Annotated in this window: 49 protein-coding genes (1 of these 49 running past the window's edge); 37 read left to right on the forward strand and 12 right to left on the reverse strand. The window is 51.0% G+C overall.

The features are described from left to right. The 3 genes from spxB to EKM99_RS06965 all read left to right on the forward strand — a co-directional run. Nucleotides 1–348 carry the 3' portion of a pyruvate oxidase gene (gene spxB, locus EKM99_RS06955; RefSeq protein WP_164511549.1) on the forward strand. It extends 1413 nt beyond the left edge of the window, so the window shows 348 of its 1761 coding nt (coding positions 1414–1761); the start codon falls outside the window, past its left edge; its stop codon occupies nt 346–348. Between the two features lie 156 nt (nt 349–504). Then, nucleotides 505–774 (forward strand): hypothetical protein, encoded by a 270-nt coding sequence (locus tag EKM99_RS06960; RefSeq protein WP_125582232.1) that lies wholly within the window; start codon nt 505–507, stop codon nt 772–774. Further along, the gene (locus EKM99_RS06965) at nt 774–1127 is read left to right on the forward strand and encodes a type II toxin-antitoxin system PemK/MazF family toxin (RefSeq protein WP_125582235.1); all 354 of its coding nucleotides are present in this window, start codon (nt 774–776) and stop codon (nt 1125–1127) included. Before EKM99_RS06960 ends, EKM99_RS06965 begins: the two co-directional genes overlap by 1 nt. A gap of 317 nt (nt 1128–1444) precedes the next feature. On the opposite strand, the gene EKM99_RS06970 is transcribed toward EKM99_RS06965, so the two are convergent. Next, a complete protein-coding gene (locus tag EKM99_RS06970) occupies nt 1445–2446 on the reverse strand; it encodes an NAD-dependent epimerase/dehydratase family protein (protein ID WP_125582237.1) in 1002 nt (333 codons plus the stop codon). 96 nt (nt 2447–2542) lie between these two features. Between EKM99_RS06970 and EKM99_RS06975 the strand changes: the two genes are divergently transcribed. Beyond that, on the forward strand, nt 2543–3187 hold the full coding sequence (locus EKM99_RS06975) for a TetR/AcrR family transcriptional regulator (protein ID WP_125582239.1): 645 nt from the start codon (nt 2543–2545) through the stop codon (nt 3185–3187). A 97-nt stretch (nt 3188–3284) separates the two neighbouring features. On the opposite strand, the gene EKM99_RS06980 is transcribed toward EKM99_RS06975, so the two are convergent. Then, complete coding sequence (locus EKM99_RS06980) at nt 3285–4490, reverse strand: MFS transporter (RefSeq protein ID WP_125582241.1); 1206 nt, start codon at nt 4488–4490, stop codon at nt 3285–3287. A 240-nt stretch (nt 4491–4730) separates the two neighbouring features. Here EKM99_RS06980 and EKM99_RS06985 point away from each other — a divergent pair, with 240 nt between their 5' ends. The 6 genes from EKM99_RS06985 to EKM99_RS07010 all read left to right on the forward strand — a co-directional run bounded on the left by EKM99_RS06985 (nt 4731) and on the right by EKM99_RS07010 (nt 10347). Beyond that, nucleotides 4731–5321 (forward strand): flavodoxin family protein, encoded by a 591-nt coding sequence (locus EKM99_RS06985; RefSeq protein WP_125582243.1) that lies wholly within the window; start codon nt 4731–4733, stop codon nt 5319–5321. Then, nucleotides 5318–5971: an NAD(P)H-binding protein gene (locus EKM99_RS06990; RefSeq protein ID WP_125582245.1), complete on the forward strand. Its 654-nt coding sequence runs from the start codon at nt 5318–5320 to the stop codon at nt 5969–5971. Before EKM99_RS06985 ends, EKM99_RS06990 begins: the two co-directional genes overlap by 4 nt. Nucleotides 5972–5991: 20 nt before the next feature. Continuing rightward, the gene (locus EKM99_RS06995; RefSeq protein WP_125582247.1) at nt 5992–6444 is read left to right on the forward strand and encodes a MerR family transcriptional regulator; all 453 of its coding nucleotides are present in this window, start codon (nt 5992–5994) and stop codon (nt 6442–6444) included. Nucleotides 6445–6526: 82 nt separating this feature from the next. Beyond that, nucleotides 6527–8110, forward strand: a complete 1584-nt coding sequence (locus EKM99_RS07000) for a cation:proton antiporter (RefSeq protein ID WP_125582249.1) — start codon at nt 6527–6529, stop codon at nt 8108–8110. Nucleotides 8111–8239: 129 nt separating this feature from the next. Beyond that, nucleotides 8240–8875, forward strand: a complete 636-nt coding sequence (locus EKM99_RS07005; protein WP_125582251.1) for an NAD(P)H-binding protein — start codon at nt 8240–8242, stop codon at nt 8873–8875. Between the two features lie 482 nt (nt 8876–9357). Further along, nucleotides 9358–10347, forward strand: coding sequence for a GW dipeptide domain-containing protein (locus EKM99_RS07010; protein WP_125582253.1), 990 nt, complete (start codon nt 9358–9360; stop codon nt 10345–10347). 134 nt (nt 10348–10481) lie between these two features. Here the strand turns inward: EKM99_RS07010 and EKM99_RS07015 are convergent, their stop codons facing one another. Continuing rightward, nucleotides 10482–10664, reverse strand: coding sequence for a hypothetical protein (locus tag EKM99_RS07015; RefSeq protein ID WP_125582255.1), 183 nt, complete (start codon nt 10662–10664; stop codon nt 10482–10484). A gap of 278 nt (nt 10665–10942) precedes the next feature. Here EKM99_RS07015 and EKM99_RS07020 point away from each other — a divergent pair, with 278 nt between their 5' ends. Beyond that, nucleotides 10943–11419, forward strand: coding sequence for a flavodoxin (locus EKM99_RS07020; RefSeq protein ID WP_164511550.1), 477 nt, complete (start codon nt 10943–10945; stop codon nt 11417–11419). 69 nt (nt 11420–11488) lie between these two features. Further along, the gene (locus tag EKM99_RS07025) at nt 11489–12532 is read left to right on the forward strand and encodes a zinc-dependent alcohol dehydrogenase family protein (protein WP_125582259.1); all 1044 of its coding nucleotides are present in this window, start codon (nt 11489–11491) and stop codon (nt 12530–12532) included. Between the two features lie 206 nt (nt 12533–12738). Here EKM99_RS07025 and EKM99_RS07030 read toward each other — a convergent pair whose 3' ends face one another. Next, nucleotides 12739–14544: a UvrD-helicase domain-containing protein gene (locus tag EKM99_RS07030; protein ID WP_125582261.1), complete on the reverse strand. Its 1806-nt coding sequence runs from the start codon at nt 14542–14544 to the stop codon at nt 12739–12741. A gap of 271 nt (nt 14545–14815) precedes the next feature. After that, nucleotides 14816–15406: an NAD(P)H-dependent oxidoreductase gene (locus EKM99_RS07035; RefSeq protein WP_125582263.1), complete on the reverse strand. Its 591-nt coding sequence runs from the start codon at nt 15404–15406 to the stop codon at nt 14816–14818. A gap of 113 nt (nt 15407–15519) precedes the next feature. Between EKM99_RS07035 and EKM99_RS07040 the strand changes: the two genes are divergently transcribed. The 10 genes from EKM99_RS07040 to EKM99_RS07085 all read left to right on the forward strand — a co-directional run bounded on the left by EKM99_RS07040 (nt 15520) and on the right by EKM99_RS07085 (nt 24128). Further along, nucleotides 15520–16089: a Crp/Fnr family transcriptional regulator gene (locus EKM99_RS07040; protein ID WP_225419811.1), complete on the forward strand. Its 570-nt coding sequence runs from the start codon at nt 15520–15522 to the stop codon at nt 16087–16089. Nucleotides 16090–16400: 311 nt separating this feature from the next. Then, complete coding sequence (locus EKM99_RS07045) at nt 16401–16715, forward strand: hypothetical protein (protein WP_125582265.1); 315 nt, start codon at nt 16401–16403, stop codon at nt 16713–16715. Beyond that, nucleotides 16715–18304 (forward strand): ATP-binding cassette domain-containing protein, encoded by a 1590-nt coding sequence (locus EKM99_RS07050; RefSeq protein ID WP_125582268.1) that lies wholly within the window; start codon nt 16715–16717, stop codon nt 18302–18304. Before EKM99_RS07045 ends, EKM99_RS07050 begins: the two co-directional genes overlap by 1 nt. A gap of 272 nt (nt 18305–18576) precedes the next feature. Continuing rightward, complete coding sequence (locus tag EKM99_RS07055; RefSeq protein WP_125582270.1) at nt 18577–19920, forward strand: MFS transporter; 1344 nt, start codon at nt 18577–18579, stop codon at nt 19918–19920. Nucleotides 19921–20025: 105 nt separating this feature from the next. Then, nucleotides 20026–20631, forward strand: coding sequence for an NAD(P)H-binding protein (locus tag EKM99_RS07060; protein WP_125582333.1), 606 nt, complete (start codon nt 20026–20028; stop codon nt 20629–20631). Nucleotides 20632–20703: 72 nt separating this feature from the next. Then, on the forward strand, nt 20704–21066 hold the full coding sequence (locus EKM99_RS07065; protein WP_125582272.1) for a nuclear transport factor 2 family protein: 363 nt from the start codon (nt 20704–20706) through the stop codon (nt 21064–21066). A 453-nt stretch (nt 21067–21519) separates the two neighbouring features. After that, nucleotides 21520–22032, forward strand: a complete 513-nt coding sequence (locus EKM99_RS07070; RefSeq protein WP_125582274.1) for an ECF transporter S component — start codon at nt 21520–21522, stop codon at nt 22030–22032. After that, complete coding sequence (locus EKM99_RS07075) at nt 22032–22781, forward strand: hypothetical protein (RefSeq protein WP_125582276.1); 750 nt, start codon at nt 22032–22034, stop codon at nt 22779–22781. Before EKM99_RS07070 ends, EKM99_RS07075 begins: the two co-directional genes overlap by 1 nt. After that, nucleotides 22774–23535 (forward strand): adenosylcobinamide-GDP ribazoletransferase, encoded by a 762-nt coding sequence (locus EKM99_RS07080; RefSeq protein WP_125582278.1) that lies wholly within the window; start codon nt 22774–22776, stop codon nt 23533–23535. The genes EKM99_RS07075 and EKM99_RS07080 overlap by 8 nt, the downstream gene beginning before the upstream one ends. After that, on the forward strand, nt 23532–24128 hold the full coding sequence (locus EKM99_RS07085) for a histidine phosphatase family protein (RefSeq protein ID WP_125582280.1): 597 nt from the start codon (nt 23532–23534) through the stop codon (nt 24126–24128). Before EKM99_RS07080 ends, EKM99_RS07085 begins: the two co-directional genes overlap by 4 nt. Before the next feature lie 437 nt (nt 24129–24565). Here the strand turns inward: EKM99_RS07085 and EKM99_RS07090 are convergent, their stop codons facing one another. Further along, the gene (locus tag EKM99_RS07090) at nt 24566–25165 is read right to left on the reverse strand and encodes a TetR/AcrR family transcriptional regulator (RefSeq protein ID WP_125582282.1); all 600 of its coding nucleotides are present in this window, start codon (nt 25163–25165) and stop codon (nt 24566–24568) included. Nucleotides 25166–25253: 88 nt separating this feature from the next. Here EKM99_RS07090 and EKM99_RS07095 point away from each other — a divergent pair, with 88 nt between their 5' ends. Together EKM99_RS07095 and EKM99_RS07100 are read left to right on the forward strand one after the other, a co-directional pair. After that, nucleotides 25254–26681: a DHA2 family efflux MFS transporter permease subunit gene (locus tag EKM99_RS07095; protein ID WP_225419812.1), complete on the forward strand. Its 1428-nt coding sequence runs from the start codon at nt 25254–25256 to the stop codon at nt 26679–26681. Between the two features lies 1 nt (nt 26682). After that, nucleotides 26683–27351: a DUF4811 domain-containing protein gene (locus EKM99_RS07100; protein WP_125582284.1), complete on the forward strand. Its 669-nt coding sequence runs from the start codon at nt 26683–26685 to the stop codon at nt 27349–27351. A gap of 118 nt (nt 27352–27469) precedes the next feature. Here the strand turns inward: EKM99_RS07100 and EKM99_RS07105 are convergent, their stop codons facing one another. Continuing rightward, nucleotides 27470–28627: an MFS transporter gene (locus EKM99_RS07105; RefSeq protein WP_164511551.1), complete on the reverse strand. Its 1158-nt coding sequence runs from the start codon at nt 28625–28627 to the stop codon at nt 27470–27472. 1086 nt (nt 28628–29713) lie between these two features. Between EKM99_RS07105 and EKM99_RS07110 the strand changes: the two genes are divergently transcribed. Then, nucleotides 29714–30487 (forward strand): hypothetical protein, encoded by a 774-nt coding sequence (locus EKM99_RS07110; RefSeq protein ID WP_125582288.1) that lies wholly within the window; start codon nt 29714–29716, stop codon nt 30485–30487. Nucleotides 30488–30620: 133 nt separating this feature from the next. Here EKM99_RS07110 and EKM99_RS07115 read toward each other — a convergent pair whose 3' ends face one another. Beyond that, complete coding sequence (locus EKM99_RS07115; protein WP_125582290.1) at nt 30621–30842, reverse strand: hypothetical protein; 222 nt, start codon at nt 30840–30842, stop codon at nt 30621–30623. A 410-nt stretch (nt 30843–31252) separates the two neighbouring features. Between EKM99_RS07115 and EKM99_RS07120 the strand changes: the two genes are divergently transcribed. Then, complete coding sequence (locus tag EKM99_RS07120; RefSeq protein ID WP_125582292.1) at nt 31253–31576, forward strand: type II toxin-antitoxin system RelE/ParE family toxin; 324 nt, start codon at nt 31253–31255, stop codon at nt 31574–31576. A 13-nt stretch (nt 31577–31589) separates the two neighbouring features. Further along, entirely contained in the window at nt 31590–31925 is a 336-nt protein-coding gene (locus EKM99_RS07125; RefSeq protein ID WP_125582294.1) for a HigA family addiction module antitoxin, read from the forward strand. A 190-nt stretch (nt 31926–32115) separates the two neighbouring features. On the opposite strand, the gene EKM99_RS07130 is transcribed toward EKM99_RS07125, so the two are convergent. Further along, nucleotides 32116–33753 (reverse strand): malolactic enzyme, encoded by a 1638-nt coding sequence (locus tag EKM99_RS07130; protein ID WP_125582296.1) that lies wholly within the window; start codon nt 33751–33753, stop codon nt 32116–32118. Between the two features lie 159 nt (nt 33754–33912). Between EKM99_RS07130 and EKM99_RS07135 the strand changes: the two genes are divergently transcribed. The 5 genes from EKM99_RS07135 (at nt 33913) to EKM99_RS16160 (ending at nt 37865) form a co-directional block, all read left to right on the forward strand. Continuing rightward, the gene (locus EKM99_RS07135; RefSeq protein ID WP_125582298.1) at nt 33913–34809 is read left to right on the forward strand and encodes a LysR family transcriptional regulator; all 897 of its coding nucleotides are present in this window, start codon (nt 33913–33915) and stop codon (nt 34807–34809) included. A 117-nt stretch (nt 34810–34926) separates the two neighbouring features. Beyond that, a complete protein-coding gene (locus EKM99_RS07140) occupies nt 34927–36147 on the forward strand; it encodes an ATP-binding protein (RefSeq protein ID WP_225419813.1) in 1221 nt (406 codons plus the stop codon). A 260-nt stretch (nt 36148–36407) separates the two neighbouring features. Beyond that, nucleotides 36408–36797: a GCR1 C-terminal domain-containing protein gene (locus EKM99_RS07145; RefSeq protein WP_125582300.1), complete on the forward strand. Its 390-nt coding sequence runs from the start codon at nt 36408–36410 to the stop codon at nt 36795–36797. 472 nt (nt 36798–37269) lie between these two features. Further along, nucleotides 37270–37620, forward strand: coding sequence for a hypothetical protein (locus EKM99_RS07150; RefSeq protein ID WP_125582302.1), 351 nt, complete (start codon nt 37270–37272; stop codon nt 37618–37620). An 8-nt stretch (nt 37621–37628) separates the two neighbouring features. Then, nucleotides 37629–37865: an SdpI family protein gene (locus EKM99_RS16160; protein WP_125582305.1), complete on the forward strand. Its 237-nt coding sequence runs from the start codon at nt 37629–37631 to the stop codon at nt 37863–37865. Nucleotides 37866–38124: 259 nt separating this feature from the next. On the opposite strand, the gene abc-f is transcribed toward EKM99_RS16160, so the two are convergent. Then, complete coding sequence (gene abc-f / locus EKM99_RS07160) at nt 38125–39621, reverse strand: ribosomal protection-like ABC-F family protein (RefSeq protein WP_125582307.1); 1497 nt, start codon at nt 39619–39621, stop codon at nt 38125–38127. 467 nt (nt 39622–40088) lie between these two features. Between abc-f and EKM99_RS07165 the strand changes: the two genes are divergently transcribed. Further along, nucleotides 40089–40706 carry a LysE/ArgO family amino acid transporter gene (locus tag EKM99_RS07165; RefSeq protein ID WP_125582309.1) on the forward strand — a complete coding sequence of 206 codons (618 nt, stop codon included), beginning with the start codon at nt 40089–40091 and terminating at the stop codon, nt 40704–40706. Between the two features lie 179 nt (nt 40707–40885). On the opposite strand, the gene EKM99_RS07170 is transcribed toward EKM99_RS07165, so the two are convergent. After that, nucleotides 40886–41593, reverse strand: coding sequence for a hypothetical protein (locus tag EKM99_RS07170; RefSeq protein ID WP_125582311.1), 708 nt, complete (start codon nt 41591–41593; stop codon nt 40886–40888). 138 nt (nt 41594–41731) lie between these two features. On the opposite strand from EKM99_RS07170, the gene EKM99_RS07175 reads away from it, so the two are divergent. Beyond that, nucleotides 41732–42328 (forward strand): sugar O-acetyltransferase, encoded by a 597-nt coding sequence (locus EKM99_RS07175; RefSeq protein WP_125582313.1) that lies wholly within the window; start codon nt 41732–41734, stop codon nt 42326–42328. Here the strand turns inward: EKM99_RS07175 and EKM99_RS07180 are convergent. Then, the gene (locus EKM99_RS07180) at nt 42325–43002 is read right to left on the reverse strand and encodes a cadmium resistance transporter (protein ID WP_225419814.1); all 678 of its coding nucleotides are present in this window, start codon (nt 43000–43002) and stop codon (nt 42325–42327) included. The genes EKM99_RS07175 and EKM99_RS07180 overlap by 4 nt on opposite strands. Nucleotides 43003–43192: 190 nt before the next feature. On the opposite strand from EKM99_RS07180, the gene EKM99_RS07185 reads away from it, so the two are divergent. From EKM99_RS07185 to EKM99_RS07195, 3 genes are all read left to right on the forward strand, one after another. After that, on the forward strand, nt 43193–43651 hold the full coding sequence (locus EKM99_RS07185; protein ID WP_125582315.1) for a hypothetical protein: 459 nt from the start codon (nt 43193–43195) through the stop codon (nt 43649–43651). Nucleotides 43652–43904: 253 nt separating this feature from the next. Beyond that, a complete protein-coding gene (locus tag EKM99_RS07190) occupies nt 43905–44093 on the forward strand; it encodes a hypothetical protein (protein WP_125582317.1) in 189 nt (62 codons plus the stop codon). 166 nt (nt 44094–44259) lie between these two features. After that, nucleotides 44260–45876: a MucBP domain-containing protein gene (locus tag EKM99_RS07195; RefSeq protein WP_125582319.1), complete on the forward strand. Its 1617-nt coding sequence runs from the start codon at nt 44260–44262 to the stop codon at nt 45874–45876. Nucleotides 45877–46243 lie beyond the last annotated feature (367 nt).

Genomic DNA, 46243 nt, shown 5'->3' on the forward strand with positions numbered 1-46243 from the left:
GAACAGGTCGACACCAAGCAACACCTGTACGGGGTCGATTTGACCGACGCGGACTGGGCTAAAGTTGGTGAAGGCCTTGGTGCGATTGGTTTTACGGTCACCAACAATGAAGAAGTCGAAACGGTCTTTGATCAAATCAAGGACCTGCAGGCCAAGGGCAATCGCAAGCCAATCGTGGTCAACGCCGTCATCAAAGACGACGACCCAATCGGCACGGCCTTCATGCCACTGGACGCCAAGCTCTACGGCCAAGACGCCGTGGACGCCTACGCCAAGAAAAATCACATTGATTTGACCCAACAACCTGCTTTAGGTGAGTTGTTACGGGCTAAGGGTGATAATCTTTAATTAATGGATTAGAAAAAATGCGAGCCGTTTAGGTGCTCGCATTTTTTATTGACGTGAGGATTTTGAAAATTGTTCATTGTCATTAATCTGTCGAGTGTTATTACTTGTGAGTACAGAGTAGTACGTATATACTGGTACTTACAGGAGGCGAGACCAATGGCAGCAAATAATCCACGAGTTCTCGGGGAATTTACAACTCGAAAAACGGGGAATTCATTATCATTAACTGTACCAGTGGGCTCTGGTATTTCAGAAGGCCAAAGGTACCTACTAATGATGGAGGAGGATGGTACCCTGATTTACAAAGTGCAAGATGATAATCCATGGTTGAATGGGGATTATAGTGATATTGACTTTCGGGCAGAGATGGATGACGTTGGAAATTATGGCGTTGAGCGTCCAGTAGGTAAGGAGCGGCAAGACTAATGAGTCCCAAACAGGGTGATTTAATTTTCATCGATGCTGAACCACATGTTGGTCACGAAGAGGGTGGCCACAGTCCACAAACGGGAAATATTCGGCGGCCGATGGTTGTTATTTCAAATAATGGCTATAATTTGTCGATGGGGATGGTTGTGTGCATGCCAATTACTTCAAAGATTAAGACGGATGAAAGAATTTATTCACCGATTGTGGATCATGATAGCGGTATTAGCGGTTCAATTATTACTTATCAAGTACCCAATTATGATTTCAATGCCCGACACGGTGAAATTGTTGGACACATTCATGCAAAACTATTAAATGAGCTGCTACAAAAAGTTAAAAGAATTTTTTAGTATGCGTGATGTAATTAATGAGGTAGTAAAGTCTATGTGGAAATTTCCAACCCGAGCATCTAAAAGGACTATTCCGAAATTAGCCGGTAAGATCAGTAAAATGGCGGTGAATATCCAAAGATTCCAAAGCTAACAACTACTGTGTCGCAAGATATGTGAGCGACAAGCCTCTGAATCCATTCAGGGGGAATTGACGCATACGCAGAGAAGTAATATTAACAATTCTAAGGTGTTTGGAGCTCAAAAGAAAAGAGATGTTAATTGTCGATTTTGTGACAATTAACATCTCTTACTATTTTAAATCCTATTTCCCCAGATTATTTCACCAGCCCCAGGTTAACCAACCGCTCGCCAGCGGCCAAGACGGTTTCTGCCGGGGTGTGTTGTGTCCAGCCCAGGTCGGTTTCGGCGGCCGCCGTACTGTGGTGGTAGCGCCGGTCCAGCATGGGAACCAAGGTGCGTAAACTTGGCATTGGTTTTGCCAGTAACCGGGTTGCCCAGTTAGGCATTGCCCGCGCGTGTAAATGCAGCTGAGAGAAGTGCTGTTGATACAGTCGCGCCACGGCCAGCATCGTCAGCGTCTGTGAGGCGGCTAAGTAGCGGTGGCCAATCGCGGCGGGCTGTGCAAAGGCTAGCCGGTGCAGGACGGCCAGATCCCGGACGTCGCTAATTTCTAACGGCACCTTGGGGATGGCCGGTTGGCCCTTGAGCAGTTGCAACAGGATGCGATTCGAGCTGAGGTTGTCAGTCATCACGGGACCGAAGATGGCGCCGGGCAGGATGGTCGTCAGCTCCAGTTGGTGTTCCTTGGCAAACGCCCACGCCGCCTGTTCCGCTTTCACCTTGGAAATCCGGTAGGGGTCTAGTTCGGGATTGGCCGGGTCCGTCCAGAAACTCTCGTCCAGCGTGCCAGTCGCGTGACTATCCGGCGTGGAAACGGCTTGGGAGCTAGTCATCACGATGCGTTTCACACCAGCATTGGCCGCTGCCTGAAAGACGTTGCGGACCCCATCGCGGGCGATTTCCACCAACTCTGCGGTGGATTCCGTGCCGTGACCCAGTGGGGAGGCGACGTGAATCACGCCGTCAGCGCCCGCCATGGCATCTTCCCAGCCAGCGGCACTGGTCAAGTCGGCCGTGAAGAAGGTCAGGTTGGCAAGTTGGTCGGCGGTGACGTAGCGACTCATCCCCGCCTTGATGGCGTCGGCCTTGCTCAGGGAGCGGAGGCTGGCCGCAACCGCGTAACCGTGTGTTAACAAGTCAGTCATCACCCAGGTGGCAACGAAACCGGAGCCGCCGGAAACAATCAATTTTTTCATCAGGAAAACCTCTATTCGTTTTATTTAGACAAATAATACTCTAGGTTGTCTAAAACGTCAAGAAATGTTATCCTAGATTCAGAGGAGTTGACCAGTATGATCAATCAAAAAGACCTAACCATCAAGCTTAATCACATTATTTTAATCGAAGGATTTCAAAAACTATCCATGAGTAAATTAGCCACGGCGGTGGGCATCAGCCGGGCCAGTCTCTACCTGTATTTTAAAAATAAGGACGAAATCGTCCAAGCCGTCGTCGACCGCCACCTGAAATTTATCGCGGAGCACCCGGTGCCTAAGCAGTTCTCGCCGACGACCTTCCTGCCAATTTGGTTGGATTCCCTCCTATTAATGGGGTCCACAACGGACTTGTTTATGGCCGACCTGCGCAAGGGCTACCCGGAGCTGTTCCAAACGCTGAGCGCGGCCTACCAAGGCTACTTTGCGCAGTTGGCGGTTTACGTGGGCCAGGGGCAGGCCAGTCATTTCTTCCTCGACCTCTACTCAGTTGACTTCGTCTTATTTCAAGCCCAAACGTTGGTGCAGGGGGTCTTGCGCCAGGTGCAGGGTCGCCAATTATCCCTGGACCACGCTGGCAAATATTTGGAAGACACCTTGCATTTCCAGTTGGCGGGCCTGTTGCCACGACGGAGCCAGGAACAACTCGACGAACAGCAGATCGCCGGCTTTGAAGCGACCGTGTTACGCGAGTTCCGGGAGACTTACGCGTTGATTGGGTAAGTGAGAGTAAAAGGGCGGCTGTGAATTTTAATCACTGATTTAAGCTAAGAGGAGTCTTCTGTGTAGGCGATTCAACTGTCAACGCTTGCAGCTTTTGTTAGTAATCTAATTGTGGTGAAATTTTCCCAGAGACTATAATGATTAATGAAAGTAGTAGGTATCCAACACCACCAATAAAGAAAAAGAAGCGAATTCCCAAGCTGTTAATTAGAATTGGAATTCCTAACAAGCCCACTGGTTGGCTCAAGTTGATCAGAGAAAAGTAGCTGTTTGAAACAGCCGCCAGATTCTTACTCTGGATTTTTTGCTGAAGTATCGTTTTGGAAGAAATGTTGAAGAAAGGGAGTGCGCCTCCCAATAACAGCAGACCTAGCAAGGAGCCAAATAGGTTTCTTGATTGACCAAATATCAAGAATGCAATTGGAACTTGGACGATTGCGATACGAATGAATGTGTGAATCTTAACTCTCGTGGAGAGGAATCGATAAACGACAGAACCTAACAGGAATCCGATGGAGAAGAGAGATTCCATGATACCAGTTAATTTAGTGTTGCTAAATATTTTTGCGGCCATTTGCGTAAAGTAGACATCATTAGGCGCAAGCAAAATATTGAAGAGGAGTGCTGTAGTTAATACCGGTATAAGTGCTGGAACTTGTTTGAGTAGCTGATGGACCAGCCCTAAGCCATTCCAGATGGTCTCTTTGATTTCAACCTGTGTTCGAGCAGCTGTTGTTGGTTTCTTGGTTACCGTAACAAGCTTCGTGAGTAATCCAGCAACAATTAAATAGGAAAGAAAGTCAAATAGAAATAACGTGAATAGGGGGATTAATGTCATTAATACTGTGACTAATACGCCGGAAAAGAGATTGGCACCCATCCTTGCTGTACTAATAGCCGCGTTAATTTGATTGAAGGTGGCGGAATCGAACCACTCTACGGTGAGCTTAGTGACAACGGGATCAAAGAACGCTGAACAAATATCATATAGAACGGCACCGGCAACGAGAAGTGAAAACACTCTTATTTTAAAAAATGCACAGGCCAACAGCAAGAAAACAGCAGCACTCGATGCGAGGCAACTCGCAATGAGTAGTTTTTTGAGCTGAGGGTTCTTATCAACGAAGTACCCAATTGGCGCTGCTAAGAGGATTTCAGGTACAAACAATGTGAACGAAAAGATGCCAATGTACAAAGCGTTATGGAACCACGTGCTGATTAAAATAAGTAGCGCTATTCTGGAGAATCCGGTTCCAAAGTTATTCACGAATTGGCTGATTAGAATAATGTTCTTGTTATTCACGCTGCAGTCCCCCTCTCTGTGTAGAAGACAATAGCACTAAAAATGCTTTAACTTGAGTTTGCTTCACAAATTTAATTGATAAGTTTTCTGTATTATCAGAGTGAAAATAGGGCTGTATAAAAGAGTACGGGGATACAGAAAATTTTTTTGTCTAAAAAAATTTCACCTTTCCCCTTGCCTTGAAGTACACATGAAGGTTTATTCTAGGGTCATCAAAGCGTTAGGAAGGGAGCAAAATGCATGACAAATCGTTTACCGAAAGGCCGCGGGGCCCAATCCGACGGGGCGGACACCAATGCTAGCCATCAGCCGGTTCGCCAGGTAACGCCGGGTGCGACTACCCTGATCGTTTACTTTTCACGCAGTGGCAACACGGAAGCGCAAGCGCGGACGGCGGCCCAGTATCTAGGCGCCGACAGCTATGAATTAGTCGTCGCTCACCCGTATCCGGTTGACTATCGCGCCAGCGTGGACCGGGCGACCCGGGAGCGGGAAAATCGCGAGTGGCCCGCGCTACTGACCGCCGACCTGCCCGACCTCAGTCAGTACCAACTGATTCTGTTGGGCCACCCCATCTGGGCCATGACCCCGGCGAATCCCATGCGGCAGTTTTTAGAACAGTTCGGCAACCAATTGGCGGGTAAACGGCTTGCCTCGTTTGCGACCAACGCTGGTTACGGGGCGGGCGACACCCAGCAGGTGCTAGCCCGGCTGACGCCAGCGTCGACCGTCGTTTTGCCCAATTATAGTATTCAAGATGTGCATTTAGAACGGACCGTCAGCGCGTTCAAACGCTGGCTCGACCAGACAAAAGGAGAGTCTTCATTATGACAAAAAATGTTTTAATTTTAGCAGCGAACGGCCAGATTGCCCGGTTGGTGGAACACCGACTCTTAACGGAAGCGGCTTTTCAGGACGTCAACTTAACCTTGTTCTTGCGGGATGCCAGTCGCTTAGCCGACCTGCAAGCCAACCCGCGGGTGACGCTGATTGACGGCGACATTACCGATGCCAGCGCCGTCAGTGCCGCCATGGCCGACCAAGACCTGGTTTTCGTGGCCGTGGTGGATCACGATGGCCAGAACCGCTTGACCAAGAGCGTGATTGCCGGCATGCGGGCCAACCACGTCGACCGGGTGCTGTTTACCAACGTGCTCGGGCTCTACAATGAAGTCGGCGGTGAATTTGGTCGCTGGAATTTGGCATCGATTGGTGCCGGGATGGCGCCAGCGCGGCAATCCGATGCACTCTTGGCGGCGTCTGGCTTGGACTACACCACGTTGCGCCTGCCTTGGTTGAACGACCGCGGCGTCAGCTACACCGTGACCACCAAGGATCAGCCGTACGAAGGCGTTTCCGGCTCCCGGGCGAGCGTGGCGGACGTGGTGGTGAACATTATTTCCGACCCATCGCGCTACAGTCGTGATAGTATTGGGATGGCGGACCCGGCAACTGCGGGCCAAGACCGGCCAGTGTACTAAATTAGAGGAGCTGAAATGCAATGAACATTAAAGAAGCGAGTGAAAAAACGGGGGTCTCCTCCGCAGCTATCCGCTACTACGAGAAGGAATCCCTGATTCCCGCGATTGATCGGACCGAGGTGGGCAACCGCGATATTGACGACCGCATCATTCGGCGTATCCGCTTCGTGACCCAGATGCGGGCCGCGGGGATGAGTATTGAAAATCTGCGTCGTTACATTCAACTATTTGATGCCCAAGAAGATAACACGAAGGAACAAAAGGCGTTACTGCAGGAACAATTGGCCGTGATGGAAGAAAAGCGCGACGATCTGCAGTCGGCGATTGACCATCTGAATTACAAGCTCAACCACTTCTACGATCACATGGAAACGACCGAAGAAGAATTGCGGGCCCTGGAACGGGAACACGCCGACCAGGTGGCCCAGCAGGATGATGGCAAGGCCAGCGACGGCTTTGATATGAATGATTAATGATTGTGGGCAGCTATCTTTCAGGGTAGCTGCCCTTTTGCGGTATGATAGAAGCAAATAGACTTTAGTGGAGGCCAGACGGATGGGATTAATGACATCGAGCTTTGTGTTACTGTTGACGGTCGCGGTGGCGAACCTGGTGGCGCAGTGGGTGCCCCGCATTTCCAAGACATACCTCGCGCTCTTGGCAGGGATTATTGTGGGTCTGATTCCCGGCTTGAATCGACAGATTTTGGGATTTGAAAATGAAATCTTCATGCTGCTGATCCTGGCGCCGCTGCTCTTCTTTGAGGGACAGCTGACGCCGATGGTTAAGGTGGGCAAGGGGATTCCCAGCATTCTGGGGACGGCGTTTGCCCTAGCGATTGGGTCGGCGGTGGTTGCCACGGTCGGCCTGCACCTGGGCTTTGCGGTCAGCCTGCCCGTCGCCTTGATCATGGTTGCCATCAGCACGCCCACGGACGCCACGGCGTTTGAATCCGTCGTGACTGGCCGTAAATTTAGCGCACGACTGGGGAATCATTTGAAAATGGAATCGCTGTTTAACGACGCGACCGGACTGATTCTCTTGCAAGCCGGCCTGATGTGGCTCCAGACTCGCCACCTCTCATTCGGGCAAAACGTGGGCCAACTCGTGGTGTCCGCCGTGGGTGGGGCAGTCGTCGGCGGCGTCCTGGCCTTCGTTGTCATGCTCTTTCGCCAACAGATCGTCCGCACGGAATCCAACGTGGTGTCGTCGCAAACGCTCATTTACTTGCTCACGCCAATTATCATTTATTTAATTGCCGAAAAATTAGCGGTGTCCGGGATCATTGCCGTGGTCGTCGCTGGCCTGGTTCACAACGGCGAGGCCAACAGTAGTCGCTTTACGGCCCCGCGGCAGATGTACTTAGGCGTTGAGCTGATGAACTTTATTGCAGAAATTTTAAACGGCGCCGTCTTCGTGATTCTGGGCATCAGTCTGGAACGCATCGTCCGCCAACAGTATCAGCAAATGTTCCAGTCGCTGCAGTGGCTCTGGCTGGGGTTGGCGGCATACGGCCTGCTGGTGGTGTGCCGCGTGGGATACGCCTACCTGTTTATTGCCAAGCGGCAGTGGCGTCCTAGCTGGTTGTTTGCGTTGGGCGGTGTGCACGGTACCGTGACGCTGGCGATGACTTTTTCCATTGTTAATGCGGTCAGCGCGGCGCAGTTCCAACAGATTATTTTGGTTGAAACGGTGGTCATCATCGTCAGCATGCTCCTGCCGACCGTGCTGTTCAAATGGCTGTTGCCACAGGATGGGGATGCACTGAGCAAGCCAGAAATTTTAGCACGGATTCGCCAACAAATGACAGCCGTGGGCGTTGCCCGGGTACGCGAATTGGACCTGGATGCAGCGGTCAAGTACACGGTTATTTACGACTTGCAGGACCAAACGAAAGCCAACCCGTTGCGCGCGTTTCTCCGGCGGTGGCGCGGGATGACCAGTCACCATCAGGCCATCAGTATCCTGCAGAGTCGTGATCAACGGTGGGCAATGATGCAGGCGTTTGCCAGCGAACGGGCCTTTTTGGCCGACCAAGCACGCCAACACGTGGTGGAAGTCAGCCTACTCCATGACATTTACACGGAAGTCCTAATGGCGGAGGCGCTGGTGGTGGATCCGGCCAGCCAGATGGTTTGAGTGGCCGTGTTAAATATAAAAGTTGGTCGGGGCCTTTCCGGTATCATCGGGAAACTTGTTTGCGAGCTATGGCTTGTCTTCGAGTCCACTCGAAGGTTTAAAGTAAGACTATCGAAGGAGTGATGAAGGATGAAAATTTTAATTTTAGGTGCGTATGGACAAATCGCCCGGCTGGTACGAGAACGCCTGCTAAAGGAAACCGATGCGGAGTTGACGCTGTACTTGCGGCGGGCCGACCGGTTGCAGGACGTGGAGCCGGCGCGCGAGACGGTGGTTGCCGGGGATGTTAACGACTACGCGTCACTCAAAGACGCCATGGCCGGGCAAGACCTGGTGTTAGCGGACTTGGGCGGTAAATTTGAACCGCTAGCTCAAAACATTGTGCGGGCAATGACGGCAACTGGCGTGAACCGGTTGATCTACATCACCGGGCTGGGCCTGTACCACGAGTTACCGGCGAAGTTTGACACCTGGCTGGAGCGGTCCATCGGCCACGAAGTTATGGAAGACACCCGGCGCGCGGCCCAGTTGATTGAGACCTCTCCCATTGATTACACCCTCATCCGGGCTGGCTACATGACCAACAACGATGAGGTCGATTACGAGCTGACGGAGAAGGGCGAGCAGTTCAAGGGCACCACGATTTCCCGGTTGAGCATCGCCGACTTGATTGTGAAAATCATGAAGGACCCGACCCTACACAGCCGCAGTAGCCTGGGGATTGCGAAGGCTGGAACGGATGGTGATAGTCCGGTTTACTTGTAGCGTTTGGTATCGCTGAATATGTGTGAAAAGCACCGCTGGTTTATCCTTTGGGATAGGCTGGCGGTGTCTTTTTTGAGGAGAAAATGGGCGACGCGTATCGGGAATTCAAAATTATTTTTGGTGAGGAATAGTTAGTGAAAAAAATTCTCGCTAGGATTGTAAGATGAGGGGCGCAAGGGATTGGGGGAGGAACAATTCGAATCATTTATTGAGCAAACAGATTTTGTAGCTGAATACTCACCAACCGTAACGTTGACTTCGAGAATATTTAAGACTAATTTGTAAAGTGTAGAGGTACTCACACTTTTGGCGATATGAGCATACTTGACGTTGCGTGGCTGATAAGGGCAATGGGGCTACTGGGCAAAGCATACATACGAGTAGTACAAGAAATAAATGAATGGAATGGAAAATATGTGCGGGCTTCCAATGCACACCAGTATTCGATTAAACAATTAATTAGTAGATAGGTGGGATGGTAAATGAATAATCATTATTTTTTTAGAACGGTTGAACTTCTAATTGCTACATTGTTTTTTCTGGGATTACCACAGGGAAACGCATCGGCGCAAGCCAAGTCTCAGACCTACGGCTATGTTCTTAACTCGGGCAAGGTGTCGATGTACACAGTCAAGTCATCTATGTGGTCTGCGACTAAGCATAAGAAGCACAGTACCCAGACAATTTACTTCAAGCACGGTGAACTGACTCACCGGGGTGTACGGTATATTGGTCTGCAACGTCAGGCGGTGACCTGGACCTTTACTAACGGACAGGCTAAACCCAAGCAACGGAAGACAGTTTACGTTCGCCAGCGTTCGGTAAAGCGGGTTAAAGCGGTTTTGACGCAAGCGAAAGTCAAGCGTACGCCAGTGACTTTGAAGTCCAACCGGTATAACTTTTGGAATCAACCGCGGGGGACCCAGCAAAAAGTCCGGGAACAACATCGCGGGTCCAATTATCGGTTCCGCACATTGTACGTTACAGAAAAAATGCAAACACGCTTACATGGCACCTTTATGAAGGTAGTTACACCGACTGGGAAAAAGCTGGGATGGATTTACGCGGGGGCGTTAACTGCTGGCAAGTATGAAGACCCAATCGCCTTTCTGACCCACGGGAGTAAACTGACTAAGAACGTTTGGGTCAACCCCAAAAAGTCCCGCATTAAGGTTGCCGCGTTAAGCCAAGACAATGAACTGAAAACACTGATCGTGCAGGGTGAAAATAATGAGGCCACGGTGATCAATGTGAATACAATTCACGATACTTACTTTGTGTTAAGAAGTAATCGGACGCAGTCAACGCTTAGATATACGAGTGACAAGATGTATAATGAAAACTTCTATAAGTATGGTTATATCGGTATCAAAGATAATCGGGTTATTTTTTTAAAGTTTTTCTTTGAAGATTGCACCCATGGGTCAGAAATTACGGTAAATTTGCAGGGACAGCTACATCAAGATTTTTAGAGTGAAATCGCATTTTGCAGTTCCTCAAAATCACAAAACCTCAATTCGGTTATGCTGGATTGAGGTTTTGTGATTTGCTGGTTCTTTAGAGTGGCTTACTGTGTTGGCAACAATGATGAACTTTGGCTGAACCATTAGCGGACAAACCCCTTTTGATTGATGGTTTTCTTCTGTCGCTCACCTAAAACGTAGTTGTAAAGTGCCAACAAGACGGCCTTTTTAGCCGGATCTTTTTCGTATAGGGCGCCGTTTAATAAATCGTTCATATTTGTTTTATCGGCGGTCTTGAAAACACTGTCGATATTATTGGTAGCCATCTTTAAATCACCAAGCTTTCTACAAATTTAAACCCATTATAGCTTATTTCTGAGTAGGTTGGGAAATGATCAGGTTTTGAGATAGAAGGACGATGATTAATGCTAGTGGAAAGTGAGTGGCCAGGATTAATAGTCTAAATACTTGAAAAAGAGGCGCCTTTCAAAATAATAGGCTGGATTGGCGCGTAATTTCCATTCCCCCAAAAATAACCCTTGCCTTCAACCTACTGCAAGGTTGTATGCTTAGAGCAACAACAAATGCAAAGGAGATCTTTCGGATGGCAACAAACGTTTTGATTGTTGATTACTCTTGGTCCGGCACGACGGCAAAAATGGCGGCGCTGCTCCAACGGGTGACGGGTGGGACTGCGGTGGACCTGACCGTGACTGCGGGCACCTTTCCCAGCGACATGTTTGCGACGGCCGACACCGCTAGTCAACAGCTCGCCAGTGGGCAGTTGCCAGCGTTGACCAACGCGTTACCCGACTTGCGGTCGTTTGACACCGTGCTGGTTGGTGGGCCCGTTTGGGGTGGCACCGTCGCCACTCCCGTACGGCGTTTCTTAGCACAGCTACCAGGCTTCAGCGGTACCGTGGCGCCGTTTTACACGGATGCCGGAACGCCGGGCAACTATGAGGCGGACTTTGCCAGCCTGGTACCCACGGCGAAAGTGGCTGCTGGGATTGGTCTCACGGCTGGTGAATTGCCCACGGCCGAAGCAGCCCTGACCACTTGGTGGACCCATTTGGCATAAAAGCTTGCCCTGAAGTGGGCTTAAAGGTATAGACTAAGCGTAACAAATAGAAAATGGAGGAAATATCTTATGAAAACAGCAGTCTTCGTTGAACCAGGTAAAGTCGAGGCACAAGAACTCCCCAAACCAGCCGTCAAGAACCCAACCGACGCTGTACTTAAAATTGTGCGCGCCTGTGTCTGTGGCTCCGACCTGTGGTGGTACCGCGGGATTAACGATCGCCAGAAGAACACACCGGTCGGCCACGAAGCCATTGGTATCGTGGAGAGTGTCGGCAGCGCTGTGACCAACGTCCAACCGGGAGACTTTGTCATTGCTCCCTTTACTCACGGTTGTGGCCACTGTGCCGCTTGTTTGGCCGGCTTTGATGGCAACTGTGAAAACGCGCAGACTGACGACGAAATCGTTGGCTATCAAGGGGAATATCTGCGTTTCAGAAACGCTGATTGGGCCTTGGTCAAGGTGCCTGGCCAACCTAGCGACTACACGGATGCCCAACTGAACGACCTGTTAACGCTGGCCGACGTGATGGCGACCGGCTACCACGCCGCCGCAACCGCCGAAGTCAAAGCGGGCGACACGGTCGTTGTCATGGGTGACGGCGCCGTGGGCCTCTGTGGTGTGATTGCTGCCAAATTGCGTGGCGCAACGCGGATCATCGCCATGAGTCGGCACGCTGACCGGCAAGCGTTGGCCACTGAATTTGGCGCGACCGACATCGTGGCTGAACGGGGCGACGAAGCCGTTGCACACGTGATGGCACTGACGGATGGCGCTGGGGCCGATGCCGTGCTCGAATGTGTCGGCACGGAACAGTCTGTGGATACGGCCGTGAAAGTTGGTCGCGCCGGCGCTGTGGTGGGCCGCGTGGGGGTTCCCCAGAAGGCTGAAATGAACACCAACAACCTGTTCTGGAAGAACATTGGTCTGCGTGGGGGGATTGCCTCCGTTACCACGTACGACCGGGCCGTGTTGCTGGACGCTGTTTTAACTGGTAAGATTCACCCCGGCAAGGTCTTCACGCAGCGCTTTGACCTGGACCACGTGGCAGAAGCCTACGCGGCGATGGACAAGCGGGAAGCGATTAAGTCTTTGTTAGTGATTAGTGAATAGGTGAAATGTAGGCGCGGACTGAATGGTTCGCGCCTTTTATAATGCAAATTATAGCGACTTTAAAGAATACTGGGAAAATGCGGTTTATGTCAAGAGGTAAAAATCAAAGCGGTGGCATTGTTATATCTTTGTTATTAATAACGAAAAACAATTCCTCCTAAAAATGAGTCTCGACAGTAATCGCCGGGACCCATTTTTTAAGCAATTCAGCTAATAATCAAATCCTTAGTTCCCCGCGAAGCCGCCACGTAGCGGCGGTGGTCGCCGAGATCAGGCGCGTTGTAGAAGGCACTATCCCAGTCCGTCACGACGGCGGTGTCAAATTCTAGTCCCTTGGCGACCGCCAGAGCCATGACGTTGATGCCGGGCCGCACCGTCCGGGTTGCCGTCGCGGTTAAGAATTGCGCGTTGGGCAGTTGCCGGGCCAAGGCGCTCGCGGCCGCCGTGGTTGGCGTTAGTACGCCCAGACTCTGGCTCGCTGGCAGGGTGTTAGTCGTTAGAAAATCCAACAACTCTCCCGGGGCCACGCGCTTTGGCCGGGTCCCTTCCGCCTGAACGGCCTTAATTTTCGGTTGCCAACTGCCGGCGTACTGGGCAAAGAAACGGGTGATGGCGCCGGTCGCGCGGTAGCTAGTGGTCAGGTGCAAGGTCACCGTTTTTGCCGGCTCAAAGTAGCTCGCAATGTCGGTGGCCGTGCCGGTCAGGCGTTGCCGATGGTCGCCCACAATCGTGATTTCAGCGTTGTGGTAGAGGGTCGTAAGAAACAGCCAACTGGCCGCGTCGTAGTCCTGGGCCTCGTCAATGAACAGGGCGGCGGTCATGGTTTGCTGGTAGGCGGTAAATTGCAGTAGTAGGTACAGTCGATCGTACGCCGTCAACTGCGGGAGGCCGAGGTCATGGGCAAAGGTAGTCCAGTCCAGCCACGCGCTAACGTCGGCCGGAACCTGGTCAGTGGCGGTCAACCAGCGCCAGGCCCGCTGCATGCGCTTCAACAGGCTGGCGTGGCTACTGGATTGGTCGTAAGCCACCGGTAACAGGCCCGCTGGCGTTTGGTCGTACGGTTGTTGCAGCAGGGTGGCCAGTTGTGGCAGGTGGTTGTCTGCCGTGGTGGTAATGGTCAAACCAAATCGCCGGCCCCAGGATTGCACCAATTTCAGGTAGGGCGTACTCAGGGGCTCGGCCTCGCCCAACGCTGGCAGAACGCCGCGAATGTAGCGGCTAAAGGCCGTACTGGGAGTCAAAATTAAGATGTCGGCGGGCGTCCAACTTTCACGGTGGCGGTACAGTTGGTAGGCCACCCGTTGCAGGAGCACGGACGTCTTGCCACTGCCGGCGACCCCGTCCACAATCACGACGGGGTGCGTGCTCTCACGGATGATGGCGTTTTGTTCCTGCTGGATGGTGGTGGTGATTTCCTGGAGGCCGCCGCTGCGGTTACCAGCTAGGACTTCCAGCAACAGGGGATCGCCAATCGCCGCGTGGGTGTCGACGGTCTTCACCAGGTGGTCGTGGTCGATGACAAATTGTTGGCGCCCGACCACGGTGACCGGAATAGCGCGGTCATTGGCTTGATAGCTGGTCGCCCCCGTCCGATTAGCGTAGTATGCGTCAGCCACCGGAGCCCGCCAATCGTAGACCAGGTCGTGGCTGTGCTCGTCGGTGTACCCGACCTTGCCGAGGTAAAGGTCCTCGGCATCCCCGTCGCCAAAGTCCAGCTGGAGCTTGGCAAAGTAGGCCTGAGGTAACAGCAAGTTTGCGTGCGCCAGCCGGGTGACGGCCGTATCGTGGCGGGCATTCAGGGTATCAATTTGCCGGTTGTTGGCCTCGATGCTGGCAAAGGTATCCAGCTGGTCGCTGAAGGTTCCTAGGTCGAGGTGGCCCTCACTGCCCAGCGCCCGTTTCATGGTGCGCGCCGTTTCGGCCAGGTCCGCCAGTTGCGTCGTGAGTTGCTTACGATCACGGGTTAACCGCCGATAGATTTTCTGCAGATGGTGTGCCTCTGATTGTGCCATCCAATCACCTCCGAGTCCCTTAGTTTACGCGCTTTTGCGGCAATGACCAGTCTGTTTTTGCGCTGGGGAACATGGTATAATAACTATGGGGGAAAGCGTGAGGGACTGGTGTGGTGACCGACTTCACGGCTACTGACTTGTTATTGATTGCTAATCTCCCGTAAACAATAGTTATCAGGCTTAACATCTAAAAAATAGTCATTAAATGAACATTGATAAACAAAAAGGCACACATTAGCTTTCATTAGTTAATGTGCGCCTTTAATCATTATTAAACACTAAACTTTTGTAAAAGCTGTTCCCGTTGCTGCAGCGACTTCTTCTCCACCTGAGCAAAGTTGTGCCATTTAAAATGCCATAGCCGGGTCTTCAGGAAGGTGCCACGGAAGAGCAACTTGGCCAGTGGGGCTCCGAACAACAGGCGGTAAGCCAGGTTGGGCGTGCCCATGGTGGTGATGATGTCAATTCGCGGCTGCTTGGTCAGCTTGGTTTTCATGGTCTGCGCGTCGTACAGTTGGCCCTTGGCGTAGACTTTGTCGAGAAAGCCCTTGGTCATGGCGGGCATGACTTCCCACCAAACGGGAAACATGAAGATGATCCGGTCAGCGTTGAAGAGGCGTTGCTGGTAGTCGGCGACCTGGGGATCCGTCGCCCGGCCGCGCCGCCAGTTACTCAGGTCTTCGGCGGACATGACCGGGTTGAAGCCGTCCGCGTGGAGGTCGATCAGGTCGACGTCGTTGTGTGCTTGCCGTTGTTGCGTCATGACCCGTTGCAGCAAAGCCGCGAGAAATGACCGGTGATGGGGAACGTTGTTGCCAGCGGTAGCGGTGTAGGGATGATCAAAGATAATAACAGTTTTCATAGGAAAGACCTCGTTTTAATTTCATAGGATTAATTGTTAAAACGAGTATAGGTGCCGTCAGCCATTGCGGCATTAACAAATGTTAATTCGAGTGGCCAAAGGAGCATTGACGCATGGAAATGCCGGCATACCTTGCACAGAAATTACCAGAAATAGCGGAACACTGGCCGGAGCTGCACGACCTATTTGTGCCGAAACAAGTGCCTGCGGGAACCACATTACTGGCCGAAGGTGACGTGGCCACCACGGGCTTTATCGTCGTCCACGGGGCCCTGCGGCTGTGGCACAACAGCGATGGCCGCGACATCACCCTGCAATTTTTCTTTGAAAACCAAGTGGTGTCCTCGTTTGAAAGCTTCTACCTGGGCCAACCCAGCGGATTCTCCATCGAGAGCTTTGAGGATTCGGCGGTCCTGATGCTCAGTAAGGCCGATTTCGACCGGATTCGCCAGAAATACCCGACGATTGAACCGGCCATCACCCGCTTTGTTTGCGAGCGGTTCATCGCCTACCGCAACATCTTTTTCGATCAGCTACAGCACTCACCCGTCGAGCGTTACCAACAATTAGCGGCGGACGAACCGGAAATTATCGCGCGGGTCCCGCTGCATTTAGTGGCGTCTTACCTGGGGATGACGCCCGTGTCGCTGAGCCGGATTCGAACGCGGTTGAACGACAATTAAGGTGGAATAGCTAAACTAGATGTCTGTCTTGGAGAGGAAGTGAAAAAGGCTTTCTCTCGAAGCTCGGCAAGAGAAGCGAAATACTGAGCCGACGCAACAGCTATCTGGATGACGCCAACTGAAGCGACAAAAGCAAATCATGGCGATCTGCGTGACAACATCACGTATCCTTTAGAAAACTTCACACAGCTACCAGACCATGGAAAGGGAACGGCATCCTCAAAAGTTGAGGATTGCCGTTCCCTTAGTTTTAATAAAATTATCTCCCTTCAAATTTTCAACGACAATTGAACTAACCAGAGGGACGCTTGGTGTGCCATCTGATTGACCCAGATAGTAGTCCCATTGTATTCTCGAATCAATCTACAGAAAAACGAACCAATATTTCTAACGGGGATGTTTGGATTTCACTGGTGTTGAATTATGTGGAAGGTTTTCAATCACATAATCAAGAAACGCTAGTAAAAACCATCATTAGCGAATCAACCAATATGGGTGATGGAAGTGTAGGCTGGTCTGTGCCAGGAAGTTTTAGAAGAGTAGGGGATTCTTTTTGGGAAGGAAATACGGGAATATTTTACGCATTGATTATGTACTGTATGTCTGGGAAACAAGGTGAAGTGTAATGATAGTCTGGAAATATGGCAGAAAGGACTTATTTGTGACGCTTCTGGTACTAGATGTAGTCGTGGCGTTGCAAAATGTATTTTTGGCTTTCGTAACTAGTTACTTTATTCAGTCAGCTACTAGCAAGGATATGAAACTCTTTATCGAGGTTGCTTCAATAGCAGTTGTTGGATTCGCAATAATATCTATTGTGAATTGGCTCCATGTCTCGCTGGTTAATAAAATCATACGGCAAGTAAATGTTAATATTAAGCGGAGAACGGCAAGATATTTATTGAATGTGAGTAGGCAAAGCACCACGGCAGAGTCAATTTCGAAGATGACCGGTGATTTAAAACTACTTGAGACAAATGGTATTTCAAACGAACTCAAGATCGTTGAGCAACTTTTGACAATTTTGGGTGCGATTGCAGGAGGAATCTATTTTGACAGCCTGACGACTTTAGTCTTTGTCTTAGGGAGCCTGGTCCCGTTGGAACTTTCTCATGCACTTCAGAAGCGAATACAAGTCGAATCAAAAGATTGGTCTGAAAGCAACTCTCAATATATCTCAGCGTTGAAAGATATATTGGCCGGATCAACAACTATTCGTCTTTATCTGATTGAGAAGCTTTCAATGAGAAAAGTCGACGAAAGAGTGGAAAAACTGGAGCAAAATTTATGTAAGATGAATGGAAGTATTGGACATGTTGGCGTATATACGACCTTTGCGGCACTAACTTTAGGGGTAGTCATGCCGTTTGGATTCGGTATTTATCGAACTATTTCTGGAGCAATCACGTTAGCTGCATTTATGGGCGTCGTACAAATTTCTAATAGTATTAGTAATCCTCTAATGAGAGTCATTTCTGAAGTTAATTCTATCCAGACAACCGTGCCAGTTCGGAACTTTGTCGGCAGTGTATTCGATAATGTGGTGCCAGATGAGGAAGATGCGAAATTGCTTTCGCATGAATCGTTTACAAGCTTAGCGCTGAATAAAATTCGGGTTGTTAAACAGGATAAGGTGATTATAGATACAATGTCGCTTGACGTGAGTGCTGGAGAAAAAATTTTGATAAAGGCGCCATCAGGGTATGGAAAAACAACCCTGTTGAAAGTTTTGATTGGTGAACTAGGAATTGATTCTGGTGAGTACATTTTGGATGGAAAAGTAGTCAATAACCCAGATGATCGAAAGATTAGAGAGAAGTTTAGCCTGATAAATCAGGAACCGTTCATGTTCAATGATACAATTGCATTCAACATAACTCTTGGAGAAAAGTTCAAGGAGAGTGAGTTATTAAGTGTAATTGAAAGGGTTGGGTTGCGAGATTTAGTTGATAAGGATGGATTAAACTACCTTGTTGGTGAGAACGGCGGAAACTTGTCAGGCGGACAAGCACAACGTATCGAAATTGCCCGAGCGCTAATTAGAAATCGACCAATCGTCTTGGCCGATGAAGTAACTAGTTCACTGGATGAGAGATCCAGCCAACAGGTCCATAAGTTACTGTTGAGTGGAGAGTTTACCCTCATTGAGGTGGCGCATCATATAGATTCAAAAACAGAAGGATGTTTTGATCGTGTAATAGTCTATGGAAATTAAGCATAAACTAAACGCCAATTTTCATTCAGCCGAGTAAGAAGGAAAGACTGAAACAATCAGTGACTTTTAAGTTGCAGAAATGAGTTTTCGAAAAAATACAGTCTAAATAACCAGCAACCAGGGAATGCTTTTCCAGGTTGCTGGTTATTTGCTTGCGTGATCTTTTAGCGGTTTGGCCCCCAAAAAAATAAAATCAAATTCCCTCTTGCCTTAAAGTCCAGGTGAAGGTCTAAACTCCTAATCATTCACTAAAAGACGAGAGGTAAACACACATGGCAAAGCAAAAACGTTTCGATTGGATTCTATTGGTTATCTTAATGAGTTACTTCATGATTCTCCTGGACAACTCGATCATCTTTACGGGGACGGTCAAGATTGCTCAGGACCTCGGCTTAAATCAAGCCACACTTTCTTGGGTCAGCAGCGCCTACTCCCTGACGTTTGGGGGCTTTCTGTTGCTGGGGGGCCGGGCCGGTGACTTATTTGGTCGGCGGCGGGTCTTTCAGGTTGGGCTGATCATCTTCGGCCTGGGTTCCCTGCTGGTGGGCCTCGCCGTTAACGCGCCGATGATCATTGCGGCGCGGGCCTTTCAGGGCATCGGTTCCGCCATTCTGGCACCAACGACCTTGGCCATCCTGATGGACACCTACGAAGGGGCCGAACGGGTCAAGGCGATTGCCTACTACGGCGCTATGGCCGGGATTGGCGCCAGCGTTAGCCTGGTCATTGGCGGCGTCTTCGCCAGTCTGTTAACCTGGCGGGTGGGCTTCTTCATGAACGTCCCCATCAGTATCTGGATGTTTTATTTGACCGTTAAGCATTTGCGTAAAGACAATGGTCAAACTGGTAAATTGGATTGGGTCGGCACCTTCAGCTCCCTGTTGGGGATGAGCGCGCTGGTCTACAGCATCATTGGCGATTGGGCGCAGTTGCCGGCATTTCTACTGGCCGTCCTGTTCCTGGCCATCTTCATTTTCCAGGAACACCGCACGGGCCAACCGATCATGCCGCTGCGCCTGTTCACCGACCGCGAGCGGATTGGCGCCTACGTCGGCCGCTTCCTGTACCTGGGCGCCATGATGGGCTTCTGGTTCATCACGCCCCAGCTGATGCAAAATGCCCTCGGCTTTAGCGCGCTGATGGCCGGCGTGGCCTTCTTCCCGCTGACCATCGTCAACTTCGTGATTGCCTTACAAGTGGCCCGGTTAACGGCTAAATGGGGCAACGGCGGCCTGCTGGTGATTGGGATTGCCTTGACGGCCGCGGGGATGCTCTGGCTGAGCTTCTTCACGCCAGCAATTGGCTACTGGTGGGGGATTGCCGCACCCATGGTGGTCATCGGGATTGGCCAAGGCTTTTCCTTGAGTCCCTTCACGGCGGCTGGGGTGGCCCACACGCAGGGGGCCGACGCTGGCGCCGCTTCCGGGGTCGTCAACGTCATGCATCAGATTGGTGGCTCGGTTGGGCTGTCGATTCTGGTGACCACGGAAGGCCTGTTTGGTAACCAAGTTACTGGCTTCCAACACGCCATTTTAATGGGCGCGGGGCTCTTGGTCCTGGCTTTGCTGGCGGCGATTTTCCTGATTGCCCCGGGTGAACGGCAGGGGAAGGCTTAAGGCAGTTTTTTAAGAACTGAAAAAAATTTAAAATTAATAGTTGCCTTGCACTAACTGCAAGGTGCTACACTAGGTTTATTCAAAACGAATTGGAGGAAATACATGATGACAAACGTACTGATCATTGGCGCAACGGGTTCCGTGGGCAGCGTCACCCGGCACTATTTCTTAGATAACACGACGGATCAACTGACCCTGATGGCCCGGAACACTCAGCGGTTGGGCCAGCTGAACGCCGACCGTGAGCGGGCCGTGGCCGGGAGTGTGAGTGATGCGGCCGCCCTGCAGGCCGCTTTGGCGGGACAGGACGTCGTGTTCGCCGCCCTGAGTGGCAACCTGGCGGGGATGGCCAAGACCTTAGTGGCCGCCATGGACCAGGCCGGCGTCAAGCGGCTCCTCTTTATCACCTCGATGGGCATTTATAACGAAATCCCAGCCAGCGTCGGTGCGGGTGGCAACTTGGCTGGCAATCCCGTTTTACAAACTTACCGGGATGCCGCCGACGTCATTGCAGCCTCTGATTTGAACTACACGATGATCCGGCCGGGCTGGTTTGACAGCGGCAACGACACCGACTATCAGGTCACCAAGAAGGGCGAACCCTTTGGCGGCCATGACGTTTCTCGCAAGAGTATTGCGGACCTGGTCGTTCGGTTGGCACACGATGAGACGTTGGGTTCCCGCGATAGCTTAGGGATTAACCGCAAGTAAAAAACGGTGTCAAAATAGCAGAAAAAATCCGAAATATTTCTCTAAAATCGCAAATAAATCGAGGAGCACACCATGAACCCAGAACTCTTAACCCTTTACCGGAAGTTCAATACCGCCATGGCCGCCGATGATGTCGCGGCGCTGGAACCCTTACTGGCACCGGACTTCACGCTGACCCACATGACGGGGTACGTCCAGCCACGGGCCGAGTGGCTACAGGAAATCGCCCAGGGCACGATGCACTACTTCTCTTCCGTTGAGGAGCACGTGGCCATCACGGCAGTCGCGACCGGCTGGCAAATTACCGGGGAAAACAAGGTCACCGCCAGTATCCACGGCAGCGGTCGGCACGAATGGCCCTTACACACGGTCTTACGAGTCCAACAAGTGGCGGGGCAGTGGCAAATTATGAGCTCAGTCGTGACCACGTATTAGCGCGCGGCCGGGTACCGGACGCGGTGTTGATTTCTTGTGGTAACATTATCCTATCATGTCATGCGACGGGGCCTCACCACTGAGAATCCGGATGAATAGCTATCGTTTTACCTGTAACGTACGCTAATGGCGCAGACGCTCCCTAGAAGAGGGCGTGTCTGCGCCTTTTTATGTCTCGTAGAAGCGTCCGCCCGCTCAGAAAGGCGGTCCGTCACCCCAGCACGACAGGTTACAGGAACCCGGCACCCAATCCGCCGCGATACCCATCATCAAAGTGCCAGCCACCGGGGCCCCAGTAACACGATTGTTGCGGAAATCAGACAAAAATGTGATGGCAGCAGCGGTTGATTAAGCCCCCACATCAGCGTAACTTATTAGGTAAGCGATTGCATTTACATAAATTCTGCAATATTCACGCGTGCGATAGCTAAAAAATCAAAGGAGTTTTTACTTATGGGGAATAATCGGGCGTTAAAACGACTGACGTTAACGGCGCTGTTGCTGGCATTGTGCGTCATTGGCGCAAACGTTAAAATCATGGGCTCAATTGCCCTGGACTCGGCACCCGCTTTCTTGGGCGCCATCATGCTGGGACCCTGGATTGGCGCGCTGCTCGGCCTATTTGGCCATTTGACCTCAGCCATGCTGGCGGGCTTTCCGCTCACGCTGCCGGTTCATTTGGTCGTCGGCTTCATGATGGGTGTCTGCATGTTTGCGGTTGGCTGGATTCGTAAGCGTTTCGGCGTCAACAAGCTCGGCGTCATCATCCTGTCCGACATCGTGGGCTACATCATCAACGTGCCGATCGAAGTGCCGCTACTCTACCCGCTGTTGAAGGGCACCATCTTCGCGCTCTTCATTCCGCTGACAATCGCGACGATCGTGAACATCGTCCTCTGCGAAGTGCTGTACGCAGTCTTGCCAGCGCGAGTTAAGCAGGCGGACTTCCTGGAGGGCATGGCTTGATGAAAACGCAGTATCGAGACTTGACGGTGGTGCCGCTAAATGCCGACGAAGACTTGGTGATCGCCTGTGACAGTAGCGCCGGGATTGGGGCGAAGTCGGCGGACGCGGTGAGCGTGGCACCGGAAATTATGGCGGCCTACGCCGTGCGCGTGCCCCTGCTGGAACTGCTGTGCGTCGGCGTGAACCTGCTGGCGGCCGTGGACACGATTGGCAACGAAATGGAACCGACCGGCCGCCAACTCATCTGGGGTGTGCGACAGGAACTGGCCCAGGCCGGCTATCCCGATTTACCGCTAAATGGTAGTACCGAGGACAACATGCCGACCACCACGACGTCACTGGGCATCACGCTGATTGGCCGCTTAGCCAAGACGGCGTGGCGGCCACAAACGGCCGAGCCGCTACAGGTCTACCAACTCGGCGACCCGTACGTAGGCGACGACGTGGTGGCGCACCTGGCGGACATCTTCAGCTATGATGTGATTAAAAAATTACGCCGCTTTAAGGGTGTGCAGGATCTCCTGCCGGTCGGGTCAAAGGGGATGCGCTACGAGCTGGGGCAAATGGCCCAAACGCAGGCGCACCCGACGATTCACTGGCAGGTGCCTGAAGATGCGGTTCAACTCGACCAGTCGGCGGGCCCGGCCACGGTGGCCCTGGTCGGGGTCAAACGCAGTCGCGCGGCGGCAATCGAAGCGGCCTTTCCCGAATTGAAACGGCTGGCAGAATTGGAGGTAGCGGATGTTTAAAGCGTTGGTATTATTCGGACAATTTTTCACGCGCATCTCAATTCCCATTCAGATTGATGATGTGACTAATAAATTCAAGCAGAGCATCCAATACATCACGCTGTTTGGCCTGATTCTGGGTGCGGGTGAGGCCGCTATTTTCTGGGGTCTGACGTTTCTGTTTCCGTTGTGGTTGGCGTGGATTTTCTACTGGATCTTAGATGGATTCGTGACCGGGGGCTTTCACCTGGATGCCTTGGCGGACACGGCGGACGGCCTGTTCTCGTCGCGGACCACGGATCGAATTTTTGAGATTATGAAGGACAGCCGGCTGGGCACCATGGGCAGTCTGGCGTTGCTCTACTTTTACGCGACCGTCTTCGGCTGTGGGATTGCCCTCAGCGCCCATCTGAGCACGTTGACGATGGTCTTTCTGGCGGCAATCATGACCATGATGACCAAGACCGGGGTGGCCCTGCTGTTCTATCGCATGGTGTACGCGGGATCCAAAGGTGGCCTGGCCAGTATCTGGGTCGGCGTGAAAACGTGGCGGATCGTGGTCGCCCAACTGGTGGCCATCGTCGCCATCTACCTGATGTTGGGCTGGCGCGGTCTCATCGCCTACGCGGCCGTCGTGCTGGTCGCCATCCTGTACCGCCACCACATCCTCAAGGTGTTGGGCGGCTTTTCCGGCGACACGGTCGGCGCCTACACGGAAATCTCCCAGGTCGTCTTCTTGCTGGCGTACCTGATCGTGGTGCGGGCGACGTTATGAAATTATTAGTGGCCCGGCACGGCGAAACGACACAGAATTTGGCGAAGAAATTTTACGGCGGACTGGACGTGCCCCTCGACGAAACTGGGCAGCAACAGGCCCAGCAGCTGGCGCAAAAATTAGCGGCCACGCCCATCACGGGGGTTATCCGCAGCGACTTACAGCGGGCGGCCCAGACGCTGGCACCGATTCAGGCTGGTCATCCGGCCTGTCGGGTCGTCGTCGATGCCGACCTGAACGAGAAGCGCTTCGGCAACTGGGAAAACTTGGATGCCGATGAAATTCAGGCCGCCGACCCCCTGAACTGGCAGCGCTGGCTAGATGCGCCACTGACGTTTGCCCCACCAACCGTGGAGGGCTTCCCGGCATTTCAAAAGCGTGTCAGCCGCGGCTTGTGGCAAACGCTAGACCAGTTTGCGGCGACGGACACGGTGTTGTTGGTCGCCCACCTGGGAACGTTGCGGGTGATCTATCAAGAGCTAGTCGACCCAACCGCTGATTTCTGGGCGGTCCACTTCGACGCCGGTGCCTATAGCACGTACGACGTGGATCTGAAGGGGAAGACGGGCCGTTTGGTGGCGCTGAATGTGTGAAGTGAGTCGCTGAGAGGCGGCGCCAAAAGACAATTTAAAATGGTGATAAGTAAAGGTGCAGCTGTTATCTCGTGGGATAACGGCTGCACCTTTTTTGTGCTGGATTTAGTGAAGGCTCTGACACCTGGCGTGACGTTTTGCCGTAAATTTAGGCCGAAACGCTGTGGGTAGGACGCCGGACAGCCTGGTGCCAGCGACACTTACCACCTGTTGAAACTTAGAGCATTCGTGTAAGTGACCAGAGGCGAGTCAAGGTGCCCAGCTGTGTCGATGGCATTAGCTGAGTGATTTCCTCAGGTTAGGCCATGGGACGACCTTGGAGACTCACGATTCTCAGTGAGGCTTCAAGGCGAGGCGGAAGACCGCTTCTCAGGCTGGAGCCGGGCCCCACAACAGGGCACCTTGAACTCGCCGCCGGGAACGGAATCCCCGACCGTCTAAGCTTTGAACAGTGGCAACAAGATCCGGTCGACCCACAATGCGATGGTGGCGGCGTCATAGGGCTCGTCGCTCAAGAGATTGGCCAGAAGCTGAATCGCGGGCTGGCGTTTAACCACCGTGGGAATCTCCGCCGCTGACAGGGGGATGTCTCCGCGTTCGTGGGCGCGGTCGAGAATCCCCGTCAGATAGCGCTGGAGAAAGCTGTCGCTCAGTAAAAAGTCAGTCGTTTTAAACGTTAGGTGGGGCAGGTAGTCTTGGACCAGCGCCTTAACATTCTCCCGTCCCGTTAGCTCGATGATGGGCAATGGAATGCTGAGCAGGGCAATCAGATCGTCCCGCAGACTACCCGTATTGGGTTCTTCGACCGTCATGGGACTAACGTAATCGCCCTGGCTGAGAGCCCGTTTACCAGCGTCACTGATGACGGCCAGCTTGGTGTCCCAGCGACGATAAATGGCGTTCTTATTGGTGTGAGCGGCCGTGGCGATGTCGTCCATGGTGAGCTGGGCGTAGCCAATCGACTGCATCGACGTCCATGCGGCATCTAAGATTGCATTTTCAAGTTCCTTACCCCGCCGGCGATGATTTTTTTCCAAAATTTATGACCCTCCCTTGCAAATGACAAATAAAAGGTTTAGTATCTCTTCTTGGGTACTGCGAGTACCTTAAAAGGAGAGATAATCCATGACGAAACAAGCTAAAATGAACCAAACCGGGCAACAGCCCAAGGTTTCGGTCACCCAGATGGCCTTGATTCTGGTCCTGGGCTTAATGGCCCCCATGCTCGACACAACCATGACGAACATTGGGCTTAACACCATTCTGAAAGATTTAGACGCAACTGTCAACACCGTTCAGTGGGTCACGACGGCTTATGTGCTGGCTTTGGGATTGGCCGTCCCCCTGGCCGGTTGGTTGGTGAACCAGATGTCCGGCCGGTTATTAACGGAATTATCACTGATTGTGTTCCTGATTGGCTCCGTGATGTCCGGGTTAGCCGACAGCCTCACGTTTCTGTTGATTGGCCGCATCATTCAGGGGGCCGCGGCCGGCATCATTGTGCCGCTGGTCACCACGCTGGGTATTCGGGCCGCAGGGGGGCAGGGCCTGGGCCAGTTGATGTCTGTGGTGGGTTTACCGATCGTCTTCGCGCCCATCCTGGGACCGACGATTGGGGGCGCGCTGATTAAATTTCTAAATTGGCACTGGCTATTTTACATCAACATTCCCCTGGTCCTGATTGCGTTGATCCTCGACGTGGTCTTCCTGCCAGCGTTTGAACCGACAGCGGGGCAGCGCAAGCCGTTTGATTTCGTGGGCTTCCTCCTATTAGTGGGCCTGTTCTCCGGCCTGGTGATCGGCGTCACGAACTTCAGCACGGATGACGTGTTCGGCAAGTTTACCGTGCTCCTGCCAGTCTTCATCGGGCTGGACTGCCTGCTGGGCTACATCGTCTACGCGTTCAAGCAACCGACGCGAGCGCTGGTTCCCCTGAAGCTGTTCCGCACGCCCAACTTTTCCGCGTCGACCGCGCTCCTGTTTCTCTCGGGCCTGCTGGTAAATGGGGCGATGTTTGCCCTGCCACTGTTCCTGCAAAATATCCGCGGCCTGAGCGTCATTGATACCGGGCTGTACCTGATTGCGTTGGGCGCCGGCATGCTGGTGACCCGGACGCAGGCAGGGAAACTGACCGACCAGTACGGGGCAAAATGGGTGGTAATCATCTCCCTGCTGTTTGCGGCCATCACCACGGTCCCCTTTGCCTACTTTGACAAGGGCACGCCGACCTGGTTGATTCTGGTCATGCTCTTCTTGATGGGCCTCAGCCGCAGTGGCATCACAATTCCGGTGATGTCTGACAGCTACACGGGCATCGATCACGGCTTGATTGCTGAGGCGACGGTGGCCACCCGGATGGCGCAAAACATTGGGGGCTCGGTCGCAACGGCAGTCTTAGCGGCGGTCATTGCCAGTTATGAGGGCAATAACCTGGCGACCACGGCGATGCTGCACACGGCTTACTTTCACACGTTCATGTGGATCAGTATCGGCACCTTAGTGGGCGTGTTGCCAGCGTTCTTCTTGAGTTCCAAGAGTCAGGAGGCGGCTTAATATGTTATTAGGCGTAATTGTGATTAGTGTCATCGCGGCTGGTTGGCTATTTATCAGCCGGCAAACGGCGTGGGCGGTTGTCCTGACGGTGGTGGTCATCTGCGGGCAAGGCGTGCTGTTGCTGGATTCGCAGCGCCATTACGGGACCACGGAGCGCGTGACGACGCACCAGGTAGCGATTCGACCGGTCGGCAGTATTCGCGGCAATCACGTGCTGATTACCAAGGCGATTAAGGAAGGCAAGACGACCTATACCGCCTACGCCAGCCAACGGGAAAACGGCAAGACGGCGGTGGTGGTGAATAAGCAGAAACGCGTCCGGGTCACGTTTAACGCGACGAAGGCCGTGCGAGCAACGCAAGATGACCGCTACGTCTACACGAACCAGTGGGCCAAGTGGCTCTTCACCGGTGTGACCAATGCGGGACAGTTGAAGCAACAGACGGTCGTTTACCGTCTGACGCCGAGCTGGCACGTGTTGACCAAGGCCGCTGTCAAACGGGTAGAGGCGACCCTCCAACGGAAAGCGACTCAACGACAGGCACAGGCTTACGCAACCCAATACGTTGCCCGGCGACTCAAGCAAGACCCCCAGGCAAAGACGACCCAACTGAAACAGCAGGCGCTGCAGGTATTTGTGGGCCGGGTGATGGACCGGACGGCAGAGTAGAATGTTTCATGTGAAACAATGGTGGGTAACCAGCAAGTTGGCTGGTTAAGGTAAACAGAAAAGCAGTGGCTCAGTCGTTCCTAAGTCGGAACCGCTGGGTCACTGCTTTTTGTCATTATCAATCCATACGCTTGTCAGCCGCCGACAACGCCCTACTCAACCGCAGGCCCGTCGCAATCGTCAAGAGGACCAAGCCGGTCAGCACCGCCAGTACCGGCAACCAGCTGGTGAAGTGGTCATGGAGACGACCCAACACGACGGGGCCCACTGCGGCTAACAAATAACCCAGTGATTGGGCCACGGCGGACCGGTTGGCGATGACCGTTACGTGGTGACTGCTGGTCGCAATGAGGTTGAGGGCCAACGTGAAAATGAGTGAGCTCGTGAACCCCAACAGACCGGCGGCGAGCCACCAACCAAGGCCGGACCACAGGAGTGCGCTCCCGCCCAGTAGGTAAGCGCCCAAGAGTCCCCACAACAGGCGGCGTTGGTTCGTCACCCGGGTGAGAACTAACGCCGCGGGGATGCCGACGAGTTGAAAGATGGCTAACAAATTTCCCGCCAGCGTGGTGGATGCACCGCGGGCCTGGAAGATGGTGGGGAGCCAGGTGGTGAGGCTGTAGAAAATCAGCGATTGAAGGCCCATGAACAGGGTGAGCCGGCGGGCAGTCGTGTCGTGGCGCAACGTTGCCCAGAGGCTGGTCGACTGACTGGTCGCTGCGGCCTGTTGGGGAAAGCTCCCCCGGGGTAAGCGAAACAGGGCCAGTAGCGTCAACACGGCGGGCAGACTGAACAGCCGGAATACCAGTTGCCAGCCCCATAAATTGGCCAAGGGGATGGCGACGGCGGTTCCCAGCGCCGCAAGCACGTTCATGGTGACGGCGTAGGTGCTGGTCAGTTTGGTCACGCCGGTCGTCGTGGTCTGGGCAATCATGGTCGGCACCAAAACATTTAGGACGGCGACGGCTAGGCCAATGAAAATGGTCCCGCCAAGTAGGGTAACGGTATTTATAGGTCGCACCAGGTTCGCAACGAGTAAGAGGCCGTTAGTGCCCCAGAGTAGCGGTATCACGCCCAGTGTCCGAATCAGCCGGGGCGTGACGATGGCCCCCAACGAGAAGCACAAGAGTGGCAGGGTGACCAGTAGCGCGGTGAGGCCGCTGTCGACGTGAAAGGCCCGTTGAATGGCGGAAAACAGCGGGGTGACGGCGGTGATTGCCAGCCGCAGGTTCATGGCGGTGATGAGAATGATGGTGATTTTCGTATTTTTTTGCATTAAAAAAGCACTCCTTAGGCTATTCCAGCCCAGTAGAAGTGCTACCAGTAACATGACGGGCCGCGACCCGCTTTCGGAAGTTTTGTTGGAACTTAGTATACCGGAAGCTGGCGGAAAAGGGAAGCGGAAAATGAAGGGATGCTAGAAGTTGGGGAGAAAATTCAAGTTGAAGTTGTGGGGGATTGGGCAGGCCACATGGTATACTGAACGCAACAAAAGCGAAGGTGTTGTAGCGCCTTCGCCCAAGGTGTAGAAATCGCGGGTTCCGATCGACAGTTTATAAAACGAACAAAAATCGTCCTAACTCGTCAAAGTTTAGAGGACGATTTTTATTTGTCCGGGTGGGTAAATCTGCGCCACGTCTTTTGTAACTTAGCGCTAGCCAGAACGAGTTTCGTCAATCGGTGCACCAGTAATGTGCAGAGCGATATTAAAACTACGCTAAAAATGACTAGGTTAAGTAACGTGACAGCTATCCAAGACAAGGCATCCTCCTTTCGTTTGGTATGGTGAAGTAAGAGTGCGTCAGAAGGCGGTTAGTTGGCGATCATTAACGGGATAGCCGAATAATCCTGGGCTTGGATTGTTTGGTTATCCCTGTTAAGCGGAACCAACTGTCTTCTGACACACGTTTCCACAAGATAAAATTGGTGATACAACGATGTTGGGACTGTATGTCATAAGCTCCAGTCCCTTACAATTAGATTTGCCGGTCGCCATTAACTTCTCTACGAGATTCAGTGTAACAGAGTTGGGACGGATAACCGTCTGAAATGTCTTGCTATTAATAATTAAATAGTTCACCATGATTTAACTATTAATTATCCGCTTATTGTTCATTGATCGATAAAAATTGCTCTTAAACAAGAGTAAACATGAATTTGACTGGTACACAAAAATGGATAGTTCGTTAACTGTTGGATTCACAAAAGGTGGGCAACGTTTAATTAGTGGATTCAAAACCAGTATGGACTCAAGACGGGCAGCTCGTTTATAGGGGAAAAGGTTGTAATACACAACTATCCTTGAAAATTAACATCAGCGTAATATGCATTACGTTATAATAGGTGAAAGGAGTGAACGACTATGAAATCTCTTATAAAGAAGTTAGCATTAACAGGACTTGCAGTAGCCGGGTTGTTCTCGTTAACGACTGCCATTCAAGTTACGGCATCCGCAGCAACAATTAAGACGTCTTACACGGCGTTAAAAAAGAAATCAGCGACGTTAACGACAAATGGTAAGTATGCAATGTACACAAAGCCAGGCACAATCAAAGGTGCAAAGTTAGTTGCTTCGAAGGCGAAGATGAAAAATTTTGGCACATTCACTAAAACTGATTTAGCCAACGTTAATAGCAATTCGGCAGTTAAGTACAGAGGATCTGCGTATTATCTTTACGCTTATGGCTATAAGGTTACAAATACAGGCTCGGTTTACTACCGGGTTGTTACGATGAATGGCAAGTATCGTGGGTATGTATATGGTGGTAAGTCGATTGGTAAGTTCGCTGGTGGCGTAAAAAAAGCTACTACTAGTGTGACGGCTACGATTCCAACTGACCTTGCGGGGAGCGTAGGTATTGAAACTGCAGGTGTTCTCTGGAATGTTCCGCCATACACAAAATACCCGACTAAGACATTGGGGAAAATGACGGCAATGAATTCAACGACGATTCCACACCTTGCTAAGTTTAAGATTACTGCCGCGGTAATGCGAAATCGTGAAAAGGACATCTATTATCACTTAGTGTCTACAGACAATTATAAACTGGATGGGTGGGTTTCTAGGCAATCTGTTTCTGACTATGATGATATTTTATCCAATTGGGGTGTAACTTCAAGTACCACTACTAACTAAGCAATAGGTTGCACACTTTTAATTGATTGATTGACATCTCCTGAAAATTAAATTGTGATTTGACAGTAAAAGCGCCCGACGTATCTGTTGGACGCTTTTGCTACCTCAAATAAAAACCAATCATTCCCAGCTTCTAACCCAAAGGTCCCCGAAACAAAGCCAATCCCGGGTTTTCCTTGAACTCGCGGTACTTGGCTACGTACGCTTTCAAAGAAGCCTCATCGACCGTTAAATTCTGTTGCTGCAAACTGCCGGTACCGCTGACTCGGCCGTCTGCCAACAGGCGCGCCAATGACGCCGGCGTGTGGGCTAAGCCGTTTTCTGCTAATAGCTTTAAGGCTGATTCACAATCCATTGTTCCGCCACCCCTTTACCTCAAGCGTAACCCTCCGCCGTGAAAATACAAGCGTTGACGGGGGCGATTCTTTCGGATTTCATGGGCGACGGCACAGTGGACCTTATTGGACAAGATCAGCAGTACTGTCAGCATAGTGTGGCGGAGTGTACAATCAGTGGCTACAAAAAGGCAATCATTAAAGAATATTGAGTAGGCAACGACCTATTTAAAATAACGGTCGAAATGGTTGTTTTCAGGTCGATACCGGATAGAGTTGAGTTAACGAAGCTGATTTTGAGCAACAGAACTCCAAATTATTCATCTACAAAAACAAGGTAATCAGTAATTCACAGGTAAATAAAAATGTTGTGAAGCTAAGATGTTGCTTCTTAATACCGATATGGTATAATGCTTCCAGAGGTGAAAGAATGGAATATGTTGCTGAGAACCACAAGCTTACTAAGATTTTGAGTGATCCTCGACTACTGGTTAAAAATTTTGGCCGTGACCGAGCTAAAAGAATTCAAGCACGGCTTGATGAGTTTGATGCTGCGAGCAATTTACAGCAGATTCCATCTGATCCACCACCGCGATGTCACCGATTACATGGTAATTTAGAAGGTGATTTTGCTGTTGATATCAGTAAAAATTTTCGAATTGTGTTTGAGGGCTACGACAAAAGTGATCAGCTTTCCGTTGAAAAGTCAGAAATCGTCACGGTTCAAATTCTACAGATTGAAGACTATCATTAAGGAGTTGAGGACTATGCTACATCGAGAAAATAGTATTCGGCAGTATCATACCAGTTCTGCCGCTGATTTAATTCAAGAGACGATGGCATTTTATGAAATTACGCAAACCGACTTGGCCGCGCGATTAGGCGTTAGTCAGAAAAATATTTCGGACATTCTTAAACGAAAGCGATTCATCAGCGAAGTCTTAGCTTTAAGAATTGAGACCGTCATGGGGATTTCTAGTGAACTGTTGTTAAACCTGGATGTGAATTTCAAATTGCACCAGGCCAAGGAAATGGCAGAGACCGTTGAGCCCCAGAAGCAATCCGACAAGTTTCTCAAACGCTATAGTTGGGTCACCGTCTGAGTTTCAGTGGTCAAGGCCGCTTAGCTAGGGCAAGGAACACGTTGCTTTCAAGCCGGGCACCCGCCCCTTTCCAGGTAACCGGAAAAATTCAACTATAGTGGAATTGCGACAACCAAAACGTGCCAGCAGAAATTGACGTTCAATTTCTACTGGCACGTTTTCATTTAGCTTACATTGTGGCAGCGGGACCCTAGTCGATCTCGCGGTATGCCGGCACCCACTTCATCGCAGCTACGGCCGCCTTGGCGTCACTGATGGGTTCCTTGTTCAAACCTTGATCCAGCACGCTTTGGGCCACGATTTCGGCTAACTTCTGGGAAAAGCTCGTCAATTGGGAAACGGGTGGGAGCACTGCGGCGCCGGGTTGGGACGTATCCACGAGTCCCCCCAGGGCGTGGCAGGCCGCGGACAGCGTTTCGCCGTTCAAGACCTTCGCCGTGGCGGCAATCAGGCCGAAGCCCAGGCCGGGGTACATCAGGGCGTTGTTGCCCTGGCCAATGTGATAGGTCGTGCCCTGGTAAACCACGTCGCCGGCGGGGATCCCGGTCGCAATCAAAGCCTGGCCGTCCGTCCATTTGATCAGATTGGCCGCAGTTGCTTCGGCGAGCTTGGTGGGGTTGGACAGCGGGAAAATGATGGGGCGCGGCGTGTGCGCAGCCATGTCCTTGACGATGGCCTCGGTAAACGTACCGGGTTGCGTGGACGTGCCAATCAGGACGGTCGGGTGGATTGTCCGGACCACGGCGGCCAGAGTCGTCAGCTCAGCCGCGTTCGCAAATTCAGACCGGTCGCGGGTGAACGGTTTTTGCGCCGCCGTCAGATCGGGGGTGTCGTTAAACAACAAGCCTTGACGGTCCACGGCGTAGAAGTGTTGCCGGGCCTCCTCTTCGGACAGGCCGGCCCGCTTAAGCTCGTCTAAAATTTGGTTGGCGATGCCCATGCCAGCGGTCCCAGCACCGAACGTCACGAATTTTTGATCGGTGATGTCCTCGTGAGAAATGTTGAGCGCCCCCAGGATGCCGGCGAGCACGACCATGCCCGTTCCCTGGATGTCATCGTTGAACGTAGCAAATTGGTCCTGGTACTTGTCGAGGATGACTTGCGCGTTGCCCCGACCGAAGTCCTCCCAGTGAAGCAGGGATTCGGGGAACAGCTTGCGTTCGGCGGTCACGAATTGGTCAATGATGGCGAGGTAGTCGTCACCGGCCAGCCGCTTGTGGTGATTGCCCAGGTAAAGGGGGTCGTTTAGCAATTTTTCATTGTTGGTACCGGCGTCAATGCTGACGGGGAGGACCTGCGCGGGGTCGATCCCGGCGGCGGCCGTGTACACCATCAGCTTGCCCACGGCGATATCGACGCCGTTGACACCCCAGTCGCCCATGCCTAGAATCCCTTCGGCGTCGGTGACCACGACCAAACGAATGTCGCGGCCATTGGCGGCGTTGGCCAGCGTGGCTTCAATGTCCGCCGGCGCGTCAACGGAGATGAAGGCGGCGTTTTGCGGGTCGGTGAAGAGGTGGCTGTAGGCCTCAATGGCGTCGGCCACGGTGGGGTCGTACACGATTGGCATGAACTCCACCACGTGGTCGTCCATCAGTTTGAAGAACAGCGTCCGGTTCTCGTTGAACAGGGTCATCAAGAAGAGCCGTTTCTCCAGGTTGTTGGCCTTGCTTTGGTACTGGGCGTACGCCTGCGTTGCCTGTTCGGCCAGCGTTTGGACGTGGCTGGGCAGGGTACCGACCAGGCCCAGTGACTGGCGCTCGGCCTGCGTGAAGGCGGTCCCCTTGTTTAGGAAGGGGTTATTTAAAATAGTAGCTGCAGTTTTCATGAATGAATTCCTCCAGTAAGTGTTGTTGGCTTGAATGGTGCCGTGATTGAACTTAACATCTCCACTATAAGTGGCCGGCAGGGGTATAGTCAAATGTGGTGGTTGATATAAAAATAATTTATAATGGAGATATAAATATCGTGATAAGGGGACTGACAAATGAACACCAAAGACCTAGACTATTTCGTTCGCTTAATTCAGACGAAAAATTTTTCCCAAGTGGCGCAAGACTTCGGCGTGACCCAGCCGACGATTACCATGGCCATTCAGCGCCTGGAAGCCGCGTTTCAGGCAAAGCTAGTCCTGCGTGACCGCGTGCACAACACGCTGGTGGTCACGCCTAGTGGGGAACAGCTCGCCGTGCACGCGCGCACCGTCCTCCGCGAGCTGGACTTGGCCCACCAAGAACTCGCCCACCTGACACAGGACAAGACGGTGCTGGGACTGCCACCGATCATTGAAAACTACTACTTTCCGCGGGTGGCGGCCCACCTGCAGGCACGGGGGATGTTGGAAAATATCCAGACGCTGGAGGGCGGGTCGGTCTGGTTGCGCAAGGCGTTGCGGGACGGCCAGGTGGATTTGGCGCTCCTGGGATCAACGGCACCGCTCTCGTACCAGGCGCTAGTCGCCGAGGAATTTGATCGCCAACCATTCACCATTTTCGTGGCCGCGAACCATCCGTTGGCCCAGCGCAAGCGCATCACCTTTAGTGAATTGCGGCACGAGAAGTTTGTGCTATTTAATAGTAGCTTTGTGCACGATACGGCCTTCAATACGTTGACGCGACGCAATCATTTTCGCCCCGATGTGGTCTTCCGGGCCAACGACACCCACGTCATCATGAACCTGGTCGCGGAAAATGTTGGCGTGACCTTCTTGACGGACATTGTCGACCAGCACCGCGACGACGTGGTCCGCCTGCAGCTCGTGGATGACGCGCAACCGGAATTCATCTCCAGCATCGTTTACCGGGCGTCACACGTCTTGACCCCGGCGCAGGAACAGGTGCTGGCGGTCTTGCGGGCAACGCTGGGCGGAACGCCGGCTTTCTGAGGGGGGGGGAACTGCTGGTGGAGATTTCTTTAAGCATGATTGATGAAATCCTGAAAAATAGGATTTTATCAAGTATACTTGATAAAAACGTTGAAATTCTGTTTTCTTCAAGTATACTTGAAGAAAACAATGAACGGGGTGGCACACATGGTTGTCCGGCAACTTTATTTAGATCGGTTAAAACAGTATCAAGATACCGAATTCGTCAAGGTTATCACGGGTGTTCGGCGGTCCGGCAAGACCTTTGTGCTGCGGATGTTCCGAGATTTCTTACAAGAAAGTGGGATTGCGGCCGATCAGATTATCTTTATTAATTTTGAATCCATGAAATACCAGCACCTCTTAACCAAGGAAGCCTTGTACCAGTACGTGACGGCACGGGTAGTTCCTGACAGAAAAATGTATCTGTTCTTTGATGAGGTACAGCGGGTTACTGATTGGGAGGACGCCATCAATAGTTTTCGCGTTGACTTTGACGCGGACATTTACGTTTCCGGATCGAACGCATCCTTGCTTTCCGGCGAGTTGGCAACGCTACTGACCGGGCGGATGGTGGAAATCCCGATTTACCCGTTATCCTTCAAGGAGTTTCTACAATTCACCGGGAGCACCAAGCCGCTTGATTTGGCTTTCAATGATTACGTGACGGAGGGAGGATTCCCCGCGGTGGCGTTGGTGACCGATACCGAGGTGAAACGCAGTGTGTTGGATGGTATTTACAGTTCGATCCTGTTGCGGGATGTGAACGAGCGAGCGGCAATTAGAAATGATGGCCTGTTAACCCAGGTTGCGACCTATCTGCTGAGTGAAATTGGCAACCCGATTTCGGGAAACAAAATCGCTGGTGCTTTGAAAAATGAGGGCTGGGGGACGGCGAATGCGACCTCCATGCTCCGGTACATGAATTTGTTGTGTGCGGCGTTTATTTTCTATCCGGCGAAGCGCTATGATCTCAGAGGAAAGGCTTATTTGCGCTCGACAGCTAAATATTATGCAGTCGATACGGGGTTGCGAAACGTCACGCTGAACCGTAACTATCGTGACAATTTTGGCCATCAGATTGAAAACATTGTCTACTTGGAGTTGTTGCGGCGGGGGTATCGCGTCGACGTCGGCAAAGATGGTGAACGGGAGATTGACTTCGTGGCGAAGCGGGGCCATGAGGTCGCGTACTACCAGGTGACGATGCAATTGCCAACTCAGGATAACCGAGAAATTGGAAATCTGCAGGCACTCGACGACAACTACGCCAAGACGCTGATTACGGCGAATCGCATGGATGTGGGCGAAGTTGCTGGTATCCCGATTGTCCATATCGTGGATTGGCTATTGGCCTAGTAGCGTGTGGTAAAGACGATTCAGGTAATCGCTAGTGTTGGTTTACCGTTTGCCCAATTTAGATGGAAACGCTGTGGAGCGGGCTCCTAACCTTTCAAGCTTTTCAATTGGTTAAGCTTTTCGCTCATGAGCTGAGCACCCACAGCTGAAGGTGCTTTTAGTGGATTAGGCGGTTTTTTAGAATTTATAGCGACATTTTAAAATAGAGAGGTAAGTGTTTGTAATTGTATGATCTTAAATTTCGAATGATCGCTAGTTGCATGGCAGTCGTGCCTACAGCAATCATCGGTGCAGAATGGTATATGAACTTATCAATGAATGAAACACCCGTAGAGTTTGCAGTCGCAATCTTATTGCTGATTTGGGTTTGGCTAGCATCATTGGTTAGTAGCGTAGTCCTTTTAAGACTGATTTCGATTCGCTTATATCAAAAATCAGTTCAACAGCTTTTGAAAGCACCTAATGTTAATCACATGCTAGAATCCAAAGATTCGCAAGATCTGTCTAAAATTTTACAAACATTAAATTTCAGCTATTCTAGGAAACTCAGAAAGGCTGTAAAAAAAGAGAGTACGGATCAAAGGCGTAAACGCTTAATCGAAGCCATTATCCATCGCAAAAATTTACTGGAAATGGACGAGAAGAATTGATTCTATCGTGAACGCGATAGCACAACAAAGAGACCAAGCAACCGTTTTTCGACGGGGCTTGGTCTCTTTGATTTGTCATGGATATCGTGCCGCCCAACCATCTTCGTTAGTAATGGTAATTGAAGCGTTAGAAAGAAACGCGATTGCAAATTAAATACTTCTCTCGATTTAACATGAATCATCGAAAGTATCTTTTACAAATTATATAAAGGTCAATTGAAAAGTATGCCCCGCTTTAATTTGTTAATACGTCGACCTTTCAAGATGATTTAAGTTGTGCTCAATTAAGAGAGGTACTACTATTTCGATAAGAAAAGGAGATTACTAATGGTCATGCGCTAAAATCTAGCATCGCACAGCTATCATGGTTCAGATGACCCAATTGTTTCTTTGATTGTGAAGCGTCTGGACTTTATTTACTCATCAATGGACGTCAGGATTGGACCACAAACTATGTCGTAGAACGCTAGAGGTGACAGATACGTTAATTGGAAATTTTTCTGTAAAGGCTCCTTATTTGGTTTTAGCGAATCTGTTTGTGATGGTTTTGGTCTGGCTCAACCAAGTGATTGGCTGGAAATATGGCATGACAAAATATACAGCAGAATGGCATCTCACGATAGTCTTTACTGCCATTTTATTAATCATTTTATTGCTCTCACTGCGAGTGTGGCGTCATTTCTTCAAAAGCTTCCAAAAGATGTATACTGATCTGAATGTCGTATTCTTATTGTATGCCATGTTGTTATTAATTATTCCAAGCGCGTTGGGAAAAGAAAATCTATCACAACATTCAGCTGGGATGGGGATCCTTTTTTCCTAGGTTTACCAATGCCATATGTTAGGAGAAACCATTTAATTGGTATCCGGCTTCCATGGACGTATGAGTCGCCAATAATTTGGTGTAAGGTAAACTTGTTGGGTGATAGACTGCTTTTGATATTTGGATTAATTAGTATTGTTGTTGGAACACTGGGTGCTAATTGGTTTATCTGGTCATTGATCTGCTCTACAATTATTTTAGCTGTGGCAACGACAGTATATGCGTATTACTTACATGGACTTTAACTGCCGTAAATTTGTAAAACTTGGAATAAATTGCTATGAAGGAGAATAAGCGCTAATTCTTTAATTCCAATCTTGTGATGATTAAGACGTACTCGTCAGACGAAATAACCTGTGCTTTCTGGCGTTCAGGTGCCGTCAATTCAATCGTTGCTCATGAACTGAATCATCCGCAAAGTTGACCACGCGAAAAAGGTACAGCCGCTACCAATCACGATAACGGCTGTACCTTTTGTGCGCCAGCAATCAAGCCAGCTGCGCTCTACGGCAACGGGGTCAGGGTCACGACCTTCGTTGCCACATCGTCAATAAACTGCTGATCGTGCTCGACGAACAATAATGTCGGGCGCGCGGTGGTCAGCAGGGTCGTCAGCTGTTCCTGATTGAAGACGTCCAGATAATTCAGTGGCTCATCCCAAATGAACAGGTTGGCAGGCGTCGCGAGGGACTGGGCCAACTCAACTTTTTTCTGCTGGCCCATACTCATTTGCTCGATGGGCGTTGCGAAAACGTCGCGGGGCAGGCCGAGCTTCTTGAGCGTGTTCAGTAAGGCATTGCGGTCAAGGTGGTGCGCGGTGGCAAATGCCGTCAGGGCGCCACGATTGTCAGCCGTCAGTTGGCGCGCCACGCTGAGGGTTAACTGGGGCTTGAGGTCGGCAACTCCGGTCCGGTTGCCGGTAAACGTTCCCAACAGGTTGCGGATGAGAGACGACTTGCCACAGCCATTGGGGCCAACGAGGGCCACCCGGTCGCCGGCTTCGAGGTCGAAGGACACCGGCGAGAAGAGTTGCCGATCTCCGTACCACAACGAAAAGTCAGCGACGTGGAGGAGTGGCTGATAGTGCGTGGACATGGGCGTCATGGTTAGCGGCGGTACGTGTTCAATGTTTTGGCGTAAACCTTCCGTGGCCGCGAGCTCTCTGTCTCGGCGGCGTGCCACGTTACGCGCGCGTTTCATCATTTTAGCGGGGAGGGTACTACTCCCGGCAGCGTTGCGGCCGCTATTTTTCTGGTGGGGATTGCCGTGCGCACGGCTTTCCGTGATCTGGGCCCAATTGGACCGGTCGGTAGCGCTGTGCTGGAGACGGTCGGCTTCCTTTTTTAATTTGGCGTCGCGCTCCTCTTCAAAGTTGTCGCGCCGCTGTTTCTGGTCCTCGTAGACGGCAAAGTTGCCGTGGGTCAGGCTCAGTTGTTTACGCTCGATGGCTAGCGTGTGGTCGGTCACCTGATTGAGAAAATGGCGGTCGTGACTGACGACGATGAAGCCCTGGCGCTTACTTTTGAGGTAGGCGGCGACGCGTTGGCGGCTGGGAAGATCCAAGTGATTAGTGGGTTCATCAATCAGCGGGTAGGCCTGTTCATCGGCAAATAAAATGGCGAGCAGTGCCTTGGTCTGTTCCCCGCCGGACAACGTGGCGAAGGGCTGGTTCAAGCGGGCGGGGTCCAGGTCGAGCTGGCGTAATTCGCGTTCCAGTTGCCAGTCAGCGACCGGGGAAATTTGATGGAGCACGGCCGTTGCGGACTGCTGCGGATCGGGCACGGTGGCGGGAAAATAGCTAACGTTCTGGTTGCCGGTAATCGTGCCCTGGTAAGGATAGGCGCCCAGTAAGAGGTTGAACAGGGTGGTCTTACCGCGACCGTTGCGGCCGACCAATCCTAATTTCCAATGCGTATCCAGGTCTAAATCGACGTGATCAAAGAGCACATGGTCATTCGGATCGAAGCCGAAGGTTAATTGGTGGAGTGAAATTTTTGGCATGAAGCGAGACTTCCCATCTTAATTGGCAAAGTAGCTGCAATAATGGGGTGTTCGTTGCGAGAATCTTCACATTAATCGCGTTCTTTCTAGGTTTAGTGGGACTGGGGGATTTACCACGGCAGTCTCTTATCGTGAATTTTAGATTAAAATTAGATTAGAATCAAGTGAAATGCCTCTTTAGTTGCGTCTGAGACAAAACGCCAGACTTGAGTTGTCTCTCTACATCTACATTGTCGAAACGTGCGACCAAAGGCAGCTGGCTCCGCTTAAAACTGATAGCCAAATAATCCAAGCCCAGGATTATCCGGCTATCAGCCTTAAGGCTCACCGGTAGCCACAACCCCCGACCAGGCCAGCGATTCCCCGAATTTTCCTTTCGTTTTCATAAAATATTTGGTATGCTAGTCGGATACTGAAAAAAATCTCGGGCGACTAGCGGAGTGGGCCTAGAGGGAAAGCGAGTGACCATGTCAGCAATGTATTTGCGGGGCCTCCTATTGAGCCTGGCCCTGGTATCCTCGATTGGGATGCAAAATTTATTTGTCTTCAACAACGCGATTAATCAGCCTTTGAAACGCGCCTGGCCCGTCACCGTGATGGTCTGGTTTGCCGACACAGCGCTGACGTTAGCGGCTTTCTTCGGCATGGGGGCGATTATCAGCTCCCACGAAATGTTTAAGCTGATTATTATGTTCGTGGGTGGCTTACTGGTCATTTGGATTGGGTTTGGTATCTTGCGGTCAGCGGCGAGTTTCAAACTAGAGAGTTCAAGCACGCCGTTACCCATGAAAAAATCACTGGTCAACGCGTGGGTGGTCACGTGGGCCAACCCGCAGGCAATCATCGACACCAGCCTGATGTTCGGGGCCATGCGCGGCTCCCTGACCGATACGGAAGTGACGCCGTTTATCACTGGCGTGGTCTCGGCCACAGCCATCTGGTTCTTTGGCATCACGCTGATTCTGGGCTTGCTCAAGGAACGCCTGCCACAGAAATTCCTGATGTGGGTCAACATTGTCTCCGGTGGCATCGTCATGCTGTACGGCTGTTACCTGTTGTACCAGGCTTTGATGATGGTGATTTAGGGTCTTGCGGTGAGTAAAGTTGGGTAGGCGGATCTGCAAGTGCCGTCACGAAAATAAGTAACTAACTGTGTATACAAAAGTCGACGGCCCGCTGAAATTTGCGTGGCCGTCGACTTTTTGGTTGTACTGAATTTATAGTGTTGAAACGGGTGGCCAGCTACGGTCACCCGTTCTTTGTCTTAGTTATCTTTCGGCCGAAACGGCACCACGTTATCGCCATTGTCATGCTCATCTTCTGGGAGCTGGTCGAACATGTCTTGCATGAACTGATCGAATGCTTCCTTGGTATCCGGAACATCCTCGGCAGCGACCTCATCGGCATTTAACTCGGTGAATAGCTGATGCTGGCGGGCGTAGGCGAAGATGGTGTGCAGGGCCTTCACGTCAGCCGGGTAGGCGTAAAGGGCGAAAGTCAGGTTGGCCTCGTCTAGGAAATACTTGAAGTCGCGTTTGCCCATCGCCAGCTTGGCGGCCTGGTAGGCGTCGTTCATGATAATGCCCATCATGGTGTTCTGGAAGGTGATGTAGACCACGTCTTCGTTAGCGGCAACGTCCACTAGATCGGTTAGCGCAATGTCGTGGGTCTCCCGCCGACCGGAACGTAGATTCTTGCCGGAGAGCGTCACCCGCGTGGCTAGTGGCGGCTTGGGTGCCGTTGGCTTGCTTTTAGCTGTGGCCGTTGGTTTGAGCGTGAGCGCCATAAACGCCTGAAAAGCCTGATCGTTGGTCAACCCCAGCTGATCGCGCATCTCGTTGATGAGTAAGCTCAGAGCGGCGCTGTATGTAGCCGGATCCTTGATAGCGTTAGCGGCGGCAGCGGTCTTGACCCAGGGCTCGCCATCCGGACCAATGCCTAGTGTGAATAGTGGTGAACCTTCATCGTCCATGTTTTCCTCCCATGAAAACGCATTTAGTTTCCTTATTATAACGTACTTGGCGGGTGAGCTGGGTGAGCATTTTGTAAATGTTTCATGTGAAACACCGGTCGGCGAGGTATGATAGAGGTAACGAAGGGACGTGACAACATGAACTTAGCAGAAAAATTTACCTATATGGCCACTGGCCAACCGTATGACGACAGTGATCCGTTACTGGTGGCGGCGCGTGACCGTTCGACGGCCAGAACCAACGCCGTGAACGCTGCGCCCACCATGGCGGAACGCAGTCACTTGTTCCAGGCACTAGTCGGCAGTACCGGTGCGCACCCCCAGATTGAACCCAACTTCCGCTGTGAATTTGGCACCAACATTCACGTCGGCGACAATTTCTACGCCAACTATGACTGTGTCATCTTGGATGGCGCCCGGGTAACCGTGGGTGATGACGTGCTCTTCGGCCCCAAGGTCGGCCTCTACACCAGCAATCACCTGTTCGCCGCGGCGGAACGCCAACTCGGTGGTTGTATTGCCAAACCAATCACGATTGGCGACCGCTGCTGGTTGGCGGCGAACGTTTCTGTCTGTCCCGGTGTCACCATTGGCGCGGATACCATCATTGGCGCCGGCAGTGTGGTCACGCACAATATCCCCGCCAGCGTGATTGCGGCGGGGAATCCGTGCCAGGTCTTGCGGCCAATTACGGCGGCGGACAAGACTGGATTTGTGGGTCAAGATTTTATTTAAAGGAGAATGGCGAGCCCCACGCAAATGAAGAGGAGGGGCGACAACCAGGCACCAAAGCGCGCGAAGAAGTGAGTGGCGGCCGTTGAACGGGCCAACTGGTGACTCACGAATAGCCACAGGCCGATCATGCTCAGAAATATCACCAGGACGCCGGCGAACTCGGGGCGGTCGAGGTGGGTGAAGTAGGGGATGTAGATGCTGAGGTTATCGCCACCATTGCCGATCGTCAGGGACCACACCAGGGGCAGGCTCACCACATGGCTGACAATTGGTGAGAGCGCGGGTTGTCCGCGGTGACGCCACCAGCGATAGAGACCCACGCTACCCAACGTCAGTGGAACTAGGCCCAAGAAGCGCGTCCAGGACGCCAGATTGTAGTGGAGCACGCCACGGCTAACCAGCCAGGCCACAAGAATTAGGGTGATGATCCCCAGGTATTGGCCGAGGATGATGCTGCGGCGCTGGCGGGGGCTGTCGGCTGCTAGCCAGAGCAGTAGGAGAACAATGAGGTCGTCGGTGTCGGTAACAAAGAAGACACCGATGGCGGTTAAAATGAAGGCAAGCATGGGTGCTCTGATCTCCTTGTGTAACAGGTTAGTTCCATTGTACGCCAGGTTGCGGTGGACACCAACTGGAAATTGGGGGTAATGAGGTGTTTTTGGAAGCGATTTCAATGTGGTGGCTGTGGTCGTTGGGATTTAGCGGGAAGGGACGTGCTTCCGACTAAGTGGTGACTTGATTGGAATGATTAATGGGAACTGTGGTATGAGCTTTCTGAGAATAATCGACTTTGGGAAAAGTACCGCTTGATAACAAGATGGTTTATTTGCGAAGACAATAAAGGCATAGAAATGGATTGGTTGGATGAAGTGGTGGATGAACAGGGTCACAAGAAAGCAACTTGCAATCACAGCATTATTTTTCAACGTAGCCGCCATCATTATTTTAGATAAGTGGAGAATTGGTTGGTTCCATTTAAACAATACGGGTATGATCTACGCAACTTTATGCTTAGGTTGGTGTACCATATCGCTTGGCATTGTGATGTTTGGGAACTGGGAAACAGCCGGTCAGGGTATTGGGGATTTCCATTATAAAAGTTTGTCTGAGTGGGAAAAGTTTGGTGTTGCAATTGTTTTCATTGCCGACGTGTTTATAGCAAGCAATGCGATGTTAGGATTTTTTATCATGTTCTTTATGATTTACTGGATTGTGACCTTTCGGATTGGGCATCGCCATGTCTCGGGGGAGGTAGGCTATCAAATTGTTGGTTCAATGCTGTGGGTGAATTTGCTATCTATTTGGACGCTCTTTTCAGGATAGAGGTAAAGGTGATGACCGCTAATGTCAAAAAATAAGTAAACGATGGCGACTAGTGTCCCGCTGGCAAGGATGGCAACATGCACCGCTCCGAGCAATACCAGTAAGCAGTTCCACACCATTAAAATCAGATAGCAATCAGTAAAGTCCCAGTCAACGCTGGGCCTTTGTTGTATGGAGATGCGATTGTCGTTTTTAGCCAATGCTAATGGCTGTCCACGAAACGGATGAAAAATTCTAGTCTGATAGTCAATCATTGAAGTCTAAAGATCTTGGTTTTCCAGGTGTGGTGAACGTAAAAGTCAAAATGGATTTTGTTGGATTCCAAAGTGAAAGCGCACTTTTTCCAAGCAAATACCATAATTCTTTAGCACACAGAAACTTAGTGAAAGACCATGCAATTGAATCTGGAAATTCAATGGCCAAGGGGTTTATAGGGCTCTAATTATATTTATTAACTGAGCAAATAAATCTACAGTGTAAATAACAATGAAACTTAATGTTGACTTTAGAAATATTTGAGATTAATTTATAAATGTAGGGATTGTCACATTTTAGCTAGAATGGATAGCTGAGCAATTTTGAGGATTTAAAATCGGAGGAGATTCAACATGCATCATCAGCAGAGAAAGGCGTCTTCCAAGCGATTGAAATTCGTTAGTAAAAGAAACTATCAGTATTTGGGATTGTTAGGGGTTTCTCTATTTTCCTTGTCCTTGAGCCAAATGAATCCGGTCAACGCGCATGCGGACGTGACTGGGGAACAGACTGAGGTTGTGGGAAATCAAGCGAGTCAAAGTAGTTCCTCTTCGAGTGCTAGTTCGTCAACAACTAGCTCAAATATAAGTGATACCAGTAATGGTTCAAACGGTGGCCAAACTAAACAAAATACACAAATTAGTACTGCCAAGATAACACCGTCTGTTGAAAAGCCGGTATCGTCTGGTTCTGAAATTAGTCAAGAATCAAATGATTCATCAAAAGATATGAAGCCCAAGACGAAAATTAACTTAGCAAAAGACGCTACGCCAGTCACGAGTGCAGTGACACCAACTGACGTGACGCCTAGCAACCTGGTTGTTATCAAGAATGGAGATAGCTCGGTACAATTAGACAATCAACCGAAATTGAGCAGGGATCAAACTACTACTTTGGGAGATGTCACAGCAACTAACCCGGATAACTTCACCTATGATGCGGCCTCACAAACAGCAAACATCACTGGTCCAGCTGCGGGACAAGTGCCGATTGATACTGGAGTTAAGGCTAGCAATGGGGTTAGCACGGTTTATGTGGCGCCAGTTGTGTCAGTGCCGACTGTTAAGGCCGCACCGGTTATTGTAAGATATTTTTCATCCAAAGGTGTTCTGAAAAAGACAGTGGCACTGACGGGCAATTTGGGAGAGGCGTATACAACTAATGTAAAGAATCCTGCCTATGAATCCGGCTATACGGTTGATCAGTCGAAATGGCCTAAGAATGCGCAAGGCGTGTTCACGAATGTTCAAATATTTGTTGATTATTATTATGCTGCGCCAATTGATTCATGGAAATCGTACAAGGACCAAACTCAAGTTAACACTGTTGTCAATGGAAATAAGAAGTTAATGGATCTCAATGTGTATTATCCGAATGGCGCAAAGGTTAGTTTAACAGTGACGAGCGCTAATCAGGTCTTAATTCATACGCTTAGTCCCAACGGATATTCAACTAAAACGATCAGTTTAGTCGTTGGAGAAGAACAGGTCATTGAGGACAGTAATGGTTCAATTTATTGGGCTGAATTACTTCCTAATGGAACGATTGATTTGACGTACCGTTATGGGCAAGGGCTAGTTGAAGATTATATCTCCAACAAGGGGGAGTTAATGTCGCATAGTTTTCAAAAGTTGATTTCAATAGGATTGAATACGGTGTCTGGAGCTAAAAACAGCAAGGAATCTAATCATGGAAAAAATGATTCATCAAAGAGTAGTTCGAAGACCTTTATGACGGAAAATAGATTTCAAGCTTTACGGGCATTCAATAGTTCAGATTATTGTCCAGCAAATAGCCAACAAGTAAAGCGAACGAAAGGTTATAATCTGGAAAATTTAAAAAATCAATTGCCGCGGACTGACGATCATCAACAAAGCGGAGTGAGTTTTGTTGGATTTGTTGGATTGATATTGGGTATGTTGGGAACAGGCCATCTGATGAGAGAAAAGGAGCATAACGATGTTGAATAAAAAAATTGCTTTATTGATTTGTCTAATTGCATTACCTTGTTTTATGACAAATAATGCATTGCAGAAAAAAGGGCGAAAAAAGAGATAGTGGCGTCATTATAGTTCGACTCCGCTGTTGAACGCTAGGCTTGAAAAAGAGAGATTCCATATTATTTTAAAACAAAGGATAAGCGTATACTCAAGGGCTTTAAGACGTCAGCTCGTCAAACAGAAGTAAGGCATTTTGCTCATCAATTTTAGACGTTAGCTTAATTGTGAAGTAGGAGGTGTTCTTGTGGGCAATATATATAAACCTGGATTATTCATCAACAAAATTTCCAACGAAAAAAGGGAGGTCTAAATCGGTATTTTCCCGATTTAGACCTCC

This window comes from Levilactobacillus cerevisiae, from assembly GCF_003946245.1.
Lineage (GTDB): Bacteria > Bacillota > Bacilli > Lactobacillales > Lactobacillaceae > Levilactobacillus > Levilactobacillus cerevisiae.

Bases quoted from the DNA above. Each gene is read 5' to 3' on its own strand.
- EKM99_RS06960 (WP_125582232.1), top strand. From the start codon at position 505: ATGGCAGCAAATAATCCACGAGTTCTCGGGGAATTTACAACTCGAAAA.
- EKM99_RS06965 (WP_125582235.1), top strand. From the start codon at position 774: ATGAGTCCCAAACAGGGTGATTTAATTTTCATCGATGCTGAACCACAT.
- EKM99_RS06970 (WP_125582237.1), bottom strand. From the start codon at position 2,446: ATGAAAAAATTGATTGTTTCCGGCGGCTCCGGTTTCGTTGCCACCTGG.
- EKM99_RS06975 (WP_125582239.1), top strand. From the start codon at position 2,543: ATGATCAATCAAAAAGACCTAACCATCAAGCTTAATCACATTATTTTA.
- EKM99_RS06985 (WP_125582243.1), top strand. From the start codon at position 4,731: ATGACAAATCGTTTACCGAAAGGCCGCGGGGCCCAATCCGACGGGGCG.
- EKM99_RS06990 (WP_125582245.1), top strand. From the start codon at position 5,318: ATGACAAAAAATGTTTTAATTTTAGCAGCGAACGGCCAGATTGCCCGG.
- EKM99_RS06995 (WP_125582247.1), top strand. From the start codon at position 5,992: ATGAACATTAAAGAAGCGAGTGAAAAAACGGGGGTCTCCTCCGCAGCT.
- EKM99_RS07000 (WP_125582249.1), top strand. From the start codon at position 6,527: ATGGGATTAATGACATCGAGCTTTGTGTTACTGTTGACGGTCGCGGTG.
- EKM99_RS07005 (WP_125582251.1), top strand. From the start codon at position 8,240: ATGAAAATTTTAATTTTAGGTGCGTATGGACAAATCGCCCGGCTGGTA.
- EKM99_RS07010 (WP_125582253.1), top strand. From the start codon at position 9,358: ATGAATAATCATTATTTTTTTAGAACGGTTGAACTTCTAATTGCTACA.
- EKM99_RS07015 (WP_125582255.1), bottom strand. From the start codon at position 10,664: ATGGCTACCAATAATATCGACAGTGTTTTCAAGACCGCCGATAAAACA.
- EKM99_RS07020 (WP_164511550.1), top strand. From the start codon at position 10,943: ATGGCAACAAACGTTTTGATTGTTGATTACTCTTGGTCCGGCACGACG.
- EKM99_RS07025 (WP_125582259.1), top strand. From the start codon at position 11,489: ATGAAAACAGCAGTCTTCGTTGAACCAGGTAAAGTCGAGGCACAAGAA.
- EKM99_RS07030 (WP_125582261.1), bottom strand. From the start codon at position 14,544: ATGGCACAATCAGAGGCACACCATCTGCAGAAAATCTATCGGCGGTTA.
- EKM99_RS07035 (WP_125582263.1), bottom strand. From the start codon at position 15,406: ATGAAAACTGTTATTATCTTTGATCATCCCTACACCGCTACCGCTGGC.
- EKM99_RS07040 (WP_225419811.1), top strand. From the start codon at position 15,520: ATGGAAATGCCGGCATACCTTGCACAGAAATTACCAGAAATAGCGGAA.
- EKM99_RS07050 (WP_125582268.1), top strand. From the start codon at position 16,715: ATGATAGTCTGGAAATATGGCAGAAAGGACTTATTTGTGACGCTTCTG.
- EKM99_RS07055 (WP_125582270.1), top strand. From the start codon at position 18,577: ATGGCAAAGCAAAAACGTTTCGATTGGATTCTATTGGTTATCTTAATG.
- EKM99_RS07060 (WP_125582333.1), top strand. From the start codon at position 20,026: ATGACAAACGTACTGATCATTGGCGCAACGGGTTCCGTGGGCAGCGTC.
- EKM99_RS07065 (WP_125582272.1), top strand. From the start codon at position 20,704: ATGAACCCAGAACTCTTAACCCTTTACCGGAAGTTCAATACCGCCATG.
- EKM99_RS07070 (WP_125582274.1), top strand. From the start codon at position 21,520: ATGGGGAATAATCGGGCGTTAAAACGACTGACGTTAACGGCGCTGTTG.
- EKM99_RS07075 (WP_125582276.1), top strand. From the start codon at position 22,032: ATGAAAACGCAGTATCGAGACTTGACGGTGGTGCCGCTAAATGCCGAC.
- EKM99_RS07080 (WP_125582278.1), top strand. From the start codon at position 22,774: ATGTTTAAAGCGTTGGTATTATTCGGACAATTTTTCACGCGCATCTCA.
- EKM99_RS07085 (WP_125582280.1), top strand. From the start codon at position 23,532: ATGAAATTATTAGTGGCCCGGCACGGCGAAACGACACAGAATTTGGCG.
- EKM99_RS07095 (WP_225419812.1), top strand. From the start codon at position 25,254: ATGACGAAACAAGCTAAAATGAACCAAACCGGGCAACAGCCCAAGGTT.
- EKM99_RS07100 (WP_125582284.1), top strand. From the start codon at position 26,683: ATGTTATTAGGCGTAATTGTGATTAGTGTCATCGCGGCTGGTTGGCTA.
- EKM99_RS07105 (WP_164511551.1), bottom strand. From the start codon at position 28,627: ATGCAAAAAAATACGAAAATCACCATCATTCTCATCACCGCCATGAAC.
- EKM99_RS07110 (WP_125582288.1), top strand. From the start codon at position 29,714: ATGAAATCTCTTATAAAGAAGTTAGCATTAACAGGACTTGCAGTAGCC.
- EKM99_RS07115 (WP_125582290.1), bottom strand. From the start codon at position 30,842: ATGGATTGTGAATCAGCCTTAAAGCTATTAGCAGAAAACGGCTTAGCC.
- EKM99_RS07120 (WP_125582292.1), top strand. From the start codon at position 31,253: ATGGAATATGTTGCTGAGAACCACAAGCTTACTAAGATTTTGAGTGAT.
- EKM99_RS07125 (WP_125582294.1), top strand. From the start codon at position 31,590: ATGCTACATCGAGAAAATAGTATTCGGCAGTATCATACCAGTTCTGCC.
- EKM99_RS07130 (WP_125582296.1), bottom strand. From the start codon at position 33,753: ATGAAAACTGCAGCTACTATTTTAAATAACCCCTTCCTAAACAAGGGG.
- EKM99_RS07135 (WP_125582298.1), top strand. From the start codon at position 33,913: ATGAACACCAAAGACCTAGACTATTTCGTTCGCTTAATTCAGACGAAA.
- EKM99_RS07145 (WP_125582300.1), top strand. From the start codon at position 36,408: ATGGCAGTCGTGCCTACAGCAATCATCGGTGCAGAATGGTATATGAAC.
- EKM99_RS16160 (WP_125582305.1), top strand. From the start codon at position 37,629: ATGCCATATGTTAGGAGAAACCATTTAATTGGTATCCGGCTTCCATGG.
- abc-f (WP_125582307.1), bottom strand. From the start codon at position 39,621: ATGCCAAAAATTTCACTCCACCAATTAACCTTCGGCTTCGATCCGAAT.
- EKM99_RS07165 (WP_125582309.1), top strand. From the start codon at position 40,089: ATGTCAGCAATGTATTTGCGGGGCCTCCTATTGAGCCTGGCCCTGGTA.
- EKM99_RS07170 (WP_125582311.1), bottom strand. From the start codon at position 41,593: ATGGACGATGAAGGTTCACCACTATTCACACTAGGCATTGGTCCGGAT.
- EKM99_RS07175 (WP_125582313.1), top strand. From the start codon at position 41,732: ATGAACTTAGCAGAAAAATTTACCTATATGGCCACTGGCCAACCGTAT.
- EKM99_RS07185 (WP_125582315.1), top strand. From the start codon at position 43,193: ATGAAGTGGTGGATGAACAGGGTCACAAGAAAGCAACTTGCAATCACA.
- EKM99_RS07195 (WP_125582319.1), top strand. From the start codon at position 44,260: ATGCATCATCAGCAGAGAAAGGCGTCTTCCAAGCGATTGAAATTCGTT.